A 45,051-nucleotide genomic window follows, 5' to 3' on the forward strand; every position below is an offset into this window, starting at 1 on the left:
TGAGTTTGGTCACTTACATTATACATGAAAAAGGGGGTCATTGCTTTTTTATTCGTAAAAAGTGATGAAATCCTTGAAAATATAAGGTTTTAAACAAAAATAGGACTGTAAAACTTTACAGTACCCATACCTTACAGGAGGGTATTTCATGACAATTGTAGAAGAAATAAAGAAGTTAAAAGAAGAAAAAGATGCAGTGATTCTTGCACACTACTATGTGCGTCCTGAGGTGCAGGAGATTGCTGATTACATAGGAGATTCATTTTATTTGAGCAAGGTTGCTACAAAGTTAAAGGAGCAGACAATCGTTTTTTGTGGTGTTTCCTTTATGGGCGAGAGTGCAAAGATTTTAAATCCAGAGAAGACCGTTTTAATGCCGGATATGAATGCGGATTGTCCAATGGCGCATATGGCAGAAATCGAGACAATCAAGAAGGTTCGTTCAGAATACGATGATCTTGCAGTAGTATGTTACATCAATTCTACTGCAGCGCTTAAGGAGTATTCTGATGTTTGTGTTACTTCCGCAAATGCAGTTAAGATTGTAAAGAAACTGCCGCAGAAGAATATTTTCTTTATTCCTGACCGTAATCTGGCTCACTATGTTGCCAGTCAGGTACCGGAGAAGAATTTTGTTTATAATAATGGATTTTGCCCGACACATGAGCGTATTGAGGCGGAAGATGTTGCGAATGTAAAGGCACAGCATCCAGATGCACAGATTGTTGCCCATGGAGAATGCCAGGAGTCTATTCTCTTAATGGCAGATTATGTTGGAAGTACTTCCGGCATTATTAATTATGTTACAGAGAGTGACTGTCAGGAATTTATCGTATGTACAGAAGAAGGTGTTGGTTATAAGTTAAAGACACAGAATCCAGATAAGACATTTTATTATCCAGACAGGCTTCCAGTCTGCCCGAATATGAAGAAAAATACTTTAGAGAAGATTCTCCATGTATTGAAGACAGGAGAGAATGAAGTGCATGTCAGTGATGCTTTAAGAGAGAATTCTAAAAAACCTCTCGAAAAGATGCTTGAGCTGGCTGCAAAGTAGTAAGCAGGAGGTAAACAGCAATGGATTTTAGGACAGATGTAGTAATAGTCGGTACAGGTGTAGCCGGTGCATTTTCTGCGTTAAATCTTCCAAAAGATAAAAATATTATTATGATTACCAAATCAGATTTAGAGAGCAGTGATTCTTTTCTTGCACAGGGCGGTATCTGTGTTTTAACAGATGAGAATGATTATGACAACTATTTTGAAGATACGATGAAGGCAGGGCATTACGAGAACCGTAAAGAATCAGTTGACATTATGATTCGCAGTTCTCAGGAGATTATTCATGACCTGATTGGTTATGGTGTTGATTTTGCTCATGACGGTGATAAACTTCTTTATACAAGAGAAGGGGCACATTCCAGACCGAGAATTCTTTTTCACGAGGATATCACAGGACAGGAGATTACGAGCAAGCTTCTTGCACAGGTGAAAAAGCTTTCGAATGTAACGATTTATGAATATACGACCATGACAGATATTATTGTACAGGACGGACATTGTGCAGGTATTATCGCTAAGACAAAGGATGGCGAGATCATGCACATCCATGCTGAGGATACGATTTTTGCAAGCGGTGGTATCGGTGGATGTTATAAGCACTCCACAAACTTCCCTCATCTGACAGGAGATGCGTTAGACATTTCTAAGAAGCATGGGATTCGTTTAGAGCATCTTGACTATGTTCAGATTCATCCTACCACTCTTTATTCCAAAGAACCGGGAAGAAGATTTTTGATTTCTGAATCGGTACGTGGAGAAGGTGCGGTTCTCTATAATAAGAACGGAGAACGTTTTGTAAATGAGCTTCTTCCACGTGATGTTGTTACGAAAGCAATCAAGGCACAGATGGAAAAAGACGGAACCAATCATGTCTGGCTTTCTATGGAACATATTGATAAAGAGACGATTCTCAATCATTTCCCTAATATTTATCAGAGATGTCTGGAAGAGGGATATGATGTATTAAAAGAGTGGATACCGGTTGTCCCTGCACAGCATTATTTTATGGGTGGTATCTGGGTAGACAGTGACAGCAAGACTTCTATGGACCATCTTTATGCTGTTGGTGAGACAAGTTGTAATGGTGTACATGGAGCGAATCGTCTGGCAAGTAACTCTCTTCTTGAAAGTCTTGTCTTTGCAAAAAGAGCCGCACGTAAGATCTGTGGTTTAGAACAGACCGTTAAACCTGTAGACTTCAGTGAATCTGCAGCTGTATAAACTTATCGTATAAATTTATGTATTATTTATATAGAAAGGAAACTACCTATGAATACAATTTCCATGAAACTTCAGGCAGACGAATTGATTCGTCTCGCTCTGCAGGAAGACATTTCCAGCGAGGATGTTACAACCAACTCTGTTATGAAAGAGGCTGTAGAAGGTGAAGTACAGCTCATCTGTAAGCAGGATGGTATTGTTGCCGGACTGGATGTATTTAAAAGAGTATTTGAATTATTAGATGAGAACACAAAGACAGAATTTCTCTGTAAAGATGGGGATGCCGTAAAGAAGGGACAGCTCATGGGAACAGTTACCGGAGATATTCGTGTGCTTTTATCCGGTGAACGTGTTGCACTGAACTATCTTCAGCGTATGAGTGGAATCGCCACTTACACACATACGGTTTCTGCTCTTTTAAAAGGAACAAAGACAAAGCTTTTAGATACAAGAAAGACAACCCCTAACATGCGTATTTTTGAAAAATATGCTGTTCGTGCCGGCGGCGGATTTAATCACCGCTATAATCTTTCCGATGGGGTTCTTTTAAAGGACAACCATATCGGTGCAGCAGGCAGCGTAGCAAAGGCTGTGCAGATGGCAAAGGAATATGCTCCATTTGTACGTAAGATAGAAGTTGAAGTTGAAAATCTTGAAATGGTAAAAGAAGCAGTAGAAGCTGGTGCGGATATTATCATGCTTGACAACATGTCTGTTGAGGAAATGAAAGAAGCGATTCGTATTATTGACGGACGTGCTCAAACAGAATGTTCTGGTAATGTAACAAAAGAAAATATTGACCATCTGACTTCTCTTGGAGTAGACTATATATCAAGTGGTGCGCTGACTCATTCCGCACCTGTTCTTGATATTTCACTGAAGAATCTTCACGCTCTGTAATTAATGAAAGGGAAAATGATACACAATGACTGGTTCGAAACGAAGAGAAGAATTAATTAATACAATAAAAAGCAGCACTTCACCAATTTCCGGTAAGACTCTGGCACAGCTTTATGATGTCAGCCGTCAGGTAATCGTGCAGGATATCGCTCTGCTTCGTACCGCAGGTTATGACATTATCTCTACCAACCGTGGATACATTTTGAATGCTCCGCATGCAATTACAAGAGTATTTAAAGTCAGTCACACAGATGCCCAGACAGAAGATGAACTTTACTCGATTGTGGATTTAGGCGGCACTGTTGTAAACGTAATGGTCAATCACCGGGTATACGGTCATATGGAAGCCCCACTTGGCATTTCTTCCCGATTAAAAGTAAAGGCATTTATCGATGATATTAAGAACGGCAAGTCAAGCCCTCTTAAAAACATCACATCTAACTACCATTACCATACAGTAGAAGCAGATTCCGAAAAAACACTCGATTTGATTGAAAAAACACTTGAAGAAAAAGGATACTTGATTACAGAAGTATAAGCAGTTTGTATGATTACAAAAGAATATCTGTCTGTATTTCATTTTGTAATGACTCAAAATAATGCTTCATAATTAAAGAAACGGACAACGCATATTATTCTGGCGTTGTCCGTTTTTTAAATATATAATAACTTCTATGGATTTCACAGCCGATTCTATATATTCCTGCTTTTACTTTTCAGTGGTATCTATTATAATGTAATGATACCAGAGTCAAAAGTCAGAAAGCCGATGCAAGCTTGATTGCGAGAGTGTAAGGCACGTAGCAATCTGGTATCAAAGGGGAATTATACAATTACAGTAATACCAAATATACAGGCAGGTGAAATCATGAATGAAAAAACTGTCGGAATGCTTTTTAAATTTACCGGCGTATCCGTCCATACTATTAAATACTACGAAAAACTGGGGTTGATTTCCTCAAGCAGAAGAGAACAATCCAATTATCGTTCCTACGATGTAAAAAGCTGTACAGATATTTATGAATGTATGAAATATCGAAATATGGGATTTTCCTTAAAAGACATCCAGCTTCTTCTTAAAGAAGGGGATAATGCTCTTCTTTCGTCACTTCTTGAAAAAAGAAGTCAGGAACTTGCTACAGAGGTAACGGAATTACTAAATACTCGTGAACTTATAGAAAATTATCGAAAAGAACTGGCCGATTTGGACCGCAGACTTGGCAAATGGTACATTGAGGATTGCCCTGACTTTTATTTTCGCCGTCAGACAAAAGGACTGAACTACATGGATGAGGCCTCCTGTGAATCCGATGGAATCAATCTCGCAGAATATGCTCCTAAAAGCAGCTCTTTACTGGAACTTTCTCCCGAGTACTTCAAAGGAGATCTTTCTGCATTTTCATGGGGACATGGAATCTCTGTAGATACGGATAATGATTTCATGAAAGATAAAAAAGGATTTGAAAAGATTTCCGGAGGCAGAATGTTTACTGCTTACCTATGCCTTGGAGACCATTACGCTTCTGAGGGAGACTTGATTAACGAGTTCCTTCGTTATTATAATGAATATAAATCCGGTATTCCTAAAGCTTCTGTGTATGGCTTCCGCCTGCGGATTACTCTTGATGAAACTGGGGAAAGGAAAGACTATTTTCGCATACAGCTTCCATTATAACGGGTTTTTTACTATTTAATTCATTAGGGAACAGACGAAAATAAAAAGAATAGACCATTGCAACTGTAAAGATATCACTGCGTAGAAAATGCCTGTTCGGCATTTTTACTTGTTCCCACATTACATTTGCAATGGTCTAGTATTTTTATTTTCTGTTTGTTGGCTTCACGTGAATGAATTCAATAGTCTTTGGGAGGGATAAGGGGGAGAGGTCAGAAGACTCCTGCTACCCAGAAAGTATGCCTGTTCGGCATTTTTACTTGCTCCCACATTACAGTTGCAATGGTCTAGTATTTTTATTTTCTGTTTGTTGGCTTCACGTGAATGAATTCAATAGTCTTTGGGAGGGATAAGGGGGAGAGGTCAGAAGACTCCTGCTACCCAGAAAGTATGCCTGCCCGCATTTTTACTTGCTCTCACATTACAGTTGCGATGCTCTCTCCACTATGCTGACTTTTTTCAAGTTTCACTGATGATAAGATGCTACTGCAATTTATCGCTGTACATGATACATTTATCATTATATTGTCGCAATACATCGCTTTTATCAATGCGTGTCATACGTTGCATGATGCACATCTCGTAGCAAGATAACTCTAAAGGTGACTACTTTATTTTTTGTAAAATGACAAGCCCTTTTTCTTTTCTACTTGTTATAGAAAGAAAATAATCGTCTGGACGATACATCTTCCGAGCAAGTAGAGGACTTCTGACTTCTCCCCCCTTATCCTGCCAAAACACAGAAAAAAGAAATAATACCCTATCCCAGATGCGGCTTCGGAGCGTATTTAAGATGCGGATAAGCATCTTAAACACAGCGACTACAGAGCAGATGGGATAGGGTATTATTTCTTTTTTCGTCTGCTTTCCTCTAATGAATCAAATAGTTGTTTAAAGTCTAAAACCTGTGAGCCGCTCACAGGTTTTTTATCATTTTCTAAACTATTTCTAAACCATTGATACACTCAGAAACTGTTTTTATTCACTTGAAAAAATTCCCAAATTTAAAGAAACAGCTCGAACACTTTTACTGTTAGTTACAAAAATTTTTTCGTTATTTTATACAAAAATTATTATGATTTTTATATATTTTGACAGATTGACCTGCGAGCAAGACATAGTTATATAATTAACAATATAAGCTGTTCGAGTTTATATCTCCTGTAATTTAAATACATATTTTACTGTATATACTCCGACATAAGCAAGAGTTAGAAAGGACATACAAATGACACCAGAAGAAATCAAAAACACAAATTTTGAAACCTTTTTCCAGGCAGTTCCACAGATGAAAGAAGTTCATCATATAAAGGCAACTGGTCAGGAAATCTACCATGTTTATAAACATGACGTTGTTTATGTTACACGTCCGGAGGGTGAGCGCACATTACAAATGCTCGTACCAGAAGTAAAACCGGAATCCGCACAGCAGAAATATCCGACGATTCTTTATGTGCAAGGTTCTGCATGGCTGAAGCAGGATCAGTATAAACGTCTTTCCGCTATGGCTGATCTTGCAAGAAGAGGTTTTGTAACGGCTATTTTACAGTATAGAGAAAGTGATCTGGCTGCTTTTCCTGCACAGATTCAGGATGCAAAAACCGGCGTAAGATTTTTAAGAAAACACGCAGAAGAATATCATATCGATGTAGATAACATTTTCATCATGGGAGATTCCAGTGGCGGACATACTGCTGTACTCGCCGGAATCACTGCCGGACAGGACATTTTAGATACAGAAGATTACAATGAATTTTCTTGCGAAGTAAAGGCAATCGTTGATTTTTACGGTGTGACAGACGTTCGTCAGAAAGAGGACTTCCCTACCACTTTAAATCAGGGCGAGCCAGACAGCCCAGAAGGAAAATTAATCGGTGGCAATAATGTTTATGAACATCCTGAACTTTCTGTTCCAGTCACCTGCGCTAATTATGTAGAAAAGGATACACCAATTCCTCCAATCCTTATGATGCATGGAACAGGGGATGACACCGTATCTTGGAGACAGAGCGTACGCCTTTACAAAAAACTTCGCGAAGAAGAAAAAGACGTTACATTCTATATGCTGGAAAATGCGGTTCATGGCGATAACGCTTTCTGGACAACTGAAAATCTTAACATTGTAGATGAATTTCTTAAAAAACATATTTAAGTAAATAACTATAATAAACGAAAGGATTTATTTATGAACGCTACTTTAGTCATGGCATTTATTCTGATTCTCATTGTAGTTGCCACTGTTATAACAAAAAAACTTCCATTTAACTTTGTCCTTTTCATTGCACCGGTTCTTTGTGCACTGATTCTTGGGCATTCCATAGAAGAAACAAGTACTTTCATCGTAGAACAGCTTGCTTCCATGATGAAATCGGCTGGATTTATGCTCTTGTTTGCATTTCTGTATTTCCAGATGCTTACAGAAGCCGGTGTATTCGACACGATTGTTTCCGCTATCACAACAAAACTCGGAAATAAGATGAATGTAATTGTTATAATGGTTCTGACAACCCTCATCGGCGGTTTCAGTATCCTGACAGGTAACTTCACACCTGCATATCTTATTACATTTCCACTGATGGTTCCTCTGTATAAAAAGTTTGACTTTGATAGAGAAGCGGCTTTCATCATTGCACAGACAGCCATGTCCGCAATGTGCTTTATCCCTTGGGGAATCGGAATGGCATACACAGCTTCCTCTGCCGGTTTAGATGCCAATGAGCTCGCATCCGCATCTATGCCTTGGGGATTATGTTTCATTCCGGCGATCATTTTCCAGTGGATCTACTTTGGAATCAAACACAAAAGACGTGTCGGAACATTTCAGGCAGTTACTACAAACATAGAAGCTGCAGCACAACAGGAGGAGAATCCAAACTGCAGACCAAAACTCTTCTGGGTAAACCTGATCATCTTCATTCTCTGCCTTGTGGCACTCGGAATCTTTGGCATTGCACCATACTTCGTATTTATTTTTGCAACAGTAATCACTGCAATGATCAACTACAAAGACAATTTCGGAGAAATATTCAACAAAGTTGGACCAATGTACTTAAACATCCTGCTCATGCTCCTTGCAATTAATGTATATCAGGCAGTATTTAATAACACAGGTATGGTAGAAGCCCTCTCAAACGGACTTATGCAGGTTTGTCCATCTTTCCTGTTAAGATACATTCACGTTATCATGCTTCTTCTGTGCGTTGTCATCATTTACGTTGTACCATTCCAGATCTTCAATGCTCTGTATCCGGTATTTATTTCTATCGGCGCAGGATTTGGAATTCCAGCTGTTGCAATTATTGCACCGTTTGTATGTAACCTGTCACTTGCAACAAGTTCTACACCAACGAACTCTTCCACTTATACTGGATGTGCATTGACAGAAACGGATGTACAGCACTACTGTAAGAAAGCAGTACCGGTTCAGACAGTTACAAATGCAATCGTTGTGTTAACAGCAGTACTCTTCCATGTACTAAAACTGTAAATCCTGATTTATAGTTTTAATGTAGACGAAAAAAGAAAAAAAGAATACATCCCATCTGCTCTGTAGTCGCTGTATTTAAGATGCTAGTCCGCATCTTAAATACGCTCCGAAGCCGCATCTGGGATGTATTCTTTTTTTCTTTTTTCTGGCTATCTAAATCTACAGTTGGCGAGAATGGGGATTTTCCAGAAGGTTATGGATTCTCGGGGAATTAAAGTCTAAAGGATTGACGCATTCTTCTGGAGTTTTCCATTTGAATAGAAATTGTATACTTCTGGGGAATCCTTTTCGTTTCTTGTACAGTTATAAAGGAACAGGCTCAAAGGTGGGCGAAAAGATATGATGATAAAATCGTCTCTATTTACGAAGTAAGGTTAAATACGCATTTAAATATAAAAGAATTTAAGGATATGACAGATGAATGGTTAGATTTTATTATTGATTGTCGTTCAGGAAAACCGCATCAATATGATATTGTAATAGGAGCGATGGCAAATGATCAGATTTATAATTATGTTTCAGATTATATTGATGGAACCATTACAAGAGAACAGTTCTGGGTGTTAGCTAAATTCAAATATCCAACGCATCAGATTAATTTTTGTACACGAGAAGCTTTAAAATGCTTAGAATATAGAGGATATGAGGAGACGAGATGATGGAAAGACAACTGGGAAGAGAAAGCCAGAAAGACAACGACTTATTTTATACATGTTCACTTATTGACTATATTGCCAGAAAAACAAAAAATAAGAGAGTAGCAGTGGTAGATGCATTAGGCAAAGAACGCATTGCAAAAATATATGACTTAGCGGATATTTACCATAGCGATAATATAGAGCGGGTGAGTGATGATTTTATTGAAGAAGCAAAAATTTCCGTTGGAAATTTTGATAATGTGGGGGAATGTCAGTATGCGGTTCCTTCCCATTGGGATATCGGAAAAGTATATAAGCGCTTGATAAAACAAGTGGCTTTAGAAAAAAAGATAGACGTAGTAGATGCAATTATTGAAGTATATCATTCTTTTATTAGTGACAAAATAGATGATTATAATAGTAGTGTTTATTATGAAAATCCAAGTTATATATTTGAGTGTTTTATTCAAAATAAAATATTATAAAATACTAATTTGATGGACTAGAGAGACGAAAAGCAAAAATTGGATATAAAAGAAAATGTGAAGATAGTCGCTTCGTAGAAAATGCCTGCTCGGCATTTTTATTCGCTCCGACATCACATTTTCTTTTATATCCAATTTTTGCTTTTCTGCTCTTTGGCTCCAGAAGGAAATTAGTATTTAAATCTTGGATGGGAGAGGGGGATTGTCCAGAAGTCTGTGGTTTTTATTTGGAATGAAAATCTCCAGAAGAGGGGTATCTTCTTACAATTCAGCATAGAATTTTGTTTTAGCGGCTGTTTGGTTTTGATAACAAATAACAAATTAGTGATTTATGTTGGAAAGATAACAATTTGAGTGTCAATCCTTTAGAATTTAATTTTCCGGAAGACCATAGCCTTCTGGCACATTCCATGTTGTTAAACCATAGATTTAGATAGTCAGAAAAAAGAAAAAACTAATACATCCCAGATGCGGCTTCGGAGCGTGTTTAAGATGCGAACGAGCATCTTAAATACAGCGACTACAGAGCAGATGGGATGTATTAATTTTTTCTTTTTTCGTCTACACGAAATCTACAAATTAGTAGTTATTAATTTCTTCCTGGAGATATTGAAAGAATAATCCCACATGATATCCATCTGCTACCGCATGAGCAATTGTGATATTAACAGGCATCAACATCTTTCCGCCATGCTGCGTATACTTTCCCATCAATACAATTGGGAAAAAAGAAGGTTCGCCATTAGAGACTCTGCTGCCATAACCGGTAAATGTTGTCCATGGCGTACAGGATATACAGTAAAAATTAGCAGGTTGTCCTTCTTTTGCTTTAATCCCTTTTTTCGTTGCGGCAGTAGCCATATCTTTTAGGATATCTTGATAAAATGTATCAAAATCTTCGGAAAAATCTGTCCAGCAATCAGAAAAAGTATGGTCATCATTATGAAAAATGGTATAATTCGGAATGATTTTGTCCCAGGCGCAAAGATATCCATATTTATCTTTAAACATTTTAAAATTCTCGATGCGGTTTAATGTCTTAGTAACAAGATAAATCATAGCAGGGTAAAACTTGTAACCTTTTGAATGACAAAAATCCAATACATTTTTTACATCAACATTAGCGGTAATATTGTATTCAACTTTTAATTGTTTAGTATAGTATTCGTAATGTTCCCTGCGTGCCCAGGTCTCCATATTAATTTTTTTGTAGCCAGTCATATGTAACCCTCCTCCATGTGTTATATTTTCTGGTTGATAAACTAAAAAATGTTATACAATACTTACTCTTAAGATATATTTATTATACAATGTTTTTTCTTTTTTGACCATTAATTATATAGCCGGGATTCTTTTCCTATATTTTAAATATTCTATAAATTTTTCAATTGCAGGAGTCATTTTTTTCTGGTCTTTCATTGCCAATACAATTTCTCGTTTCATAGATATTAACAATCGTTCTTATTATGATCGACAAAAATATACCCACTTCTGGAGAATCCCCTTTTTCACCAACTGTAAATTTAGAATAACCAGAAAAAAGAAATACTGGCATATCCCAGATGCGGCTTCGGAGCGTGTTTAAGATGCGAACGAGCATTTTAAACACAGCGACTATAGAGCAGATGGGATATGCCAGTATTTCTTTTTTCGTCTATACGAAATCTACAAATTCGTATTTATTTTTCGTCTCCTAATAACTTGTGTTTCAGATCGAACAGTTTCTGTGAAAGATCCACATATACAGTCTGAGGATTCATCAGTCTTCTGTTCTCATCCCACAGTGTATTCAGTTCCTGCTGGCAGTATGCTTTGATGTCCATAACAGCAGGAGAGGAGTAGACGCACTGTCCGTTTAAGAATATTGGAACGAGCATTTCGCGGATCTGATAGCTGCCTGCTGGAAGAATGGACTTTTTCCAGGTGGAGATTGGATCAAAAATCTTTAAATCTTCTGAAGGGTCAAATGTTTCACCAACGAGGCAGATTAAGTCAGCCTTAATCTTACTACTTTCTTTATCATAAATACGATAGATTGTTTTGTTGCCTGGGTTTGTGATCTTTTCCGGATTTTCGGAAATCTTAATCTTGGCGGTGAATTCTTTGTCACCAGGCTTTTTAATAGCGGCAAGTTTGTATACACCACCAAAGGCCGGGTTATCTGATGAAGTGATAAGGTTGGTACCGACACCCCATGAAGTTACCGTACAGCCCTGTGTTTTTAAACTGTTGATCAGGTATTCGTCAAGGTCGCTGGAAGCGGAAATAATCGCATTTGTAAATCCTGCATCATCTAACATTTTGCGGGCTTTTTTGGACAGATAGGCGATATCGCCGCTGTCTAAACGGATTCCAAGAAGTTTGGATGTGATTCCTGCATCACGCATCTCTTTAAATACTTCGATTGCGTGTGGAACACCGGACTTTAAGGTGTCGTAAGTGTCTACTAAAAGGATGCAGGCATCCGGATACATCTTTGCGTAAGTGCGGAAGGCAGTAAGCTCATCCGGAAAGCTCATGATCCAGCTGTGTGCATGTGTTCCCTGAACAGGAATACCGTAAAGTTCTCCGGCAAGTACGTTAGAAGTACCGGTACATCCGCCGATAACGGCAGCTCTTGCACCGAGTGTTCCGGCATCTGGTCCTTGTGCACGACGAAGACCAAATTCCATGACACCGCCGCCAGCAGCATAGTCAACACGAGAAGCCTTTGTTGCGATGAGACTCTGGTGGTTGATAATATTTAAAATAGCGGTTTCGACAAGCTGTGCTTCCATGATAGGAGCGATAACTTTGACAAGTGGTTCTTTAGGAAATACAACGCTTCCTTCTGGGATTGCGTAAATATCTCCGCTGAAATGAAAGCCGGCAAGATAGGAAAGAAAATCTTCTTTAAAAATACCGAGTCCTCTTAAATAATCAATATCTTCATAAGAAAATGACAGATTCTTTATATAATCAATTACCTGATCGAGTCCGCAGGCAATGGCATAGGCGCTGCCGGATGGATTTTTACGATAAAAAACATCAAAGACAACGGTATCATTGTTGCCTTCAAAAAAATATCCCTGCATCATAGTGAGCTCATACAGGTCAGTCATCATAGTTAAATTGTTAGAAAACATAATTCTTACTCCTCTGTTCCAATACGAACGGTTGGTTCTCCTAATTTAGTAATATAATCGCTGTTTACATAGCCTTTGTAGCTCTTTTTTTCTCCGCTTAAGACTTCAACGTATGCATAATTCGTGCCGGCAGTAAATTCAAGAACTTCAAGATGTGTCATCGGTTCAAGATCAGTAATTGCATCAGAGTCTGCACTAGCTTCGGAACGAAGAGTGAGAGACTGGTATACATCAGCCACATAAACATTCTTATTCTCAGAATCAGTATCTTCAGTAGTAGATTCCGCTGCATTCTCGCTATCTTCTACAGTAGAAGGCAGGGAAATAGATGCCTTTGCCTTCTGGCTAGGAATGGAAAAATACAGCAGGCAAAATCCGCCAAGGACGGTGCATGCAACAACAATCGCACAAAGAAAAGATACAATCAGTTTTTTAAACATAGGAACTCCTTTCTAATTAAGGAGTATTGTAGCATAATATAATGTAAAATGAAAGAAAATTTGTTGACAATTTATTCTGCCTAGTATATGATTATCTGTGATAAAAACGTTGATGGAGACAGTAAGAATTCGCGAACGCTTCAGTGAGACGGAGATAGTGGGAACCCGTTGTCAGTAGAGAATATCTGAACATCACTCCTGAGTTGCACTGCTGAAGAGTTACAGTAAGCAGTGACGGAATCTCACCGTTAGCAGAGAAGCATATGTCAGTATGTACAGGTGGTATAATGATAGTTCAGGCTTTCATCCTTTTACTGGGGATGGGAGCTTTTCTTTTTTGCTGGAAAGTCTGGTCTGCACATAGGGCATAATAATATAAATTTATTTAATCTAAAAATAGTTAAATTAAAATGACTAAATTAAGGAGGACGTATCGTGTATAAGAAAGTATCCACGAATCTCAATTTTGTAGAGAGAGAAAAAGAAACTGCACAGTTTTGGAAAGATCATGATATTTTTAAGAAAAGTATCGAAACAAGAGAAGGTGACCCTGTTTACACTTTCTACGATGGACCGCCAACAGCGAATGGTAAGCCTCATATCGGACATGTTTTAACTCGTGTTATTAAGGATATGATTCCTCGTTACCGTACAATGAAGGGATATATGGTTCCAAGAAAGGCTGGATGGGATACCCATGGACTTCCTGTAGAACTTGAAGTAGAGAAGCTTCTTGGTCTTGACGGAAAGGAACAGATCGAAGAGTATGGTTTAGATCCATTTATCCGCCAGTGTAAGGAATCTGTTTGGAAATACAAAGGAATGTGGGAAGATTTCTCAAAGACGGTTGGTTTCTGGGCTGATATGGATAATCCATACGTAACATACAACAATGACTTTATTGAGTCTGAGTGGTGGGCTTTAAAGACAATCTGGGATAAAGGTCTTCTTTATAAAGGATTTAAGATCGTACCTTACTGCCCTCGTTGTGGAACACCTTTATCTTCTCACGAAGTAGCACAGGGATATAAGGCTGTAAAGGAACGTTCCGCAGTTGTTCGTTTTAAAGTTGTTGGTGAGGATGCCTATTTCCTTGCATGGACAACAACTCCTTGGACACTTCCAAGTAACGTGGCTCTTTGTGTAAACCCTGAAGAGACTTACTGTAAAGTAAAGGCTGCAGACGGTTATGTTTATTACATGGCAAAAGAATTATTAGATAAGGTTCTTGGCGGACTTGGAACAGAAGAAACACCAGCTTATGAGATTCTTGAAACATATAAGGGTACGGACCTTGAATATAAAGAATATAAGCCATTATTTGAAGGTGCTGCAAAAGCTGCGGAAAAACAGCATAAGAAAGCACATTTTGTAACATGTGCAGATTATGTAACTATGTCAGACGGTACAGGTATCGTACACATCGCTCCTGCATTTGGTGAGGATGATGCACAGGTTGGAAGAAAGTACGACCTTCCATTTGTTCAGTTTGTAGACGGAAAAGGTAATATGACAGAAGATACACCTTATGCCGGATTATTTGTAAAAGATGCCGATCCGAAGGTTCTTGTTGACTTAGATAAAGAAGGCCTTCTTTTCGATGCGCCTAAGTTCGAGCATGATTATCCTTTCTGCTGGAGATGTGATACACCACTGATCTACTACGCAAGAGAATCCTGGTTCATCAAGATGACAGCAGTAAAAGATGACCTGATCCGTAATAATAATACGATCAACTGGATTCCAAAGAGCATCGGTGAAGGTAGATTTGGTGACTGGTTAAATAATATTCAGGACTGGGGTATTTCCCGTAACCGTTACTGGGGAACACCATTAAACGTATGGCAGTGTGAAGGCTGTGGAAAGATGGAGTGTATCGGAAGCCGTCAGGAATTAGAAGAAAAGAGCGGAAATCCAGAAGCACGTACAGTAGAGCTTCACAGACCATATATTGATGCGATTACTCTGACTTGTCCTGATTGTGGCAAGCCAATGAAGAGAGTACCAGAAGTTATCGACTGCTGGTTTGACTCAGGAGCAATGCCTTTTGCACAGCACCATTATCCATTTGAAAATAAAGAACTTTTTGAGCAGCAGTTCCCTGCACAGTTTATTTCTGAGGCAGTAGACCAGACAAGAGGATGGTTCTATTCCTTACTTGCAGAGTCCACACTGTTATTTAACAAGGCTCCATATAAGAATGTAATCGTTCTTGGCCACGTACAGGATGAAAATGGACAGAAGATGAGTAAGAGTAAAGGAAATGCCGTAGATCCGTTTGATGCATTAGAACAGCATGGAGCAGATGCGATCCGCTGGTACTTCTATTCAAACAGTGCACCTTGGCTGCCAAACCGTTTCCACGCAGATGCGGTAACAGAGGGACAGCGTAAATTCATGGGTACTTTATGGAATACGTATGCATTCTATGTACTTTATGCCAATATCGATGAATTTGACCCTACAAAGTACAGATTAGAGTACGATAAATTATCTGTTATGGATAAATGGTTATTATCAAGACTGAATTCATGCGTAAAAACAGTGGATGAGTGTCTTGCAAACTACAAGATTCCGGAAACAACAAAGGCATTACAGGCATTTGTTGATGACATGAGTAACTGGTATGTACGTCGTTCTCGTCAGCGTTTCTGGGCAAAAGGAATGGAGCAGGATAAGATTAATGCTTACATGACTCTGTATACAGCACTTGTTACGTTTATTAAAGCATCTGCACCAATGATTCCATTTATGACAGAAGATATTTACCAGAATCTTGTAAAGAGCGTAAATCCAGATGCACCGGAAAGTATTCATTTATGTGACTTCCCTGCTGTAGATGAAGCGATGATCGATGAAAAACTTGAGATAGATATGGGTGAGGTTCTTGACATCGTTGTTCTTGGACGTGCAGCACGTAACGCCTCAGGAATTAAGAATCGTCAGCCAATCGGACAGATGTTTGTAAATGGCGAAGCCGCTTTAACAGACTACTACAAACAGATTATCGAAGGTGAGCTTAATGTAAAAGATGTTATATTCAAAGAAGATGTATCAGATCTTACCGACTATACATTTAAGCCACAGATGCGTATTCTTGGACCAAAATACGGCAAAGATTTAGGAAAGATCCGTAATATTTTAGCAAACCTTAACGGAAGTGCGGCTAAGAAAGAATTAGACGCAAATGGCTTTTTGACAATAGAGTTAAACGATGATAAAATCAAGTTATTGCCGGAAGAGTTATTAATTGATATGTCACAGAAAGAAGGATATGTTTCCCAGACAGATCATGGAGTTACCGTAGTACTCGACACGAATCTGACACCGGCACTTTTGGAAGAGGGATTTGTAAGAGAAATCATCAGTAAAGTACAGACAATGAGAAAAGAAGCCGGCTTTGAAGTGACAGACCACATTACTGTATACGAAGATGGAAATGATAAGATTAAAGAAATCATGACCAAATATGCTGATGAGATTAAGAATGATGTATTGGCAGACGATATGTGTGTAGACGCAGAAGGTGGATATTCCAAGGAATGGGATATTAATGGAGAAAAAGTAAGATTAGGTGTCGAGAAAAAAATGTAATCTTAAAACCTTTTAAACACTTGTTTTTAGCGAGCAGTTTTTGACCAGTGGCACTCAGATTTTGCGGCGTATGTACTACGTACGTCTCAAAATCTGAGGCTGACTGTTCAAGTCGAGCAGTCGCGAGACTTGGCGCGTGATTCTGGTCAGCGAAAGCAGGCACGAAAAAGATTTCAGGATTGCACGAGATAATTTAGGAGGATCAGTTCATTGATTAAAAAGGATACTTTCGACAAAGAAAAGTTCAAAAAAGAATTAGAGTCCAATGTCCGTATGCTGTTTCGTCGTAATCTTGACGAGGCAACAACACAGCAGATTTATCAGGCTGTTGCCTACTCAGTAAAAGACGACATTATTGACAACTGGATCGAGACACACAAAGCATACGAAAAACAGGACAAGAAAATGGTTTACTACATGTCCATGGAGTTCCTTATGGGAAGAGCTCTTGGAAACAACATGATTAACCTTCTTTGCTATGATGAAGTAAGAGAAACATTAGAGGAATTAGGACTTGACATGAACCTTATTGAAGATCAGGAGCCGGATGCAGCTCTTGGTAATGGTGGTCTTGGACGTTTAGCAGCCTGTTTCCTTGACTCTCTTGCTACACTTGGATACCCGGCTTACGGATGTGGAATCCGTTACCGTTATGGTATGTTCAAACAAAAGATTGAGAACGGCTATCAGGTAGAAGTACCAGATAACTGGCTTAAATACGGAAATCCTTTTGAAATCAAGAGAGATGAGTATGCTGTAGAAGTTAAGTTTGGCGGTTATGTAGATGTTGAGATGCATAATGGAAGACAGAAGTTCGTTCAGAAGGGATATCAGAGTGTACGTGCCGTACCATATGATATGCCAATCGTAGGTTATGGCAACCATATCGTAAACACACTTCGTATCTGGGATGCAGAAGCAATCAATAACTTTAACTTAGATTCTTTCGATAAGGGTGAATACGAAAAAGCAGTTGAGCAGGAGAATCTTGCAAGAACAATCTGTGAAGTATTATATCCAAACGATAATCATATGGCAGGTAAAGAACTTCGTCTGAAACAGCAGTATTTCTTCATTTCTGCATCTGTTCAGCGCGCAGTTGCAAAGTATAAACAGACACATGACGATATCCGTAAGTTCCACGAGAAAGTAACATTCCAGCTGAATGATACACATCCTACTGTAGCAGTAGCAGAGTTAATGAGAATTCTCGTTGACGAAGAAGGTTTAGAGTGGGATGAGGCATGGGAAGTTACAAGAAAGACTTGTGCTTATACAAACCATACCATCATGGCAGAAGCTCTTGAAAAGTGGCCTATTGAGCTTTTCTCAAGATTACTTCCACGAGTTTACCAGATCGTAGAAGAGATTAACCGCCGCTTCGTAATTGAAATCCAGAACAAATATCCTGGAGATCAGGAGAAGATCCGCAAGATGGCAATCCTCTATGATGGACAGGTAAGAATGGCTCACCTTGCAATCGCAGGAAGTTATTCCGTAAACGGTGTTGCCCGTCTTCATACAGAAATCCTTAAGAAACGTGAGTTAAGAGATTTCTATGAGATGATGCCTGAGAAGTTCAACAACAAGACAAATGGTATTACACAGAGAAGATTCCTTCTTCATGGTAACCCATTACTGGCAAGCTGGGTAACAGATAAGATTGGTGATGACTGGATCACTAACTTAGATCATCTTAAACATTTAAAAGTATATGTAGATGACGAAAAGTGCCAGCAGGAATTCATGAACATCAAATACCAGAATAAAGTACGTCTTGCGAAGTACATCAAAGAACATAACGGAATCGATGTAGACCCACGTTCCATCTTTGACTGTCAGGTTAAGAGATTACATGAATACAAACGTCAGTTAATGAACATTCTTCATGTAATGTATCTTTATAACGAATTAAAAGCACATCCAGATATGGATATTGTTCCAAGAACATTTATCTTTGGAGCAAAAGCAGCAGCCGGTTACTACACAGCAAAGCTTACAATCAAGTTGATTAATGCAGTAGCAGACAAGATTAATAACGATCCATCCATCAACGGAAAGATCAAAGTTGTATTCATTGAAGATTACCGCGTATCTAACGCGGAGCTTATCTTTGCAGCAGCCGATGTCAGCGAACAGATTTCCACAGCTTCCAAAGAAGCATCAGGAACAGGTAACATGAAGTTCATGTTAAACGGTGCTCTCACATTAGGAACAATGGATGGAGCTAACGTTGAGATTGTAGAAGAAGTTGGTAAAGATAACGCATTTATCTTCGGTTTATCTGCAGAGCAGGTAATGGAATATGAGAAAAACGGAAACTACAATCCAAGAGATGTATACAACAACAACCAGGACGTTCGTCAGGTACTTACACAGTTAGTAAATGGATTCTACTCACCAGAGAACCCAGAACTGTTCAGAGCACTTTACGACGCACTCCTTGAGAAAGACACTTACTTCACACTGTTAGACTTCGATTCTTACAAAGAAGCTCATAACAGAATCGACGCCGCTTACCGCGATGAACAGCACTGGGCTAGAACAGCAATGCTCCAGACAGCATCCGCAGGTAAGTTCTCCTCTGACCGTACGATTGAAGAGTACGCAAAAGAGATGTGGCATCTTGAAAAAGTGACACTGTAATTTATTAAATAAACAGACGAACCCTAAGAAAGAAAATATCCTAAGATTACAAATATTGGGATTTTTTCTTTCTTGGGGTTCTTTTTTTGCCTAAAATTTCCCCGATTCCTTTTTTTACCGTTTTTATTGCCTGTTTGAATAAAAAAATTTATTGATTACTAGAATAAATTAGTTAAATTTTATATTTTAAAAAAGTATTTTGCAAAAAATACGATAATAATTTGCTTTTTAGGTGTAAAAAGTATAAAATAAAGCCATGGAACACTCTGATAGATTTTTGGAGGGCAAGATGGGAGCAACAATAGATGAAATCATTGATTCCCTGAAAAGGGGACAGGGAAAAAGAGTCTCAGATCTGGTAAAAATGGCATTAGAAGAAGGAACAAATCCGCAAACGATTCTGGAGGAAGGTTTTTTGTCCGGAATGGAACAAGTGGCAGAGAAGTTTCGAAAAGAAGAGGTCGGAGTACCGGAGATTTTGAGCGTTACTAGGGCACTAGACAGAGGTGTTTCTACTCTGCGGCATTATAGTGTGGGACGTGCCAAAAAAGAAATTGGAACCGTTATAATAGGAACAGTAAAAGGGGATTTACATGACATCGGAAAGAATCTTGTAAAGATTATGATGGAGAGTAAGAATATAAGAGTGATTGATCTGGGCGTGGATGTTTCACCAAGAAGATTTCTTGAGGAGGCAGTGGGAAGTCATGCTCAGATTGTATGTTTAAGCGGCATTATGCCTCATTCTGAAGAGGATATGAGAGCTGTTGTTGAAGAGTTTGAGATGAAAGGTATTCGGAATCAGTTTTACTTTATGGTGGGCGGTTATTTCCTTACAGAGAAACAGGCGAAAGAAATTGGAGCAGACTGTTATACGGAGGATGCATGTAACTGCGCAGAGAAGGCCTGTCGTTATCTGACAAAGAAGGATAGAAAGAAGAAGAAACATTGATTTCTGACCAGTTAGGTTGGATCATACTGATGTTTGGAGGACAAAGCATTGACGGAAAAGAATAATATCTATATTGAGGACGTAGTAGATGTAAAAGAACTTCAAACTCTGCAGGATAACTGGGCAAAAGCGACAGACCTGGCTTTTGTAACGGTAGACTGTAACGGAACACCGATTACAAAGCAGAGTAATTTTACACCTTTTTGTAAAAGGCTTCGTGAGCTGGATGCATTTCGTGAAAAGTGTTACTATTGTGATGCCTGTGGAGGACGGAAAGCAAGAAGGATTGGCAAAGCATATGTATATATATGCCATGCAGGACTGATTGATTTTGCAATTCCTATTATGATAAAAGGACAGTATGTGGGAGCTTTCCTTGCCGGACAGGTTACCAGCACAGATTTTGCAGATTTAAAGAAGATTACGACACAGAGCGAGGATTGGAAGGATAATCAGGAACTGGTTGAACTCTACAATCAGGTAAAAGAGGTATCTGTAGAGAAGATTCAGGCTGTGGCACAGATTATCTGTGATAGCTATAATTATTCTGTGGAGAGAGAATATGCGAATAAGGTAGATGCAGAACTTCGCGAAAAGGATTATAAGCTCATGAAAGAAGAGAAGCTTCGTATAGAGATGGAGAAGTCTCTTCGGGATATCGAGTTAAAAGCACTGCATTATCAGATTAACCCGCATTTTCTTTTTAATGTGCTGAACACGATAGGAAGACTTGCTTTTTTTGAAAATGCAAAGATGACAGAAGATGTTGTATATGCATTTGCAGATATGATGCGTTACATTTTAAGAAAGAGTAGAGACCCGTTAAGCTCACTTCGAGATGAGCTGACACATGTACAGAATTATCTTAAGATTCAGAAGATCAGGCTGGGAAGCCGGCTGCAGTATTCAATTAATATATCAGAAGCATATTACAGTGTGAAGCTTCCGTTTCTTTCCCTGACTACTCTGGTAGAGAATTCAATCAAGTATGCAGTAGAGAATAAGGCTTCCGGTGGGATGATCGAAGTGAACGGAAGAGAAGAAGATGGGGATTTATGCATTGATATTATTGATAATGGAGATGGAATGTCACCTTCAAAGATTGTCAGTGTTTTGCGTGGAGATGCCTATAAAGATAATGAAAAAGGCTCTGTTGGACTTTATAATATTAACTCCAGATTGCTTCATTACTTTGGAAACGAATATGCTCTCGTAATTGAAAGTGAGAATAAACCTTCTATGGGAATGAAGGTAACAATAAAGGTGCCGTTGGTACAGGAATAAAGAAAATGAAGCAGCGAAACAACGGGATTACGGAATAATAGCAGAAATAGCAGGGGTAGTAAAAAATAATAGAAATAGTAGAAATAACAGAAATAGAAAGGCAGAGAAACCTTGTATAAGATATTAATTGTAGAGGATGAAGAATTAGAAAGAACCTCCATGAAGATTTTTCTGGAGGAAAATTTATTAGATGTAGAGATTGTCGGAGAAGCGAAGAGTGGTTTTGAAGCAGTAGAGATGATTGATTCGAAAGATATCAATCTTCTGCTAGTAGATATTAACATACCTGGGATAGATGGTATGGAAGTAATTAAATATGCAAGGAAAAAACTTCCAAAAGCTGTTATTATTATAACAACTGCATATGATGATTTTAATATTGCGCATAGAGCAATAAAGTTGAAGGTGGATGATTTCCTGCTCAAACCTATCAGAAAAGAGGTTTTACTTGAGTCTGTGAAGTCATTTGCAAGCCGTTTAGGAGAGGGACGACAGACCGGCAAGAGTAATAAATTGCTTTCAAAGTTCGAAATGGAATTAAAAAAATGCTCTTATAAAGCTTCTGTAGACATTTTAAGAGAGTACATAGACCAGTTATACTTAGAGGAGCATGATGTTAATATTATATCAAAGAGACTGCAGGAGGTTGCTAAGACAATCGTGCGTATCAGTGAGGAACTTGGAATCGTTGATACGAATGAACTTGTAGTTCAGATGGAGAAGCTTAAGATTAAGTATCTTCTTTATAATAATAAACATGATGCCTATAATGAAATTATCAAGATGGTAGACATTCTCTTTGATAAGATGAATATCAAGGGTAAGCTCTCAGAAGGGGGCATGAAGGCGGTTATCGATTACATAGAGAGAAATCTCAAGAAGGGAATCAGCCTTGAGGATGTTGCAAACCATGTGAATATCAGTACTTATTATTTAAGTAAGATATTCAAAAAAGAGATGGGTGTGAACTTTATCACCTATGTCACAGACCGGAAGATGGACCTGGCAAAAGAAATGCTGGTCAACACAGATATTCCGGTGCTTAATATTGCCTTGGATCTGGCGTATAATGAAGCGAATTACTTCAGTAAGGCCTTCAAGAAGAAGACCGGATTAACGCCGTCTGAGTATAGAGAAAAGTACAGAAACAGAAAGGAGGAGGAAAATGAAACGGTTTAAACTTTCCACTGAAGTTTTATTCAGTGAAGACGCCATAGACGCACTTCTTGAAGAAAAAGATGAGAATGCGGTCCTGATTACTGATAAGTTTATGGTAGATTCAGGTATGGCAGACATAATCTTAAAGAAGCTGTCTAATTGTAAAGAGGTTTCCGTTTTCAGTGAAGTTGTCCCTGATCCACCAATGGATCTGATTGAAAGGGGTATCGCATTTTTGCAGGATAAGGACTGTGATGTCGTAGTTGCTCTTGGAGGAGGTTCTTCCATTGACGCGGCGAAGGCCATTGTATATATGGCTAAGAAGATTGACGAAAAGCAGAATCCTGATAATCAGAAGAAGATCAAACTGATTGCCCTGCCGACAACAAGTGGTACAGGTTCCGAAGTTACACAGTTTGCTGTTGTAACAGACAGTAAGACAGGGGTTAAGATTCCATTGATTGATGAGAGTCTTATGCCAGATATTGCTATCCTTGATCCGGAACTTGTTAAGTCAGCGCCTCCGTTTATTACAGCGGATACAGGAATGGATGTTATTACCCATGCTCTTGAAGCTTATGTTTCAGAGACAGCAAGCGATTGTTCTGACTGTCTGGCAGAAAAAGCTGCAGAGCTTGCTTTTGAATTTCTTCCACGCGCTTACCGCAATGGTTATGATATTAAAGCAAGAGATAAGATGCACAGAGCATCCTGCCTTGCAGGTATGGCATTTAACCTTGTAAACCTTGGTGTAAACCATGGTATCGCTCATGCTTTAGGAGCAATCTTCCACATTCCACATGGAAGAGCCAATGCGTTAGTACTTCCTTATGTTATTGAGTTTAATGCTGATATGGCAAGAGAAGGCGCAAAACACAGCAATGACGCAGCAAAGAAATATCAGAAGATGGCAAGAATCGTTGGCCTGCCAGCTCCTACACCTAAAGTTGGTGTGGCTAATCTGATTGCAGAGATCCAGCGTCTGTTAAAATATATGGATCGTCCACAGTGTATGTCCGAATGTGGCGTCAGTGTAGAAGAATTTAATAAACACAGAGAAGAAATTGTGCGTCGTGCATTGGCTGATGCATGTACACAGGCTAACCCTAGAAAGGTTACAGCAGAAGATATTAATAAAATTCTTGATCATATTGCAAAATAGTAGCGTTTGTATACAGAATCATTTGCTGCTCTGTGGTGAATATGGCAACAAAGTATCATGAATATAAATAAATGCATGAGTTTTTATGTGTTTAAAAACTAAAAATTATAGGCACTAGCCAAGTAATTTTGTGAAAAGTGCTATATAATGATACTATCCTGTAAATCAACCAAAATAAAGTCTGCCAGAACAATCAACCACGGGGCAGATAAGAATTTTATAAGGAGGTCAATTATGCAGAAAGAAGCTTTAGGAATGATTGAAACCAAAGGTTTAGTTGGCGCAATTGAAGCAGCCGATGCCATGGTTAAATCAGCAAACGTAACATTAGTAGGATACGAAAAAATCGGTTCCGGTTTAGTTACAGTTATGGTAAGAGGTGACGTAGGAGCTGTTAAAGCATCTGTAGACGCAGGTACAGTTGCTGCAGATAAAGTTGGTACAGTAGTTTCCAGCCACGTAATCCCAAGACCACATACAGACGTAGAAAAGATCTTACCACAATAGAGTTAGTCCTTGTCTGATCAATTATTAATGGAGGTATAATTCAATGAAAGATGAAATGATGGCTAAAATCATGGACGAAGTTATGAAAAAAATGGGTGGCACAGATGCTCCTGCTCAGAGTATGGCTTGCGAAGCTCCTCAGGGAATCAATGAAGACCTTTGCGGTTTAACAGAGTATGTTGGAACAGCTATGGGACACACAATCGGTTTAGTAATCGCTAACCTTGACTACAGTGTTCATGAATTATTAAAGATCGACCCTAAATATCGTTCAATCGGTATCCTTGCAGATCGTACTGGTGCAGGTCCTCAGATCTTCGCAGCAGATGAAGCTGTTAAAGCTACAAACACAGAAGTTTGCATGATCGAGTGCCCTCGTGATACAGAAGGCGGCGCTGGACATGGATGCTTAATCGTATTCGGTGCAGAAGATGTTTCTGATGCAAGAAGAGCTGTAGAAGTTGCATTAAGCTTCGTTGGCAAACACTTCGGTGATGTATACGGAAACTCCGCTGGACATCTTGAGTTCCAGTACACAGCACGTGCTTCTTACTGCTTAGAGAAAGCATTTGGCGCAGTTGTTGGTAAAGCATTTGGTATCACTGTAGGAGCTCCTTCAGGTATTGGTATCGTATTAGCCGATACAGCTTCTAAGACAGCTACTATCGATCCTATCGCTATCGCTACACCAGGTAATGGTGGAACATCCTTCTCTAACGAGGTTAACTTCTTCTTCACAGGAGATTCAGGAGCAGTTAGACAGGCTATCATTGGTGCAAGAGAAGTTGGTAAACAGTTACTCAAAGCTTTAGAGCCAAGTGAGCCACTGGAATCTGGTACTGTTCCATATATCTAAGAAACGCTCTGATTTTTAAAGCTTCTTTATACGGGGTGAGAGCCGCATAAGGAATAATGCATGAGATATCCATAAAGCGGGGGTGAGAGCCTGCAAGTGGATATTGTAATCCTTTTATTTGAATAGATTTTAAATAAAAGATAGTTTAATTGAGAATTTGAGAGGTGTTGAGACCGTGAGAAGTAAACGTTTTGAATATTTAGATCAAAGACCTGTTAACCAGGATGGTTATGCAAAAGAATGGCCAGAAGTAGGCTTCATTGCCATGAACAGCCCATTCGACCCTACTCCATCTATCAAGATCGTAAACGGCGAAGTCGTTGAAATGGATGGAAAAGCAAGAGAAGACTTTGATATGCTTGATGCATTCATCGCTAAATATGCTATTAACCTTGACTTTGCAGAAGAGGCTATGGCTACAGATTCTCTGCAGATCGCACGTATGTTAGTAGATATTAACGTACCAAGAGCAGAGTGCTTAAAATATACTACAGCAGTTACACCTGCTAAGTTAGTTGAAATCGTTGGTAACCTGAACGTACTCGAAGTAATGATGGGTATTACTAAGATGAGATGTCGTTTAAAACCAGCTAACCAGTGTCACGTTACAAACGTAAAAGATAACATGATCCAGATCGCAGCAGATGCAGCAGAAGCAGCTGTTCGTGGATTCGCTGAGATGGAGACAACAGTAGGTATCGTACGTTACGCTCCATTTAACGCTATCGCTATCATGTTAGGTGCTAACGTTGGACGTCCTGGTATCCTTACACAGTGTGCTGTAGAAGAAGCTACAGAGCTTGACTTAGGTATGAGGGGTTACACCGCTTACGCTGAGACAGTATCCGTATACGGAACTGAAGACGTATTCATGGATGGTGATGATACTCCTTGGTCCAAAGCTTTCTTAGCATCCTGCTACGCATCTCGTGGTGTTAAGATGAGATTTACATCTGGTACTGGTTCAGAAGTTCAGATGGGTATGGCAGAAGGAAAATCCATGCTTTACCTTGAGGCTAGATGTCTTGGTGTTACTCGTGGTGCTGGTGTTCAGGGAACTCAGAATGGTTCCGTATCTTGTATCGGTGTTCCAGCCGCTGTACCTGGTGGTATCCGCGCCGTTGCATGTGAGAACTTAATCGCTGCTATGCTTGACCTTGAGAACGCTTCTTCTAATGACCAGACATTTACACATTCTGATCTTCGTAGAGTTGCTCGTTCTATCCCTCAGTTCATTCCTGGAACTGACTATATCTGTTCCGGATATTCTGCAACACCTAACTATGATAACATGTTCGCAGGTTCTAACTGGGATGCAGACGATTATGATGACTGGGTAGTTATCCAGCGTGACTTAAAAGTAGATGCTGGTCTTCTTCCTGCAAGAGAAGAAGAAGTTGTTGCAGCACGTAATAAAGCTGCAAGAGCTATTCAGGCACTGTTCCGTGAATTAGGTTTACCTGAAATTACAGACGAAGAAGTTGAAGCTGCTACATATGCTCGTGGATCACAGGATATGCCAGACCGTGACGTTGTAGCTGACCTTAAAGCTGCTACAGATATGCTTAACCGTGGTGTTACAGGTATTGATTTCGTTAAAGCTCTTTACAAGGGTGGATTCGAAGACGTTGCAGAGTCTATCTTCAACATTCAGAAAGCTAAAGTTGTTGGTGACTACTTACATACAGCTTCCATGCTTGATGATAAGTTCCATGTAATTTCTGCTGTTAACAGCCCTAACTGCTATGAAGGACCTATGACAGGTTACCAGATCAGCCCAGAACTTTGGGAGAAACTGTCTGATATCCGTACTGCAGTAGATCCGGCTAAACTTTAATCGAGTAAGGAAGGTGAACCATAATGGCAATTGATGAAAAATTATTAAAAAGTGTTATCGCTGAAGTTCTTAAAGAAATGAACACAACTTCCTCAGCAGCAGCTGAAGAAGCTTATGAATGCCCTGGTATGCAGATCACTGAAATTGGTGACGCTGAAAAAGGTACAAATCCTAACGAAGTTGTTTTAGGTTTAGCTCCTGCATTCGGAGAATCCCAGACAACTAACATCGTTGGAATCCCTCATGCAGAGATCGTTAAAGAGATCATGGCTGGTTTAGAGGAAGAAGGAGTTTCCTGTAGAATTGTTAAAGTTTACAGAACATCCGATGTATCTTTCATCGCTCATGATGCTGCTGAGTTATCAGGATCAGGAATCGGTATTGGAATTCAGTCCAAAGGTACAACTGTAATCCATCAGAAAGACCTTCCACCGCTGTCTAACTTAGAGTTATTCCCACAGTGCCCACTTATTGACCTTGAAACATACAGAGCAATCGGAAAGAACGCTGCTCAGTACGCTAAAGGTGAATCACCAAATCCGGTACCTGTAAAGAATGACCAGATGGCAAGACCTAAATTCCAGGCTTTATCCGCTGTACTGCACATCAAAGAAACAGAGCATGCAGACAGAGATAAAGCTCCTAAAGCTCTTAAAGTTGTATTTAAATAAACGGAGGTGTCAATCGTGGATCAGGAATTATTAGTAAGACAGATTATGCAGGAAGTTATGAAAAACATGCAGGGTTCTGCCGCAGCCTGCGAATGTGAAGGCAAGGTTACGGTTGAAGATTACCCACTGGGAGAGAAAAAACCAGAATTAATCAAAAGTGCTTCTGGAAAGTCTTTAGATGAGTTAACATTACAGGGAGTTATCGACGGTAAGTTAGACGCTAAAGATTTCCGTATCACAAAAGATACTCTGGAATTACAGGCTCAGGTTGCTGAATCTGCTGGACGTGGATTCTTCGCAACAAACTTAAGAAGAGCTGGTGAATTAATCCCAGTACCTGATGCAAGACTTCTTGAGATTTATAACGCTCTTAGACCATATCGTTCAACAAAAGCTGAATTATATGCAATCGGTGATGAGTTAATCAATGAGTACGGTGCTACAGTAAGTGGTAACTTCGTTAAAGAAGCTGCTGATATTTACGAAAAACGTAACCGTTTAAGAAAATAATTAGTTGATTGATTTCAACGGAGGTATGAGAAGTGAAATTAGTTGCGGGCGTTGATATTGGCAATGCAACAACGGAAACTGCAATTGCCAGAATTGATGGTAAAAATGTGACGTTTCTTTCTAGTGGTATCACAGGTACGACTGGAATCAAAGGAACGAAGCAGAATATACATGGAGTTTTTCAGTCACTGAAGAATGCCCTTGATCAAGTAGGCTTTGAGATCAGTGATCTTGATGAAGTTCGTATCAATGAAGCCGCTCCCGTTATCGGTGATGTCGCTATGGAGACAATCACAGAGACTATTATCACAGAATCTACTATGATTGGACACAATCCCAATACTCCTGGTGGTATTGGGATTGGTGTTGGAACATCTCAGAGAATTGATCGTTTAGATACGGTTAAAGAAGCTGAGGATGTGATTGTGGTTATTCCGGCAGAAGTTTCCTTCGAGACTGCCGCTGTGCTCATTAACCGATATAATAAAATATTTAACATTACAGGTGCCATTGTCCAGCGCGATGATGGCGTTTTGATTAACAACAGGCTTGAAAAGAAGATTCCTATCGTTGATGAGGTGGGTATGATCGATAAAGTACCTCTCGGAATGTTATGTGCAGTAGAAGTTGCACCTGTTGGTGGAGTGGTAGAAGTACTCTCTAACCCATATGGTATCGCAACATTATTTAAACTGTCAGCGGAAGATACAAAACAGGTTGTACCAATTGCCCGCGCGTTAATCGGAAATCGTTCTGCTGTTGTCATTAAAACACCGGAAGGAGACGTAAAAGAAAGACGTATTCCAGCCGGTTCTATTGAAATTATTGGCGAGAAGAAGAAAGTAATCGTTGGTGTAGAAGAGGGAGCCGAAAAGATGATGGAGGCGGTAAACAGTATTCCTGTTATCGAAGACATCAAAGGTGAACCGGGAACGAATGCCGGCGGTATGCTTGAAAAAGTTCGTCAGGTCATGTCAAATCTTACAAACCAGCATCCAAAAGATATTAAGATTCAGGATTTACTTGCAGTAGATACTTTTAATCCTCAGAAGGTAAAAGGTGGTCTGGCAAATGAATTTTCACTGGAAAGTGCAGTAGGGATTGCTGCGATGGTAAAAGCAGATCGTCTTCAGATGAAGATGATTGCAGAAGAGTTGACAGATCGTTTAAAGATTCCTGTATATGTTGGCGGTGTTGAGGCAGATATGGCTATTAAAGGAGCTTTAACGACGCCTGGTACAAATGTACCACTTGCCATAGTAGATATGGGAGCAGGATCAACGGATGCTTCAATTAAAGACAAAGAAGGAAATGTAAAGCTTGTCCATCTGGCAGGAGCCGGAAATATGGTAACTTTACTTATTCAGTCAGAACTAGGGCTGGAGGATTTCAATACAGCAGAAGATATTAAAAAGTATTCTCTTGCAAAAGTTGAGAGCCTTTTCCATATCCGTCACGAAGACGGAACAGTTCAGTTCTTCGAAAAACCGTTAGATCCAAATGTATTTGCAAAGGTTGTCTTAGTCAAAGAAGAAGGAGAGCTTGTTCCAATTGAGGGACAGGATTCCATGGAAAAGATTAAGATGGTAAGAACCAATGCAAAGAAGAAAGTATTTGTAACAAATGCGATTCGTTCATTAGCGAAGGTAAGTCCTACCGGTAATGTTCGTGATATCGAATTTGTAGTATTAGTAGGTGGTTCTGCACTCGACTTCGAGGTGCCGACTCTCGTAACTGATGCATTATCACAATATAATATAGTAGCTGGTCGAGGAAACATTCGCGGATGCGAAGGCCCTCGTAATGCGGTAGCAACAGGACTTGCGATGTCTTGTGCTGATGTATAGGAGACAATTATGGAAGGAAGCAATACAGTAATTGATAACAGACCTTCAGTGAAAGTTTTTTATGACTGTGATCACCTTTCTGAAGCTGATTTTGTCAGTGTCCTTCTTGGAATCGAAGAGGAAGGTATCCCCTATGATGTTCAGGCAGAGCATTGCAGTTCCGTATTAGAACTTGCACATAATGCCAGCTTGAATTCAAGATTAGGGGTGGGCGTTGGTATCAGCAAAGAAGGCGTTGTTCTTCAGCATGAGAAGCTGGATAAGGCGGCCCCTCTTTTTAAGATTAAGTTATATCAGACAGAGCTGTTCCGGAAAATCGGCGCTAATGCCGCAAGACTGGTAAAGAAAATGCCATTCAAAGTTCTGGATTAAGGCTTTACAATCAATTAATTCTGAAATGTGAGGAGGTGTGAAGGTGTCTAACAATAAATGTCTTGGTTTCATTGAAACCTTTGGTTTAGCTGCCTGTGTGGCAGCAGCAGATGCGGCTGTTAAGTCTGCTAATGTAAGACTGCTTGGTTATGAATATGCAAAAGGCGGCGGAATGTGTACTGTAAAAGTAGAAGGTAACGTCGGAGCATGTAGAGCAGCAATTGCAGCAGGTAAGAAAGCAGCAGAAGCAGTTAACGGTTCATTAAGTGGAACAAAGAGTACACTGTTAAAGGCAAGACCGGCAGACGGCATGAGAGAATTACTCGTAGACAACAGAGAAACTGTTGGTGGAGATATCGCTCTTGCAGAAGGTTATCGTCCAAAGGGCGATACTAAGAAAGCGGTACTTGTAAAGAACTGGAAACCAAAAACAGAACCAGAGGTTGAGGTAGTAACCGAGGAAGCACCTGAACCGCCTGTAGTGGAAGAATCCGAAGAAGAAGAGCCGACATCAGAAGAACCTGAAACGGAAGAGGTCAAAGAGGAAGCTCCTGTAGAGGAACCAAAAGCAGAAGAATCTGCAGAGGAACCTCCTGTAGAAGAAGCTCCAGTGGAAGAAGCTCCTGTAGAAGAGCCGAAGGCAGAAGAACCTGCACCAGAAGCTCCGGCAGAAGAGACTCCAGTAGAGAAACCGGAAACAGAGGAAGCAGCACCTGAAGAGACTGAAACGAAGAAAGATTCTGATAAAAAAGCAGAAACTTCTAAAGGAAAGACTTCAACAGGAAATAGAAGAAGCAGATCCAGAAGAAAAAAGAACACCGATAATAACGATAACAAATAAATCGGAATAATCGGCTCTGGATTATCAATTTAGAAATCAGGCAAGGAAAGGCTTCCCGCCTTTCCTGCCATAGTATCAATAATAACGTACTTTTTGTACATACAAATATGCGCAATGGATGCATGTGGATACCGAGACAGACACATGCAATCCTGACAATAATGATTCGGTATTCGAACATTAGAATGAATAAGGGGATCACATGAACGATTACAATAACGTTTTAGTTGGATTTTCGGAGCTTATCAAAAATGAAGAATTTCGTCCCTATGAAGGGGATTTGAGATTGGGTGTCGATCTTGGAACCGCCAACATTGTAGTATCTGTTGTAGATTCCAATAACACACCAATTGCCGGGGCCTCCTATCCGTCCACGGTTGTACGGGATGGAATCGTTGTGGATTTCATGGGTGCATCCAGAGCGGTCAGAAATATGAAAGCCAAGCTGGAAGACCTGATGGGAGTGGAGTTTTACGAAGCTGCCACAGCTGTTCCGCCGGGAATTATTTCTGGAAATGTAAAGGTAATTTCTAACGTAGTTGAATCTGTTGGACTGGATGTAATCAATGTTGTTGATGAACCAACTGCTGCCGCCTCTGTTCTTGGTATTACAAACGGAGCAGTAGTGGATGTCGGTGGTGGAACGACCGGTATCAGCATTCTCAAAGATGGAGAGGTTATCTTTACAGCAGATGAGCCTACAGGTGGAACACACATGACTCTGGTTCTTGCTGGAAGTCTTGGATGTTCCTTTGAAGAGGCCGAGAGAATCAAAAAAGATCCGAAACAGGAAATGCTGGTATTTCCTGTGGTTAAACCGGTAATTGAAAAGATGGCAGCAATCGTTGCCCGTTTTATCCAGGGATACGATGTGGACGTTATTTATGTAGTAGGCGGTGCCTGCAGCTTTAAAAAGTTCGAGAGTGTTTTTGAGAAGGAAACAGGGGTTAAGACGATTAAGCCGAAAGAACCTTTACTGGTTACTCCATTAGGAATTGCCATGAACTGCAATAAGCAATAGGTGGCATAATGAATAGAAAAGAATTTGAAGAAGCGCTTATGTCAACCATTGTGGAATACATTTCAGATCAGGTCATCTTACGATACGCACAGGCCTGTAAGAAGGCAACAGTTCTTTTCTCCGGAGCTTTGATCGGATATAAGGATGCAGTAACATCCTTAAATGAACTGAAAAAAGACGGCTGGACATTGACAGCAGTACTGTCAAAGGCAGCAGGAGAAGTAATTACAGAAGAACGTATCAAAAATGACATTGATCCGGATGCCATTTATGTTGAGGGCGCTCCGGTTAACGGCAGACAGATTGTAGACGACAGTCAGTTTGTAATTATTCCGTCTCTGACAATTAATACAGCCGCAAAGGTTGCAAATTGTATCAGTGATAATCTTCTTACCAATATGATTTCCAGAGCGATGGCTACAGGAAAGCCAATCGTGGCAGCAATTGATGGCTGCTGTCCGGATAACAAGGTAAGAGAGCAGTTAGGCTTTAAAGTAACAGAAGCTTATAAAGCGAAAATGCGGCATAATCTTGAAGATATGCTCGCATACGGAATCACATTGACTACAGACTATAGTCTGTGCAGTAAAGTAAATGAAGTTTTCTCTGCAAAGATTTCTCTTCCGGCACTGGATAACAGTAAGCCGGCACCAAAAAAAGAGAGAATCGTTTCCGCAAAGATGGAGCCGGCAGTACAGTCAGTAAGCCAGCCTGTTAAAAAAGCGGGAGCATCCGGCAGTGTAAAACTTGATAAAAAAGTAATCGGCAGAGTCGATATAGCAAAGAATGCGAGATTTAAAACAATCGTTGTAAGACAGGATGCATTAGTTACCGGTCTTGCAAAAGACGAAGCTTTAAATCGCGGAATTACGATTGTAAAAGAGTAAGTAGGTGAAGACATGTATTTAGGTAAAGTGATTGGTACAGTAGTTTCTACTGTTAAGGCTCCAAGCCTGACCGGCAGTAAGTTTCTTATCGTTGAAAAGATCAATCAGGATCTTACAGCAAAGAAACAGACAGAAATTGCTGTTGATACTGTTGGAGCCGGCGATGGTGAAACCGTAATTGTCGTAGGCGGAAGCTCCGCACGTATGTCAGATGGTAAAAAGACTGACCTGCCAGTAGATGCTGCGATTGTCGGCATTGTCGATACCGTAGAAATATCACAGTGTTAAGGGTGTGAATAATGTCAAATATTTATACAAAAACAGGTGATAAAGGAACAACGGGTCTGTATGGTGGTTCCAGAGTTGACAAAGACAGTTTAAACGTTGATGCTTACGGAACTGTCGATGAAGCAATCTCTTCTTTGGGAGTGGCTTATACCCTGACTGATTCACCGGAAATAAAAGAATATATTAATCATATTCAGAAGAGGATGTTCCAGGCAGGTGCTGAATTAGCCAGTGATGCAAGAGGAATGGAAATGCTCAAAGATAAGATCGGGGAAGCTGATATCAAATACCTCGAAAATATCATTGATAAATCCACCGAAGTGAACGGGCTGATGCGAGAATTCGTAGTACCTGGAGTTAATCCTTCCTCCGCAGCCTTACATGTTTCAAGAACAATTGTAAGACGTGCAGAGAGAATAATGACAGCACTGGCAAAACAGGTTCCTGTTCGTGAGGAGTTACGCAAGTATATCAATCGTTTATCCGATGCATGCTTTGCAATGGCTCGTCTCGAAGAGGCAAGAGCAAAAGATCAGGAGATCGAAGAATTAAAAGACACAGTGAGACAGGTAGTTGAAACCTTAGGATCTATGAGAAAGGAAGAAAACAGCATGGATATGTCAATGGAAAGCTTGAAAAAGATGGCTGGATTCATAGAAGAAAAGGCAAAAGAAATTGGTGTTCCAGTTGCATTTTCCGCAGTAGATGAAGGTGGAAACTTATTATACTTCCAGCGCATGGAAGGAACCCTTTTGATCAGTACAAAGGTGTCTCAGGATAAAGCATACACTGCCTGTGCTTTAAAGTGTCCGACATGTGATCTTGCTGATGTGACGAAACCAGGTGAGAGCCTGTGGAGTCTTCATAATTCTGGTGATGGCAGAATTATTTGTTTTGGAGGCGGATACCCGATCAAGAAAGATGGCAAAGTAATCGGAGCTATCGGAGTAAGTGGTGGTACCGCTGAAGAGGATATGGCAGTAGCGACATACGCATTAGAAAAAATGCAAGGAGGAAAAGCATAATGAATATCGATGTTGAATTAATTGAAAAAGTCGTTAAAAAAGTTTTAAACGATGTTGAGACTGGCTCCTGCGAAAGTGAATATGGATATGGTATCTTTGATACTATGGATGAAGCAATCGAAGCTTCCGCAAAAGCACAGAAAGAATATATGAACCATTCCATGGCTGACAGACAGAGATACGTTGAAGGTATCAGAGAGGTTGTTTGTACAAAAGAAAACCTTGAGTACATGAGTAAGCTCGCAGTAGAAGAAAGTGGAATGGGTGCTTATGAATATAAAGTAATCAAAAACCGTTTAGCAGCAGTTAAATCCCCAGGTGTTGAAGATTTAACAACAGAAGCTTTATCAGGTGATGACGGACTTACATTAGTTGAGTACTGTCCATTCGGTGTAATTGGTGCTATCGCTCCTACAACAAACCCTACAGAAACAGTTATCTGTAACTCCATCGCAATGCTCGCTGGTGGAAACACTGTAGTATTTAGCCCACATCCACGTTCAAAAGGCGTTTCCATCTGGTTAATTAAAAAACTGAACGCTAAATTAGAAGAACTGGGCGCTCCTAGAAACTTAATCGTAACTGTAAAAGAACCATCTATCGAAAACACAAACATCATGATGAACCATCCAAAGGTTCGTATGCTTGTTGCTACAGGTGGTCCTGGAATCGTTAAAGCAGTTATGTCCACAGGTAAGAAAGCTATCGGAGCTGGTGCTGGTAACCCTCCAGTAGTAGTAGATGAGACAGCTGATATCGAAAAAGCAGCAAAAGACATCGTTAACGGATGTTCTTTCGATAACAACCTTCCATGTATCGCAGAGAAAGAAGTTATCGCTGTAGATCAGATCGCTGACTACTTAATCTTCAACATGAAGAACAATGGCGCATACGAAGTAAAAGATCCTGAAATCATCGAAAAGATGGTTGATCTCGTAACAAAAGACAGAAAGAAACCAGCTGTTAACTTCGTAGGTAAGAGCGCACAGTACATCCTTGACAAAGTTGGAATCAAGGTTGGACCAGAAGTTAAATGTATCATCATGGAAGCTCCTAAGGATCATCCATTCGTACAGATCGAGTTAATGATGCCTATCCTTCCTATCGTTCGTGTTCCTAACGTAGATGAAGCTATCGACTTCGCTGTAGAAGTAGAACATGGTAACAGACATACAGCTATGATGCATTCTAAGAATGTAGATAAACTTACAAAGATGGCAAAAGAAATCGAAACAACTATTTTCGTAAAGAATGGTCCATCTTATGCAGGTATCGGTGTTGGCGGAATGGGATATACAACATTCACAATTGCCGGACCTACAGGTGAAGGTTTAACATCTGCTAAATCATTCTGCCGTAAGAGAAGATGTGTATTACAGGACGGTCTCCATATCAGAATGAAATAATTAAGAGGTGAGTTAAATGGAAAAAAACCTTATTGATATCATTGCAAAATCCGGTATCGTTGGTGCCGGTGGTGCAGGTTTTCCTACTCATGTAAAAATGAATGCTAAGGCTGAATATGTCATCATTAATGGTGCTGAATGTGAACCGTTATTAAGAGTCGATCAGCAGCTTATGGCCGTTGAGACAAAGAAAATTCTTGATGCATTAAAGCTCTGCATGGAAGCAGTAGGTGCAGACAAGGGTGTAATTGCCTTAAAAGGTCACTATGAAGCAGCAATTAACAGCTTTAACCAGCTCTTGGGAGAGTATGAAGGCATTAGCCTTCATCTCCTTCCAAACTTCTATCCAGCTGGTGATGAACAGATTACAGTATACGAAGTTACGGGAAGAATTGTACCAGAAGGTGGAATTCCTCTACAGTGTGGAGTTATCGTTTCCAATGTAGAGACCATGCTTAACATTTACAATGCTTACTTTGAAGATAAACCAGTTACAGATTCTTATGTGACATTTGCCGGTGAAGTAAAGAATCACATTACATTGAAACTGCCACTTGGTATGACAGTAAAAGAAGCATTAGACCTCGCTGGAGGAGTTACCGTAAACGGACCATATGTCGTAATTAACGGCGGTCCTATGATGGGTAAACATGTTGCGTTAGATTCTAAGATTACAAAAACAACAAAAGGCTTAATCGTATTACCGGAAGACCATCCGTTAATTCAGGATGTAAAACTTCCAATACCTAAGATGCTTCATATGGCAAAAGCTGCATGTTGTCACTGTAGTATGTGTTCAGAAGTATGTCCTCGTCATCTGATCGGACATAGAATTGAACCAAACAAGACTATCAGATTTGCAAGCTACGGAAGCTTATGCGATGGTTCTGATACACCAATGATCGCATTCTTATGTTCAGAGTGTCGTCTTTGCCAGTATGCATGTATCATGAACCTCCAGCCTTGGAAGGTAAATCATGAACTGAAAGGTATCATGGCAAAACAGGGTATTAAGAGTACATTGCATAACCAGCCAGAATCAGTACATCCAATGAGAGAGTACAAACGATTCCCTATTAAGACGTTAATTGCTCGTCTTGGACTGACTCAGTATAATGTGCCAGCTCCTCTGACAGAATTAACAACAGAGATAGATCACGTATCTATTCCTGTAGGACAGCACATCGGCGCACCTGCAGTTCCATGTGTAAGTGTTGGTGATACCGTTGTAAAAGGCGATGTGATCGCTCAGCCTGCAGAAGGTAAATTAGGTGCTTGTATTCATGCTAGTATCAGCGGTACAGTCAAAGCAATCGCTGACGGTTGTATCTCAATCGAAAAATAAAGGATGGTGTTTACACAGTGAGAAAAGCAGTTGGATTCGTAGAAATTAAAAGCATTCCTGTTGGTATCCAGACAGCAGATGAAATGGTTAAAGCAGGTAATGTAGAATTATTACTGTCTACACCAATTTGTCCTGGTAAATATGTAATTATTGTTGGCGGACATGTAGGTCCTGTAAAAGCTGCTATGAGCAAAGCTGAACTCGTAAGCGGAATTTACTTAATCGACACACATATCCTTGACAATATTCGTGAAGAAGTTCTCCCAGCTATTGCTGGAGTAACTCCAACTCAGCAGATCCAGGCAGTTGGCGCAATTGAGACAATTTCCGCTTTAACAGCAATTATTGCAGCCGATACAGCAGTAAAGGCTTCCAAAGTCAGCATCGTTGACTTAAGAATTGCCAGAGGTTTAGGCGGTAAAGGATACTTAGTAATCACAGGAGAAGTATCCTCTGTAAGATCAGCAGTTAATGCATGTCTTGCAAAATTAGGAATCAGTGGAGAAGTAACATCTACTTCAATTATTCCACGTCCACATCCACAGATTGTTGAAAGTTTATTGAAGTAATAAGCCCTCACATCATGGATAGTTAATTATAGTAGTTATAATCAACTTAAGTATATAGGAAAGGTTGTCCGCATAAATCGGGCTTTCGCCTCAGCCATACAGGGCCAGGAGGGAAAGATTCCCGTAGGCGGGCAGCCTTTTTCAGCTATAAAAGGAATTAGTTCCAAGAAAAAAAGAAGTCCTAATTTCAATATAGACAAGATAAAAAAGAGGATTATAAAGTAAGTATCACAAAAGTATCTTGTGAATTAATATAGACAAAACAAAAATAATGTGAAAAAATATAAACAGATATATAACAAAAATATAAAAGGACAGGAGTAAAAGCAAAATGGGAAAAACATATATTCCAATCACAGAAGCTAACAAAAAGAACATCTTAAACTTCATCGGTATGTGCCGCATGAACGGATTAGAAGGAATGGCAGAGCCATCATTTTCATTTAAAGATAACAGAGAAGAAATTGGAACAGTAATCTTTGATGTATTCTATAGCTGCAGAGGAATCACAGAACCATCCTGGAATATGACAGTTAAAGTAGACAGCGATGTACGTTTCCATGACAGCGCAGCATCGAAAGCAGGAGAAACATACTGCTATTTAGATTCTTACAGAATCGAAAAAGATAGTCTTGAATTCAAGACAAAAACATCAAAATTCAACGTATTTTCTTTCTAAGATTATTATTTAATTCATTAGGAGGGAACAGACGAAAATAAAAATAATAGACCATTGCAAATATAAAGATATCACTGCGTAGAAAATGCCTGTTCGGCATTTTTACTTGCTCTCACATTATATTTGCAATGGTCTATTATTTTTATTTTCTGTGTTTTGGTAGCAAAAACTTTAATTTTAGCAGTAGAACTTTATATCTTCTGTCACAAATGCTTGTTTCCATTTAGTACAAATGAGAAAAAACTGAGCAGATATAAATTCCATTAATTCATTTAGCTCTTTATTTGAAATTTTACTTCCATTACTGGCTAAAATACAGCCTCCTGATTTTGTAAGCCATATTTTTGTTGCATTAGGTGTTGGTTTGCCTTTAGCTACATGAACATGAATTGGTTCGTTATTTTCATTAGACCAAAAATATACGCTATATCCACTTACCATAAATAGTTTAGGCAATTTGAATCCCTCCATTTTCAGCATATTTGTACAACAAATGTGCGTTACTGTGTAAAAGTTCTTCAAACATCTCTATTTCTTCATCGGAATAGCCTATTCTCTCTGTCCATTTATAATCTGGTAATTCACATCTTGCAGAATCAAAGCCATTTTCAGTTGGACGTTCAAAATTTACTATTACTTTCTTCATGCCATCTTTTTCAATGATTTGAGAATGAACAATTTCTGTTTCATCTGCTAATGTCATATATGGATACATCATATCTTTCACCCCATTTCATATTCTTAAATTATAGTGTATTAGTATTATACTACAAAACATGAAATATTTTTACTATTTAATTCATTAGGGAACAGACGAAAATAAAAAGAATAGACCATTGCAAATATAAAGATATCACTGCGTAGAAAATGCCTGTTCGGCATTTTTACTTGCTCTCACATTATATTTGCAATGGTCTATTCTTTTTATTTTCTGTGTGTTGGTATCACATGGAATGAATGAAATAGTCTTTGGTGAGAGAAGGGGGAGAGGTCAGGAGACTATTCTTGCTCGGAAGATATCTCTATCAGAGATTTTTATTGAGAAAATGGCATCAGAATAAGCCACAACCTTCTGTCCCCTTCCCCATCTCTTTCCCAAAGACGATTGCATTCATTTCTTCTGGAGCCAAAACACAGAAAAAGAAACAATACTCTATCCCAGATGCGGCTTCGGAGCGTGTTTAAGATGCGGATGAGCATCTTAAGTACAGCGACTACAGAGCAGATGGGATATGGTATTGTTTCTTTTTCGTCTATTTCTCTAGAATAATACATTTACAATATCTTCAATGACTTCTTTAATATCATTATAAGAATCCCATTTTTCAAACAGAACCTTATCGATCGTAACAGAAGTAAACTTCGCCTTTGTGCGGAGTGTATTATCTTTGATGCAGTCAAAGTCGGCTGTATCCATATCACCACATACGCGGCTGAAGTTTACGCAGGCTGCAAAGCCAAAGCATTCTCGTAAAATATCAAGAGCAAGGCTTTCTTTATAGCCATTTGTAATCTTATATTCAAGCTTCGCATCTTTTTCCCAGTATTCAAAGAAGAACTCAATATAGTAAGTATAGAGCATCTCGATAAGGGAGATGAGATAAGCGACATAGTTCTTTCGATGCGTTTCCGTATCAAATGGGCGGACAGCTGCGGAGCAGGCCTGGGAAATAATATTTGCAATGATGAATCCGAGATCGTATGAAAACGGTGCCCCAAAGGTATATTCCATATCGATAACTTTCAAATGTGTATCATCTGCAAAGATATTAGAAGTATGGAAGTCGCCATGAATCAATGTTTCTGACTTGCTCATAAAGAGATGGCGCAGTTTATATCTCTGGAATTCAAGATTTGGGTCAAAGCGAATCGACTTGCAATATTCTTCAAATTCCGGACCGCAGGCAGGGTCGTACTGATCTGCTCCGAAAATATTGAGGAAGATGCCGTTCTCCATAACAACACGCAGTTCTGCGTTCATAAAATGTGCGAGAAGCTTGCGGTATTCTTCTGTTGGAAGATAGAATTCTGAGGTATAAAAATGTGTGGCGGCAAGATACTGTGCACCCTGCTTTGCCAGTTCCGGGAAAAGATGATTTTTATTCATTTGGAAACGAATGAGCTTTAGATTTGAAACATCTTCCATAATAAATACATTGTTTTCCGGGTCGCCAAGATACAGAGCGGGAACATACTGCGGAACAATCTTTGCCCTAAGTTCCATAATCTCGTACTCGAAACGGTTACGAGTCGGAGTGAGGGCACGCCCACGCCGTTTTAATTGTTCTGTGGACTGCTTTACAATGTAAGAATGTCCATCGGCATCATTGACGCGAAAAACGTAGTTACAGTAACCATCCCCTTCCACGTCTTCACCGAGGTCGCCTTCTCCAATCATAGAAACTTTAACCGGCTCTTTTAACTGCAGGGAAGGCACATGCTCTTTTATATAAGAAAGAATATTTTCCTTTGTAAGAATAATCATAATGTGCCTCCCTTTTATAATTTCAAATCTTTAATATTTCTACAGTAGATTTCTTCTATAGTAAGGATGTCCTGAATAAATTCATCAATAGAATTATAAGATTCCCATTTTACAAGCATTTCCCTGTTTAAAATGATAGAGAAACATTTAGCGTTGTGACGCTGTACATAATCGTCAATATCATCGTAATCCGGATATGGAATAAGATCGCAGATACGACCAAGCATTGCACTTGCAGCAAAGCCGATAAACTCGCGAAGAGCTGTCAGGCAGAAGTCTTCGGCAAGACCCGGAATATTCTGGTACTCAGGCTTGCAATCTTCTTTGCAGTACTGTGTGAAATATTCACAATATTTCACATAGGTTTCACGAATCATAAATAGGCAGTATGCTTTAAATTCCTTACGAGCTCCTTCTGTCTCAAATGGACGGAAAGCAGCGGCAGCATACTGTGCGATAAAGTTCGCAGTAAAATATCCCATATCATAAGCAAAAGGTCCGAAGAAGGAATACTCCATGTCGATTACCTTTGCTTCAGTCTGGCTGGCAAAAATATTGGAGGTATGCAGGTCGCAGTGAATCAGGCATTCTCCCTTAGACATAAAAAGATGTCTCAGTTTTTGTCTTGCTAAGAGAACAGCAGGGTCTGCACAGATTCTCTTGGAAAATGTAATGAATTCCGGATCAAGAGGTCGTCCGACGGTATCCTCCGGTGTTACACTTGTAAGGAACATGCCGACTTCCATAATCTTTCGCATAGTTGTATTCATGAAATGAACACTCAGATCACGAAAACACTTTGTATCTAAATAATATTCAGATGTGTAAAACTGTGTTGCTGCCATATATCTTGCAATCTGGTCTGCAAGCTTTGGATAAGTAACACCCTTTAAAAGCTGGAAGCGGGAGATTCGAAGATAGGAAACATCTTCTGTAATAAATACACGATTCTCCTCATCACAGTCATATAACTTCGGAATCAGATCTGGTACGATCGCAGCACAGATCTTCATGGCATCGTATTCCAGCTTATAGCGGTTTAAATCCAAAGTGAAGCTACCCTTAGAACGAGCTTCCAAAGTAGACTGCTTTACAATTAAATGATGCTCTCCGTCAGAAACACGATAGACAAAGTTAATAAAACCATCTCCGTCTTCTTCTACACTACCTTCTCCAATTGCAGAAACTTTAATGTCTCCATCTGGATTAAAAAAATCGAGCCTTGACTTCACATAATCAACGACATTCTCCTTTGATAGTGTAATCAAGCCTACCACCCCCTGTTCTAATCAAAATAATCATCGGCATAACGGCTTTTATTCTCTTCCCTGTACTTATTCACCATATCGTGGAATCCCTGAGACAAAGCCTCCACACCTTCTCCGGTATAGGAACTCACCTCAAAAATAGTCGTACATCCGGCAAGCTCCAGATAGGAACGAGCCTGCTTTGGATTCGAATCATCCTTATCAATCTTCGTGATAACACCGACAACCGGTTTTTCAAACTTACTTGTAAGCCCACCGGAAAACCAGCAGTCCTCACTGCTAGAATCCTGTACCAGTCCGATAATATCCGCATCGTGGGAAGTGATGGTCAAAGAACCCCAGTATCCCCTCTGCTGCATATATTCACCCGGCGTATCAATAAAATTGCCAATATACTCCACTGCCTGCGTCTTATCATACTTAATCTCTTCATCAATAAGACGCTGAATCAGCGTAGTCTTGCCCGCTGCCGACGGACCAATCAACATAATTTTCATAAAAAAATAATCTCCAAACTAAAGTGTATCTAAATCAAGTCTTTGTAATAGAAACGGTATCAAAACCGAGCTTATTATAGAAGGTGGTAATAACACTGTTTAGTGCAGATTCCACATTAGAAGTAGAACCTACAATAATAACAGAACCAGAAAAACGGTCTACAAAACCTAACTTAATAGAAGCCGCCTTCGTACAAATATCTGCCGCAATAATTGTTGCCTCAGAAGGAGTGATTGTCAAAATACCGATCGCATCATGATAATCATCCGGCAGACCAAGCTTCTTATAAACAGAAGCCTTTGGACGGGTTACCATATGAGCAAGCGTAATCTGCTTACCCGGAACATACTCCTGAATAATACGGGACTTATCATCTGAATTAACCCCGTTATTGATCATATCCTTCGTCATGGATTCCTCCTTTCGTTATCCATCAATCTGTTTTTATCGTTCATATCAGTAAACCGTTCTACAGCTAAAAAGTAGCCACAGAGAACAAGATTTGTCATATCAATGCAAATAAATGTAAAAAGCAGACCAATGCACACACTAATCCATCATGATTTATGCTATATGTGTATATTATATAAAAATGTGTCCGTAAAGTAAATGCAACTCCGTCATAAATTACAAGTATTCTTTTGTGATTTTACAAGAAGAGAGGAAGGGGAATAACAATTTAATTCATTAGAGAAAACAGACGAAAAAAGAAATAATACCATATCCCATCTGCTCTGTAGTCGCTGTGTTTAAGATGCTTATCCGCATCTTAAACACGCTCCGAAGCCGCATCTGGGATATGGTATTATTTCTTTTTTCTGTGTTTTGGCTCCAGAAGGAATGAATGCAATAGTCTTTGGGAAGGAAAAGGGGGGAGAGGTCAGAAAGGTTCCTGCTTGCTCGGAAGATGTATCGTCAGAAGATTATTTTCTCGCTCTTTAACGAGCGATAAGAGAGAAAGGACTTGTCATTTTACAAAAAAGTAAAAAAATCGCCTTTATATTTATCGTACATTCTAATTCAAGAACGCCTCGGTATTCTTGCTGCGAGGTATGTGTCATATAACGTATGACATACATTTTGAGAAAAACGATATGTTGCGACAAGATAATGATAAATGTATCATGTACAGTGATATTATCTTATCATCAGTGAAACTTGAAAAAAGTCAGCATAGTGGAGAGACCATCGCAACTGTAATGTGAGAGCGGGTAAATAAAATTCCATGACAGAGATATCTTCCAAGTAAATAGTAGACTTCTGACCTCTCCCCTTTTATCTACCCAAAGACTATTGCATTCATTCCATGTGAAGCCAACAAACAGAAAATAAAAAGAATAGACCATAGTAAATGTAATGTGAGAGCAAGTAAAAATGCCGGACAGGCATTTTCTACGCAGTGATATCTTTACATTTACTATGGTCTATTCTTTTTATTTTCGTCTGTTTCCCCTAATGAATCAAATAGTTATTATCCGGAGGGTTTTTAAACACATTCTAGTATTCATAATGTCCCCGACAGGATAAAATTTTAATATTTTGAAGTTCGTCAATTTCATAAACTAAGCGATTTGCTTCATCAATTCTTCTTGAATATCCAGGACGATATTTTAATTTTTCTGGCTTTCCAGTTCCCTTCATGGCTCCATTTGCTCGTATATCTTTTAAAAGAGAGTTAATTCTTTTCATTGTTTTCTTGTCCTGAATCTGCCAATAAAGATAATCCTCAAATGCTTCCTTTGTAAAAGTGAAATCATTCATCTGCCATGCGCTCCAGTTCTTCCATAGACTTTATGACAACTTCCCCTTGTTTTAATTGTGCGAAACTCCTATCTAGTTTTGCTAAATATTCTGCATTACGCTTTGCTCTTTGAAGTTCATTATATTCCTGTTCCGAAATAACAACTACATTTTTATTTTCTTTCCTTGATACGACAATGGTTTCACCGTTAAATGCTAAATCAAAATATTTTTTTATATTTGCCCTAAGATCCATTTGCTTTGTTGCTATCATATATATCTCCTTTCTGTACCAAAAAAAGTACGGTTTTTAGTACCTTTATTTTATTATATTATGCTCGAAGAATCAATGGATTATTAAAAAATTCATAAAATCCAGAGGAATTCTTAAATTACATAACAGCCAAGTCATTGAAATAGCCAATCTGTTCTGTCCTCCCCCTCAGCCTGTCCGAAAACCTTATTTTTAGGCATAAATTTAGCCCCTTTCCTTCATCTGTGACATTGAAAACTGAATAAAATACACAGGATGAAGAAAGAGGCTTATGCCTGTTCCATCAATTCCATCAT

General features: G+C 39.4%; 41 protein-coding genes and 1 pseudogene. 31 read left to right on the forward strand and 11 right to left on the reverse strand.

Annotated elements, in window-relative coordinates; all coding sequences use genetic code 11:
- The first annotated feature begins 148 nt into the window (after positions 1 to 148).
- From nadA to FYJ25_RS10885, 9 genes and pseudogenes are all read left to right on the forward strand, one after another.
- On the forward strand, positions 149 to 1,057 hold the full coding sequence (nadA, locus tag FYJ25_RS10845) for a quinolinate synthase NadA (RefSeq protein ID WP_154581306.1): 909 nt from the start codon (positions 149 to 151) through the stop codon (positions 1,055 to 1,057).
- Positions 1,058 to 1,077: 20 nt separating this feature from the next.
- A complete protein-coding gene (locus tag FYJ25_RS10850) occupies positions 1,078 to 2,283 on the forward strand; it encodes an L-aspartate oxidase (RefSeq protein WP_096241313.1) in 1,206 nt (401 codons plus the stop codon).
- 48 nt (positions 2,284 to 2,331) lie between these two features.
- Entirely contained in the window at positions 2,332 to 3,183 is an 852-nt protein-coding gene (gene nadC / locus FYJ25_RS10855; RefSeq protein WP_096241312.1) for a carboxylating nicotinate-nucleotide diphosphorylase, read from the forward strand.
- Positions 3,184 to 3,208: 25 nt separating this feature from the next.
- Entirely contained in the window at positions 3,209 to 3,721 is a 513-nt protein-coding gene (locus tag FYJ25_RS10860) for a transcription repressor NadR (RefSeq protein ID WP_021906356.1), read from the forward strand.
- 330 nt (positions 3,722 to 4,051) lie between these two features.
- Positions 4,052 to 4,858 (forward strand): helix-turn-helix domain-containing protein, encoded by an 807-nt coding sequence (locus FYJ25_RS10865; protein ID WP_154581307.1) that lies wholly within the window; start codon positions 4,052 to 4,054, stop codon positions 4,856 to 4,858.
- 1,228 nt (positions 4,859 to 6,086) lie between these two features.
- Positions 6,087 to 7,010 (forward strand): alpha/beta hydrolase, encoded by a 924-nt coding sequence (locus tag FYJ25_RS10870; RefSeq protein ID WP_154581308.1) that lies wholly within the window; start codon positions 6,087 to 6,089, stop codon positions 7,008 to 7,010.
- Positions 7,011 to 7,043: 33 nt separating this feature from the next.
- A complete protein-coding gene (locus FYJ25_RS10875) occupies positions 7,044 to 8,345 on the forward strand; it encodes an SLC13 family permease (protein WP_154581309.1) in 1,302 nt (433 codons plus the stop codon).
- 296 nt (positions 8,346 to 8,641) lie between these two features.
- Positions 8,642 to 9,004 (forward strand): annotated as a pseudogene (locus tag FYJ25_RS10880) (DUF3990 domain-containing protein); the annotation flags it as partial.
- Positions 9,004 to 9,468 (forward strand): hypothetical protein, encoded by a 465-nt coding sequence (locus FYJ25_RS10885; protein ID WP_055298544.1) that lies wholly within the window; start codon positions 9,004 to 9,006, stop codon positions 9,466 to 9,468. The pseudogene FYJ25_RS10880 and the gene FYJ25_RS10885, both read left to right, overlap by 1 nt.
- A 579-nt stretch (positions 9,469 to 10,047) precedes the next feature.
- On the opposite strand, the gene FYJ25_RS10890 is transcribed toward FYJ25_RS10885, so the two are convergent.
- The 3 genes from FYJ25_RS10890 to FYJ25_RS10900 form a co-directional block, all read right to left on the reverse strand.
- Positions 10,048 to 10,689 (reverse strand): chloramphenicol acetyltransferase, encoded by a 642-nt coding sequence (locus FYJ25_RS10890; protein ID WP_154581310.1) that lies wholly within the window; start codon positions 10,687 to 10,689, stop codon positions 10,048 to 10,050.
- A gap of 458 nt (positions 10,690 to 11,147) precedes the next feature.
- Positions 11,148 to 12,593 (reverse strand): nicotinate phosphoribosyltransferase, encoded by a 1,446-nt coding sequence (locus FYJ25_RS10895; protein WP_021907055.1) that lies wholly within the window; start codon positions 12,591 to 12,593, stop codon positions 11,148 to 11,150.
- A 5-nt stretch (positions 12,594 to 12,598) separates the two neighbouring features.
- Complete coding sequence (locus FYJ25_RS10900; protein ID WP_154581311.1) at positions 12,599 to 13,033, reverse strand: SH3 domain-containing protein; 435 nt, start codon at positions 13,031 to 13,033, stop codon at positions 12,599 to 12,601.
- Between the two features lie 435 nt (positions 13,034 to 13,468).
- On the opposite strand from FYJ25_RS10900, the gene ileS reads away from it, so the two are divergent.
- The 22 genes from ileS (at position 13,469) to FYJ25_RS11010 (ending at position 38,490) form a co-directional block, all read left to right on the forward strand.
- Positions 13,469 to 16,627 (forward strand): isoleucine--tRNA ligase, encoded by a 3,159-nt coding sequence (gene ileS, locus FYJ25_RS10905; protein WP_330578343.1) that lies wholly within the window; start codon positions 13,469 to 13,471, stop codon positions 16,625 to 16,627.
- Positions 16,628 to 16,837: 210 nt separating this feature from the next.
- Positions 16,838 to 19,273 carry a glycogen/starch/alpha-glucan phosphorylase gene (locus FYJ25_RS10910; RefSeq protein ID WP_096241307.1) on the forward strand — a complete coding sequence of 812 codons (2,436 nt, stop codon included), beginning with the start codon at positions 16,838 to 16,840 and terminating at the stop codon, positions 19,271 to 19,273.
- A gap of 289 nt (positions 19,274 to 19,562) precedes the next feature.
- On the forward strand, positions 19,563 to 20,225 hold the full coding sequence (locus tag FYJ25_RS10915) for a cobalamin B12-binding domain-containing protein (protein WP_021907059.1): 663 nt from the start codon (positions 19,563 to 19,565) through the stop codon (positions 20,223 to 20,225).
- 48 nt (positions 20,226 to 20,273) lie between these two features.
- The gene (locus FYJ25_RS10920; protein WP_021907060.1) at positions 20,274 to 21,509 is read left to right on the forward strand and encodes a sensor histidine kinase; all 1,236 of its coding nucleotides are present in this window, start codon (positions 20,274 to 20,276) and stop codon (positions 21,507 to 21,509) included.
- 111 nt (positions 21,510 to 21,620) lie between these two features.
- Entirely contained in the window at positions 21,621 to 22,688 is a 1,068-nt protein-coding gene (locus tag FYJ25_RS10925) for a response regulator transcription factor (RefSeq protein WP_021907061.1), read from the forward strand.
- Positions 22,675 to 23,829 carry a 1-propanol dehydrogenase PduQ gene (locus tag FYJ25_RS10930; RefSeq protein ID WP_021907062.1) on the forward strand — a complete coding sequence of 385 codons (1,155 nt, stop codon included), beginning with the start codon at positions 22,675 to 22,677 and terminating at the stop codon, positions 23,827 to 23,829. The genes FYJ25_RS10925 and FYJ25_RS10930 overlap by 14 nt, the downstream gene beginning before the upstream one ends.
- Before the next feature lie 234 nt (positions 23,830 to 24,063).
- Positions 24,064 to 24,336, forward strand: a complete 273-nt coding sequence (gene pduA, locus FYJ25_RS10935) for a propanediol utilization microcompartment protein PduA (protein WP_005344403.1) — start codon at positions 24,064 to 24,066, stop codon at positions 24,334 to 24,336.
- A gap of 43 nt (positions 24,337 to 24,379) precedes the next feature.
- Positions 24,380 to 25,192, forward strand: coding sequence for a propanediol utilization microcompartment protein PduB (gene pduB, locus FYJ25_RS10940; protein ID WP_021907063.1), 813 nt, complete (start codon positions 24,380 to 24,382; stop codon positions 25,190 to 25,192).
- 175 nt (positions 25,193 to 25,367) lie between these two features.
- Positions 25,368 to 27,029: a propanediol/glycerol family dehydratase large subunit gene (locus FYJ25_RS10945; RefSeq protein ID WP_330578345.1), complete on the forward strand. Its 1,662-nt coding sequence runs from the start codon at positions 25,368 to 25,370 to the stop codon at positions 27,027 to 27,029.
- A gap of 23 nt (positions 27,030 to 27,052) precedes the next feature.
- Complete coding sequence (locus FYJ25_RS10950) at positions 27,053 to 27,700, forward strand: propanediol/glycerol family dehydratase medium subunit (RefSeq protein WP_154581313.1); 648 nt, start codon at positions 27,053 to 27,055, stop codon at positions 27,698 to 27,700.
- A gap of 15 nt (positions 27,701 to 27,715) precedes the next feature.
- Positions 27,716 to 28,210: a diol dehydratase small subunit gene (locus tag FYJ25_RS10955; protein ID WP_227083969.1), complete on the forward strand. Its 495-nt coding sequence runs from the start codon at positions 27,716 to 27,718 to the stop codon at positions 28,208 to 28,210.
- Positions 28,211 to 28,242: 32 nt separating this feature from the next.
- Positions 28,243 to 30,057: a diol dehydratase reactivase subunit alpha gene (locus FYJ25_RS10960; protein ID WP_227083968.1), complete on the forward strand. Its 1,815-nt coding sequence runs from the start codon at positions 28,243 to 28,245 to the stop codon at positions 30,055 to 30,057.
- Positions 30,058 to 30,066: 9 nt separating this feature from the next.
- Entirely contained in the window at positions 30,067 to 30,429 is a 363-nt protein-coding gene (locus FYJ25_RS10965) for a glycerol dehydratase reactivase beta/small subunit family protein (RefSeq protein WP_021907066.1), read from the forward strand.
- A 43-nt stretch (positions 30,430 to 30,472) separates the two neighbouring features.
- Positions 30,473 to 31,270: a BMC domain-containing protein gene (locus FYJ25_RS14770; RefSeq protein WP_154581314.1), complete on the forward strand. Its 798-nt coding sequence runs from the start codon at positions 30,473 to 30,475 to the stop codon at positions 31,268 to 31,270.
- Positions 31,271 to 31,472: 202 nt separating this feature from the next.
- Positions 31,473 to 32,291, forward strand: coding sequence for an ethanolamine utilization protein EutJ (gene eutJ, locus FYJ25_RS10975; protein ID WP_021907068.1), 819 nt, complete (start codon positions 31,473 to 31,475; stop codon positions 32,289 to 32,291).
- 8 nt (positions 32,292 to 32,299) lie between these two features.
- Positions 32,300 to 33,178 carry a flavoprotein gene (locus FYJ25_RS10980; RefSeq protein ID WP_021907069.1) on the forward strand — a complete coding sequence of 293 codons (879 nt, stop codon included), beginning with the start codon at positions 32,300 to 32,302 and terminating at the stop codon, positions 33,176 to 33,178.
- A gap of 12 nt (positions 33,179 to 33,190) precedes the next feature.
- Positions 33,191 to 33,466: a EutN/CcmL family microcompartment protein gene (locus tag FYJ25_RS10985; RefSeq protein WP_021907070.1), complete on the forward strand. Its 276-nt coding sequence runs from the start codon at positions 33,191 to 33,193 to the stop codon at positions 33,464 to 33,466.
- Between the two features lie 11 nt (positions 33,467 to 33,477).
- Positions 33,478 to 34,491, forward strand: a complete 1,014-nt coding sequence (locus FYJ25_RS10990) for a cob(I)yrinic acid a,c-diamide adenosyltransferase (RefSeq protein ID WP_021907071.1) — start codon at positions 33,478 to 33,480, stop codon at positions 34,489 to 34,491.
- A complete protein-coding gene (locus FYJ25_RS10995) occupies positions 34,491 to 35,897 on the forward strand; it encodes an aldehyde dehydrogenase family protein (protein ID WP_021907072.1) in 1,407 nt (468 codons plus the stop codon). Before FYJ25_RS10990 ends, FYJ25_RS10995 begins: the two co-directional genes overlap by 1 nt.
- Positions 35,898 to 35,913: 16 nt before the next feature.
- Positions 35,914 to 37,242, forward strand: coding sequence for an SLBB domain-containing protein (locus tag FYJ25_RS11000; protein ID WP_154581315.1), 1,329 nt, complete (start codon positions 35,914 to 35,916; stop codon positions 37,240 to 37,242).
- A 17-nt stretch (positions 37,243 to 37,259) separates the two neighbouring features.
- On the forward strand, positions 37,260 to 37,811 hold the full coding sequence (locus tag FYJ25_RS11005) for a BMC domain-containing protein (RefSeq protein WP_021907074.1): 552 nt from the start codon (positions 37,260 to 37,262) through the stop codon (positions 37,809 to 37,811).
- A 331-nt stretch (positions 37,812 to 38,142) separates the two neighbouring features.
- Positions 38,143 to 38,490: a hypothetical protein gene (locus FYJ25_RS11010; protein WP_021907075.1), complete on the forward strand. Its 348-nt coding sequence runs from the start codon at positions 38,143 to 38,145 to the stop codon at positions 38,488 to 38,490.
- Positions 38,491 to 38,667: 177 nt separating this feature from the next.
- Here the strand turns inward: FYJ25_RS11010 and FYJ25_RS11015 are convergent, their stop codons facing one another.
- From FYJ25_RS11015 to FYJ25_RS11050, 8 genes are all read right to left on the reverse strand, one after another.
- A complete protein-coding gene (locus FYJ25_RS11015) occupies positions 38,668 to 38,946 on the reverse strand; it encodes a DUF4160 domain-containing protein (protein ID WP_243145738.1) in 279 nt (92 codons plus the stop codon).
- Positions 38,939 to 39,193 carry a hypothetical protein gene (locus FYJ25_RS11020; protein ID WP_330578346.1) on the reverse strand — a complete coding sequence of 85 codons (255 nt, stop codon included), beginning with the start codon at positions 39,191 to 39,193 and terminating at the stop codon, positions 38,939 to 38,941. Before FYJ25_RS11020 ends, FYJ25_RS11015 begins: the two co-directional genes overlap by 8 nt.
- A gap of 558 nt (positions 39,194 to 39,751) precedes the next feature.
- Complete coding sequence (locus FYJ25_RS11025; RefSeq protein ID WP_154581317.1) at positions 39,752 to 40,975, reverse strand: phosphotransferase; 1,224 nt, start codon at positions 40,973 to 40,975, stop codon at positions 39,752 to 39,754.
- A 14-nt stretch (positions 40,976 to 40,989) separates the two neighbouring features.
- Entirely contained in the window at positions 40,990 to 42,243 is a 1,254-nt protein-coding gene (locus FYJ25_RS11030; protein WP_154581318.1) for a phosphotransferase, read from the reverse strand.
- A 17-nt stretch (positions 42,244 to 42,260) separates the two neighbouring features.
- Positions 42,261 to 42,740 carry a EutP/PduV family microcompartment system protein gene (locus FYJ25_RS11035; RefSeq protein WP_021907080.1) on the reverse strand — a complete coding sequence of 160 codons (480 nt, stop codon included), beginning with the start codon at positions 42,738 to 42,740 and terminating at the stop codon, positions 42,261 to 42,263.
- 34 nt (positions 42,741 to 42,774) lie between these two features.
- Positions 42,775 to 43,152, reverse strand: coding sequence for a BMC domain-containing protein (locus FYJ25_RS11040; protein WP_005351801.1), 378 nt, complete (start codon positions 43,150 to 43,152; stop codon positions 42,775 to 42,777).
- Positions 43,153 to 44,238: 1,086 nt separating this feature from the next.
- Positions 44,239 to 44,502 carry a Txe/YoeB family addiction module toxin gene (locus tag FYJ25_RS11045; RefSeq protein WP_096241294.1) on the reverse strand — a complete coding sequence of 88 codons (264 nt, stop codon included), beginning with the start codon at positions 44,500 to 44,502 and terminating at the stop codon, positions 44,239 to 44,241.
- Positions 44,495 to 44,755 (reverse strand): type II toxin-antitoxin system Phd/YefM family antitoxin, encoded by a 261-nt coding sequence (locus FYJ25_RS11050; RefSeq protein WP_021907082.1) that lies wholly within the window; start codon positions 44,753 to 44,755, stop codon positions 44,495 to 44,497. The genes FYJ25_RS11045 and FYJ25_RS11050 overlap by 8 nt, the downstream gene beginning before the upstream one ends.
- Between the last annotated feature and the right edge of the window lie 296 nt (positions 44,756 to 45,051).

The sequence above is a fragment of the Anaerobutyricum soehngenii genome, assembly GCF_009697165.1.
GTDB lineage: Bacteria > Bacillota > Clostridia > Lachnospirales > Lachnospiraceae > Anaerobutyricum > Anaerobutyricum soehngenii.

What these genes read in the sequence shown, in the direction of transcription:
- FYJ25_RS10865 (WP_154581307.1), top strand. Translation starts at nt 4,052, where the DNA reads ATGAATGAAAAAACTGTCGGAATGCTTTTTAAATTTACCGGCGTATCC.
- FYJ25_RS10950 (WP_154581313.1), top strand. Translation starts at nt 27,053, where the DNA reads ATGGCAATTGATGAAAAATTATTAAAAAGTGTTATCGCTGAAGTTCTT.
- nadA (WP_154581306.1), top strand. Translation starts at nt 149, where the DNA reads ATGACAATTGTAGAAGAAATAAAGAAGTTAAAAGAAGAAAAAGATGCA.
- nadC (WP_096241312.1), top strand. Translation starts at nt 2,332, where the DNA reads ATGAATACAATTTCCATGAAACTTCAGGCAGACGAATTGATTCGTCTC.
- FYJ25_RS11035 (WP_021907080.1), bottom strand. Translation starts at nt 42,740, where the DNA reads ATGAAAATTATGTTGATTGGTCCGTCGGCAGCGGGCAAGACTACGCTG.
- FYJ25_RS10930 (WP_021907062.1), top strand. Translation starts at nt 22,675, where the DNA reads ATGAAACGGTTTAAACTTTCCACTGAAGTTTTATTCAGTGAAGACGCC.
- FYJ25_RS10965 (WP_021907066.1), top strand. Translation starts at nt 30,067, where the DNA reads ATGGAAGGAAGCAATACAGTAATTGATAACAGACCTTCAGTGAAAGTT.
- FYJ25_RS11040 (WP_005351801.1), bottom strand. Translation starts at nt 43,152, where the DNA reads ATGACGAAGGATATGATCAATAACGGGGTTAATTCAGATGATAAGTCC.
- FYJ25_RS10860 (WP_021906356.1), top strand. Translation starts at nt 3,209, where the DNA reads ATGACTGGTTCGAAACGAAGAGAAGAATTAATTAATACAATAAAAAGC.
- FYJ25_RS10850 (WP_096241313.1), top strand. Translation starts at nt 1,078, where the DNA reads ATGGATTTTAGGACAGATGTAGTAATAGTCGGTACAGGTGTAGCCGGT.
- eutJ (WP_021907068.1), top strand. Translation starts at nt 31,473, where the DNA reads ATGAACGATTACAATAACGTTTTAGTTGGATTTTCGGAGCTTATCAAA.
- FYJ25_RS10990 (WP_021907071.1), top strand. Translation starts at nt 33,478, where the DNA reads ATGTCAAATATTTATACAAAAACAGGTGATAAAGGAACAACGGGTCTG.
- FYJ25_RS10915 (WP_021907059.1), top strand. Translation starts at nt 19,563, where the DNA reads ATGGGAGCAACAATAGATGAAATCATTGATTCCCTGAAAAGGGGACAG.
- FYJ25_RS11050 (WP_021907082.1), bottom strand. Translation starts at nt 44,755, where the DNA reads ATGATAGCAACAAAGCAAATGGATCTTAGGGCAAATATAAAAAAATAT.
- FYJ25_RS11045 (WP_096241294.1), bottom strand. Translation starts at nt 44,502, where the DNA reads ATGAATGATTTCACTTTTACAAAGGAAGCATTTGAGGATTATCTTTAT.
- FYJ25_RS10895 (WP_021907055.1), bottom strand. Translation starts at nt 12,593, where the DNA reads ATGTTTTCTAACAATTTAACTATGATGACTGACCTGTATGAGCTCACT.
- FYJ25_RS10870 (WP_154581308.1), top strand. Translation starts at nt 6,087, where the DNA reads ATGACACCAGAAGAAATCAAAAACACAAATTTTGAAACCTTTTTCCAG.
- FYJ25_RS10980 (WP_021907069.1), top strand. Translation starts at nt 32,300, where the DNA reads ATGAATAGAAAAGAATTTGAAGAAGCGCTTATGTCAACCATTGTGGAA.
- FYJ25_RS11010 (WP_021907075.1), top strand. Translation starts at nt 38,143, where the DNA reads ATGGGAAAAACATATATTCCAATCACAGAAGCTAACAAAAAGAACATC.
- FYJ25_RS10985 (WP_021907070.1), top strand. Translation starts at nt 33,191, where the DNA reads ATGTATTTAGGTAAAGTGATTGGTACAGTAGTTTCTACTGTTAAGGCT.
- FYJ25_RS10900 (WP_154581311.1), bottom strand. Translation starts at nt 13,033, where the DNA reads ATGTTTAAAAAACTGATTGTATCTTTTCTTTGTGCGATTGTTGTTGCA.
- FYJ25_RS11020 (WP_330578346.1), bottom strand. Translation starts at nt 39,193, where the DNA reads ATGACATTAGCAGATGAAACAGAAATTGTTCATTCTCAAATCATTGAA.
- pduA (WP_005344403.1), top strand. Translation starts at nt 24,064, where the DNA reads ATGCAGAAAGAAGCTTTAGGAATGATTGAAACCAAAGGTTTAGTTGGC.
- FYJ25_RS10995 (WP_021907072.1), top strand. Translation starts at nt 34,491, where the DNA reads ATGAATATCGATGTTGAATTAATTGAAAAAGTCGTTAAAAAAGTTTTA.
- FYJ25_RS10875 (WP_154581309.1), top strand. Translation starts at nt 7,044, where the DNA reads ATGAACGCTACTTTAGTCATGGCATTTATTCTGATTCTCATTGTAGTT.
- pduB (WP_021907063.1), top strand. Translation starts at nt 24,380, where the DNA reads ATGAAAGATGAAATGATGGCTAAAATCATGGACGAAGTTATGAAAAAA.
- FYJ25_RS10890 (WP_154581310.1), bottom strand. Translation starts at nt 10,689, where the DNA reads ATGACTGGCTACAAAAAAATTAATATGGAGACCTGGGCACGCAGGGAA.
- FYJ25_RS11000 (WP_154581315.1), top strand. Translation starts at nt 35,914, where the DNA reads ATGGAAAAAAACCTTATTGATATCATTGCAAAATCCGGTATCGTTGGT.
- FYJ25_RS10885 (WP_055298544.1), top strand. Translation starts at nt 9,004, where the DNA reads ATGGAAAGACAACTGGGAAGAGAAAGCCAGAAAGACAACGACTTATTT.
- FYJ25_RS11025 (WP_154581317.1), bottom strand. Translation starts at nt 40,975, where the DNA reads ATGATTATTCTTACAAAGGAAAATATTCTTTCTTATATAAAAGAGCAT.